58 protein-coding genes (1 of these 58 only partly in view) are annotated in these 54,579 nt (G+C 67.5%); 18 read left to right on the top strand and 40 right to left on the bottom strand.

Annotation, left to right across the window (positions count from 1 at the left end; genetic code table 11):
* Nucleotides 1-352 carry the 3' portion of a PIN domain-containing protein gene (locus KIT53_RS17320; RefSeq protein WP_297755196.1) on the top strand. 224 nt of this gene lie to the left of the window's left edge, so 352 of the gene's 576 nt are visible here — the last part of the coding sequence; its start codon lies off the left edge, out of view; the stop codon is at nt 350-352.
* Nucleotides 353-445: 93 nt separating this feature from the next.
* On the opposite strand, the gene aqpZ is transcribed toward KIT53_RS17320, so the two are convergent.
* From aqpZ to KIT53_RS17305, 3 genes are all read right to left on the bottom strand, one after another.
* Nucleotides 446-1,159 (bottom strand): aquaporin Z, encoded by a 714-nt coding sequence (gene aqpZ, locus KIT53_RS17315; protein WP_297755194.1) that lies wholly within the window; start codon nt 1,157-1,159, stop codon nt 446-448.
* Nucleotides 1,160-1,334: 175 nt separating this feature from the next.
* The gene (locus tag KIT53_RS17310; protein ID WP_297755191.1) at nt 1,335-1,937 is read right to left on the bottom strand and encodes a hypothetical protein; all 603 of its coding nucleotides are present in this window, start codon (nt 1,935-1,937) and stop codon (nt 1,335-1,337) included.
* Nucleotides 1,938-2,067: 130 nt separating this feature from the next.
* Entirely contained in the window at nt 2,068-2,544 is a 477-nt protein-coding gene (locus KIT53_RS17305; protein ID WP_297755188.1) for an Lrp/AsnC family transcriptional regulator, read from the bottom strand.
* 139 nt (nt 2,545-2,683) lie between these two features.
* On the opposite strand from KIT53_RS17305, the gene KIT53_RS17300 reads away from it, so the two are divergent.
* On the top strand, nt 2,684-3,307 hold the full coding sequence (locus tag KIT53_RS17300) for a LysE family translocator (RefSeq protein WP_297755185.1): 624 nt from the start codon (nt 2,684-2,686) through the stop codon (nt 3,305-3,307).
* 7 nt (nt 3,308-3,314) lie between these two features.
* On the opposite strand, the gene gshB is transcribed toward KIT53_RS17300, so the two are convergent.
* The 4 genes from gshB to gshA form a co-directional block, all read right to left on the bottom strand.
* Complete coding sequence (gene gshB / locus KIT53_RS17295; RefSeq protein ID WP_297755182.1) at nt 3,315-4,265, bottom strand: glutathione synthase; 951 nt, start codon at nt 4,263-4,265, stop codon at nt 3,315-3,317.
* Between the two features lie 13 nt (nt 4,266-4,278).
* Entirely contained in the window at nt 4,279-5,469 is a 1,191-nt protein-coding gene (locus tag KIT53_RS17290) for a benzoate/H(+) symporter BenE family transporter (RefSeq protein ID WP_297755179.1), read from the bottom strand.
* A 264-nt stretch (nt 5,470-5,733) separates the two neighbouring features.
* Entirely contained in the window at nt 5,734-7,602 is a 1,869-nt protein-coding gene (locus KIT53_RS17285) for a potassium transporter Kup (protein ID WP_297755176.1), read from the bottom strand.
* A gap of 133 nt (nt 7,603-7,735) precedes the next feature.
* Entirely contained in the window at nt 7,736-9,028 is a 1,293-nt protein-coding gene (gene gshA / locus KIT53_RS17280) for a glutamate--cysteine ligase (protein WP_297755173.1), read from the bottom strand.
* Nucleotides 9,029-9,145: 117 nt separating this feature from the next.
* Here gshA and KIT53_RS17275 point away from each other — a divergent pair, with 117 nt between their 5' ends.
* Nucleotides 9,146-9,436 carry a hypothetical protein gene (locus KIT53_RS17275; RefSeq protein ID WP_297755170.1) on the top strand — a complete coding sequence of 97 codons (291 nt, stop codon included), beginning with the start codon at nt 9,146-9,148 and terminating at the stop codon, nt 9,434-9,436.
* A gap of 12 nt (nt 9,437-9,448) precedes the next feature.
* Here the strand turns inward: KIT53_RS17275 and KIT53_RS17270 are convergent, their stop codons facing one another.
* Both KIT53_RS17270 and KIT53_RS17265 read right to left on the bottom strand, forming a co-directional pair.
* The gene (locus tag KIT53_RS17270) at nt 9,449-9,574 is read right to left on the bottom strand and encodes a hypothetical protein (RefSeq protein ID WP_297755167.1); all 126 of its coding nucleotides are present in this window, start codon (nt 9,572-9,574) and stop codon (nt 9,449-9,451) included.
* Between the two features lie 4 nt (nt 9,575-9,578).
* Nucleotides 9,579-9,860, bottom strand: coding sequence for a DUF2277 domain-containing protein (locus tag KIT53_RS17265; protein WP_297755164.1), 282 nt, complete (start codon nt 9,858-9,860; stop codon nt 9,579-9,581).
* A 136-nt stretch (nt 9,861-9,996) separates the two neighbouring features.
* Here KIT53_RS17265 and KIT53_RS17260 point away from each other — a divergent pair, with 136 nt between their 5' ends.
* Nucleotides 9,997-10,983 carry an oxidoreductase gene (locus KIT53_RS17260; RefSeq protein ID WP_297755161.1) on the top strand — a complete coding sequence of 329 codons (987 nt, stop codon included), beginning with the start codon at nt 9,997-9,999 and terminating at the stop codon, nt 10,981-10,983.
* Nucleotides 10,984-10,992: 9 nt separating this feature from the next.
* Here KIT53_RS17260 and KIT53_RS17255 read toward each other — a convergent pair whose 3' ends face one another.
* On the bottom strand, nt 10,993-12,417 hold the full coding sequence (locus KIT53_RS17255; protein ID WP_297755158.1) for a glutamate-5-semialdehyde dehydrogenase: 1,425 nt from the start codon (nt 12,415-12,417) through the stop codon (nt 10,993-10,995).
* A gap of 82 nt (nt 12,418-12,499) precedes the next feature.
* On the opposite strand from KIT53_RS17255, the gene KIT53_RS17250 reads away from it, so the two are divergent.
* The gene (locus tag KIT53_RS17250; protein ID WP_297755156.1) at nt 12,500-13,651 is read left to right on the top strand and encodes an acyltransferase; all 1,152 of its coding nucleotides are present in this window, start codon (nt 12,500-12,502) and stop codon (nt 13,649-13,651) included.
* A gap of 26 nt (nt 13,652-13,677) precedes the next feature.
* Here KIT53_RS17250 and KIT53_RS17245 read toward each other — a convergent pair whose 3' ends face one another.
* The 7 genes from KIT53_RS17245 to KIT53_RS17215 all read right to left on the bottom strand — a co-directional run bounded on the left by KIT53_RS17245 (nt 13,678) and on the right by KIT53_RS17215 (nt 20,950).
* Nucleotides 13,678-14,151: a CreA family protein gene (locus KIT53_RS17245; protein ID WP_297755232.1), complete on the bottom strand. Its 474-nt coding sequence runs from the start codon at nt 14,149-14,151 to the stop codon at nt 13,678-13,680.
* 56 nt (nt 14,152-14,207) lie between these two features.
* On the bottom strand, nt 14,208-15,662 hold the full coding sequence (locus tag KIT53_RS17240) for an aldehyde dehydrogenase (protein WP_297755153.1): 1,455 nt from the start codon (nt 15,660-15,662) through the stop codon (nt 14,208-14,210).
* A 208-nt stretch (nt 15,663-15,870) separates the two neighbouring features.
* Nucleotides 15,871-16,686 (bottom strand): ABC transporter ATP-binding protein, encoded by an 816-nt coding sequence (locus KIT53_RS17235; RefSeq protein WP_297755152.1) that lies wholly within the window; start codon nt 16,684-16,686, stop codon nt 15,871-15,873.
* On the bottom strand, nt 16,683-17,474 hold the full coding sequence (locus KIT53_RS17230; RefSeq protein WP_297755150.1) for an ABC transporter ATP-binding protein: 792 nt from the start codon (nt 17,472-17,474) through the stop codon (nt 16,683-16,685). The genes KIT53_RS17235 and KIT53_RS17230 overlap by 4 nt, the downstream gene beginning before the upstream one ends.
* A gap of 224 nt (nt 17,475-17,698) precedes the next feature.
* A complete protein-coding gene (locus KIT53_RS17225; RefSeq protein ID WP_297755147.1) occupies nt 17,699-18,727 on the bottom strand; it encodes a branched-chain amino acid ABC transporter permease in 1,029 nt (342 codons plus the stop codon).
* The gene (locus KIT53_RS17220; RefSeq protein ID WP_297755144.1) at nt 18,724-19,626 is read right to left on the bottom strand and encodes a branched-chain amino acid ABC transporter permease; all 903 of its coding nucleotides are present in this window, start codon (nt 19,624-19,626) and stop codon (nt 18,724-18,726) included. The genes KIT53_RS17225 and KIT53_RS17220 overlap by 4 nt, the downstream gene beginning before the upstream one ends.
* A 127-nt stretch (nt 19,627-19,753) precedes the next feature.
* A complete protein-coding gene (locus KIT53_RS17215; protein WP_297755140.1) occupies nt 19,754-20,950 on the bottom strand; it encodes an amino acid ABC transporter substrate-binding protein in 1,197 nt (398 codons plus the stop codon).
* A gap of 188 nt (nt 20,951-21,138) precedes the next feature.
* Between KIT53_RS17215 and KIT53_RS17210 the strand changes: the two genes are divergently transcribed.
* A complete protein-coding gene (locus KIT53_RS17210; protein ID WP_297755137.1) occupies nt 21,139-22,101 on the top strand; it encodes a helix-turn-helix domain-containing protein in 963 nt (320 codons plus the stop codon).
* Between the two features lie 11 nt (nt 22,102-22,112).
* Here KIT53_RS17210 and holA read toward each other — a convergent pair whose 3' ends face one another.
* From holA to KIT53_RS17175, 7 genes are all read right to left on the bottom strand, one after another.
* Complete coding sequence (holA, locus tag KIT53_RS17205) at nt 22,113-23,165, bottom strand: DNA polymerase III subunit delta (protein ID WP_297755134.1); 1,053 nt, start codon at nt 23,163-23,165, stop codon at nt 22,113-22,115.
* A gap of 13 nt (nt 23,166-23,178) precedes the next feature.
* The gene (lptE, locus tag KIT53_RS17200) at nt 23,179-23,706 is read right to left on the bottom strand and encodes an LPS assembly lipoprotein LptE (RefSeq protein WP_366521933.1); all 528 of its coding nucleotides are present in this window, start codon (nt 23,704-23,706) and stop codon (nt 23,179-23,181) included.
* A gap of 17 nt (nt 23,707-23,723) precedes the next feature.
* The gene (gene leuS, locus KIT53_RS17195) at nt 23,724-26,393 is read right to left on the bottom strand and encodes a leucine--tRNA ligase (protein WP_297755131.1); all 2,670 of its coding nucleotides are present in this window, start codon (nt 26,391-26,393) and stop codon (nt 23,724-23,726) included.
* Between the two features lie 114 nt (nt 26,394-26,507).
* Nucleotides 26,508-26,945, bottom strand: a complete 438-nt coding sequence (locus KIT53_RS17190) for a biopolymer transporter ExbD (protein ID WP_297755129.1) — start codon at nt 26,943-26,945, stop codon at nt 26,508-26,510.
* Nucleotides 26,942-27,625 (bottom strand): MotA/TolQ/ExbB proton channel family protein, encoded by a 684-nt coding sequence (locus KIT53_RS17185; RefSeq protein WP_297755127.1) that lies wholly within the window; start codon nt 27,623-27,625, stop codon nt 26,942-26,944. Before KIT53_RS17185 ends, KIT53_RS17190 begins: the two co-directional genes overlap by 4 nt.
* On the bottom strand, nt 27,622-28,440 hold the full coding sequence (dapB, locus tag KIT53_RS17180) for a 4-hydroxy-tetrahydrodipicolinate reductase (protein ID WP_297755125.1): 819 nt from the start codon (nt 28,438-28,440) through the stop codon (nt 27,622-27,624). The genes KIT53_RS17185 and dapB overlap by 4 nt, the downstream gene beginning before the upstream one ends.
* Nucleotides 28,437-29,015, bottom strand: coding sequence for an outer membrane protein assembly factor BamE (locus KIT53_RS17175; RefSeq protein WP_297755123.1), 579 nt, complete (start codon nt 29,013-29,015; stop codon nt 28,437-28,439). The genes dapB and KIT53_RS17175 overlap by 4 nt, the downstream gene beginning before the upstream one ends.
* A 150-nt stretch (nt 29,016-29,165) precedes the next feature.
* On the opposite strand from KIT53_RS17175, the gene fur reads away from it, so the two are divergent.
* The gene (gene fur, locus KIT53_RS17170) at nt 29,166-29,606 is read left to right on the top strand and encodes a ferric iron uptake transcriptional regulator (RefSeq protein WP_297755121.1); all 441 of its coding nucleotides are present in this window, start codon (nt 29,166-29,168) and stop codon (nt 29,604-29,606) included.
* Nucleotides 29,607-29,613: 7 nt separating this feature from the next.
* Here fur and hprK read toward each other — a convergent pair whose 3' ends face one another.
* From hprK to KIT53_RS17150, 4 genes are all read right to left on the bottom strand, one after another.
* Nucleotides 29,614-30,564 (bottom strand): HPr(Ser) kinase/phosphatase, encoded by a 951-nt coding sequence (gene hprK / locus KIT53_RS17165; protein ID WP_297755119.1) that lies wholly within the window; start codon nt 30,562-30,564, stop codon nt 29,614-29,616.
* A gap of 63 nt (nt 30,565-30,627) precedes the next feature.
* The gene (locus tag KIT53_RS17160) at nt 30,628-31,098 is read right to left on the bottom strand and encodes a PTS sugar transporter subunit IIA (protein WP_297755116.1); all 471 of its coding nucleotides are present in this window, start codon (nt 31,096-31,098) and stop codon (nt 30,628-30,630) included.
* A gap of 142 nt (nt 31,099-31,240) precedes the next feature.
* Nucleotides 31,241-31,570, bottom strand: coding sequence for a ribosome-associated translation inhibitor RaiA (raiA, locus tag KIT53_RS17155; protein ID WP_297755114.1), 330 nt, complete (start codon nt 31,568-31,570; stop codon nt 31,241-31,243).
* Nucleotides 31,571-31,742: 172 nt separating this feature from the next.
* Nucleotides 31,743-32,975 (bottom strand): MFS transporter, encoded by a 1,233-nt coding sequence (locus tag KIT53_RS17150; protein WP_297755109.1) that lies wholly within the window; start codon nt 32,973-32,975, stop codon nt 31,743-31,745.
* 65 nt (nt 32,976-33,040) lie between these two features.
* On the opposite strand from KIT53_RS17150, the gene KIT53_RS17145 reads away from it, so the two are divergent.
* Entirely contained in the window at nt 33,041-34,318 is a 1,278-nt protein-coding gene (locus tag KIT53_RS17145; RefSeq protein ID WP_297755106.1) for a patatin-like phospholipase family protein, read from the top strand.
* Nucleotides 34,319-34,501: 183 nt separating this feature from the next.
* Nucleotides 34,502-35,488 (top strand): magnesium/cobalt transporter CorA, encoded by a 987-nt coding sequence (corA, locus tag KIT53_RS17140; protein WP_297755104.1) that lies wholly within the window; start codon nt 34,502-34,504, stop codon nt 35,486-35,488.
* Between the two features lie 73 nt (nt 35,489-35,561).
* On the opposite strand, the gene KIT53_RS17135 is transcribed toward corA, so the two are convergent.
* From KIT53_RS17135 to KIT53_RS17110, 6 genes are read right to left on the bottom strand one after another with little or no spacing between them, the layout of a single operon-like run.
* Entirely contained in the window at nt 35,562-36,311 is a 750-nt protein-coding gene (locus KIT53_RS17135; RefSeq protein ID WP_297755102.1) for a 5'-methylthioadenosine/adenosylhomocysteine nucleosidase, read from the bottom strand.
* Nucleotides 36,311-37,999, bottom strand: coding sequence for a long-chain-fatty-acid--CoA ligase (locus KIT53_RS17130; RefSeq protein WP_297755099.1), 1,689 nt, complete (start codon nt 37,997-37,999; stop codon nt 36,311-36,313). The genes KIT53_RS17135 and KIT53_RS17130 overlap by 1 nt, the downstream gene beginning before the upstream one ends.
* A 43-nt stretch (nt 38,000-38,042) precedes the next feature.
* A complete protein-coding gene (locus tag KIT53_RS17125) occupies nt 38,043-39,467 on the bottom strand; it encodes an NAD(P)(+) transhydrogenase (Re/Si-specific) subunit beta (RefSeq protein ID WP_297755096.1) in 1,425 nt (474 codons plus the stop codon).
* Complete coding sequence (locus KIT53_RS17120; protein WP_297755093.1) at nt 39,464-39,784, bottom strand: NAD(P) transhydrogenase subunit alpha; 321 nt, start codon at nt 39,782-39,784, stop codon at nt 39,464-39,466. Before KIT53_RS17120 ends, KIT53_RS17125 begins: the two co-directional genes overlap by 4 nt.
* A 13-nt stretch (nt 39,785-39,797) precedes the next feature.
* Nucleotides 39,798-40,163, bottom strand: coding sequence for an aspartate 1-decarboxylase (gene panD / locus KIT53_RS17115; protein ID WP_297755090.1), 366 nt, complete (start codon nt 40,161-40,163; stop codon nt 39,798-39,800).
* Nucleotides 40,160-41,293, bottom strand: a complete 1,134-nt coding sequence (locus tag KIT53_RS17110) for a Re/Si-specific NAD(P)(+) transhydrogenase subunit alpha (RefSeq protein WP_297755087.1) — start codon at nt 41,291-41,293, stop codon at nt 40,160-40,162. The genes panD and KIT53_RS17110 overlap by 4 nt, the downstream gene beginning before the upstream one ends.
* 103 nt (nt 41,294-41,396) lie before the next feature.
* Here KIT53_RS17110 and KIT53_RS17105 point away from each other — a divergent pair, with 103 nt between their 5' ends.
* Both KIT53_RS17105 and KIT53_RS17100 read left to right on the top strand, forming a co-directional pair.
* A complete protein-coding gene (locus tag KIT53_RS17105) occupies nt 41,397-41,903 on the top strand; it encodes an NUDIX hydrolase (RefSeq protein WP_297755082.1) in 507 nt (168 codons plus the stop codon).
* Nucleotides 41,900-43,249, top strand: a complete 1,350-nt coding sequence (locus tag KIT53_RS17100) for a DUF3422 domain-containing protein (protein ID WP_297755080.1) — start codon at nt 41,900-41,902, stop codon at nt 43,247-43,249. Before KIT53_RS17105 ends, KIT53_RS17100 begins: the two co-directional genes overlap by 4 nt.
* A gap of 20 nt (nt 43,250-43,269) precedes the next feature.
* Here KIT53_RS17100 and mnmA read toward each other — a convergent pair whose 3' ends face one another.
* Nucleotides 43,270-44,418, bottom strand: a complete 1,149-nt coding sequence (gene mnmA / locus KIT53_RS17095; protein WP_297755078.1) for a tRNA 2-thiouridine(34) synthase MnmA — start codon at nt 44,416-44,418, stop codon at nt 43,270-43,272.
* Between the two features lie 136 nt (nt 44,419-44,554).
* On the opposite strand from mnmA, the gene KIT53_RS17090 reads away from it, so the two are divergent.
* The 4 genes from KIT53_RS17090 (at nt 44,555) to KIT53_RS17075 (ending at nt 46,712) form a co-directional block, all read left to right on the top strand.
* Nucleotides 44,555-44,815 (top strand): PepSY domain-containing protein, encoded by a 261-nt coding sequence (locus KIT53_RS17090; RefSeq protein WP_297755075.1) that lies wholly within the window; start codon nt 44,555-44,557, stop codon nt 44,813-44,815.
* A complete protein-coding gene (locus KIT53_RS17085) occupies nt 44,816-45,352 on the top strand; it encodes a cytochrome b/b6 domain-containing protein (protein WP_297755072.1) in 537 nt (178 codons plus the stop codon).
* A 34-nt stretch (nt 45,353-45,386) separates the two neighbouring features.
* Nucleotides 45,387-45,791 carry an alternative ribosome rescue aminoacyl-tRNA hydrolase ArfB gene (gene arfB / locus KIT53_RS17080; protein WP_297755069.1) on the top strand — a complete coding sequence of 135 codons (405 nt, stop codon included), beginning with the start codon at nt 45,387-45,389 and terminating at the stop codon, nt 45,789-45,791.
* A 174-nt stretch (nt 45,792-45,965) separates the two neighbouring features.
* Nucleotides 45,966-46,712 (top strand): hemerythrin domain-containing protein, encoded by a 747-nt coding sequence (locus KIT53_RS17075; RefSeq protein WP_297755066.1) that lies wholly within the window; start codon nt 45,966-45,968, stop codon nt 46,710-46,712.
* Nucleotides 46,713-46,727: 15 nt separating this feature from the next.
* On the opposite strand, the gene KIT53_RS17070 is transcribed toward KIT53_RS17075, so the two are convergent.
* From KIT53_RS17070 to KIT53_RS17060, 3 genes are all read right to left on the bottom strand, one after another.
* The gene (locus tag KIT53_RS17070) at nt 46,728-48,104 is read right to left on the bottom strand and encodes a GAF domain-containing protein (RefSeq protein WP_297755064.1); all 1,377 of its coding nucleotides are present in this window, start codon (nt 48,102-48,104) and stop codon (nt 46,728-46,730) included.
* Nucleotides 48,101-48,589 carry a pyridoxamine 5'-phosphate oxidase family protein gene (locus KIT53_RS17065; protein WP_297755061.1) on the bottom strand — a complete coding sequence of 163 codons (489 nt, stop codon included), beginning with the start codon at nt 48,587-48,589 and terminating at the stop codon, nt 48,101-48,103. The genes KIT53_RS17070 and KIT53_RS17065 overlap by 4 nt, the downstream gene beginning before the upstream one ends.
* A gap of 96 nt (nt 48,590-48,685) precedes the next feature.
* Nucleotides 48,686-49,174 carry a MarR family transcriptional regulator gene (locus KIT53_RS17060; RefSeq protein ID WP_297755058.1) on the bottom strand — a complete coding sequence of 163 codons (489 nt, stop codon included), beginning with the start codon at nt 49,172-49,174 and terminating at the stop codon, nt 48,686-48,688.
* 105 nt (nt 49,175-49,279) lie between these two features.
* Between KIT53_RS17060 and KIT53_RS17055 the strand changes: the two genes are divergently transcribed.
* Nucleotides 49,280-50,338, top strand: a complete 1,059-nt coding sequence (locus KIT53_RS17055) for a cupin domain-containing protein (RefSeq protein WP_297755228.1) — start codon at nt 49,280-49,282, stop codon at nt 50,336-50,338.
* Nucleotides 50,335-51,039, top strand: a complete 705-nt coding sequence (locus KIT53_RS17050) for a fumarylacetoacetate hydrolase family protein (RefSeq protein ID WP_297755055.1) — start codon at nt 50,335-50,337, stop codon at nt 51,037-51,039. The genes KIT53_RS17055 and KIT53_RS17050 overlap by 4 nt, the downstream gene beginning before the upstream one ends.
* A gap of 15 nt (nt 51,040-51,054) precedes the next feature.
* Here the strand turns inward: KIT53_RS17050 and KIT53_RS17045 are convergent, their stop codons facing one another.
* Both KIT53_RS17045 and KIT53_RS17040 read right to left on the bottom strand, forming a co-directional pair.
* Nucleotides 51,055-51,621, bottom strand: coding sequence for a hemerythrin domain-containing protein (locus KIT53_RS17045; protein WP_297755053.1), 567 nt, complete (start codon nt 51,619-51,621; stop codon nt 51,055-51,057).
* A complete protein-coding gene (locus KIT53_RS17040; protein WP_297755050.1) occupies nt 51,618-54,035 on the bottom strand; it encodes an adenosylcobalamin-dependent ribonucleoside-diphosphate reductase in 2,418 nt (805 codons plus the stop codon). Before KIT53_RS17040 ends, KIT53_RS17045 begins: the two co-directional genes overlap by 4 nt.
* 101 nt (nt 54,036-54,136) lie before the next feature.
* Here KIT53_RS17040 and KIT53_RS17035 point away from each other — a divergent pair, with 101 nt between their 5' ends.
* Entirely contained in the window at nt 54,137-54,565 is a 429-nt protein-coding gene (locus KIT53_RS17035; protein WP_297755047.1) for a YbaN family protein, read from the top strand.
* Nucleotides 54,566-54,579: the final 14 nt, after the last annotated feature.

Below are 54,579 nucleotides of genomic sequence, written 5' to 3'. Positions count from 1 at the left end.
CCTCGTATTGGACTACGAGAGCCTCATTGAAGGACAGACGCTCCCCGATCCCAATGACAGACATGTCCTGGCCGCAGCGATCAGGGGGAATGCGGACGCCATCGTGACCTTCAACGTCAAGGACTTTCCCGAGACCGTTCTCGACACCTTCGACATTGAACTGCAAACACCTGATCAGTTTGTGTTGAACCAGATCATGCTTCACCCACCCCGGGCATTGGGAGCGCTCAAGCGCATGCGCGCACGTTGGGAACGACCACAGATGTCCGCAGAAGCCATGGTGAATTTGCTGGAGCAGCGGCAATTCGCTCAAACGGCCGCACACCTGCGGGATGTGCTGGTTCTCATCTAGAAAATCTCTGCAACGCCGTTCGGGCTGGGCTCAGTCTGAGCGGGTTGGGAGTTCGCAGAGGTTCTCCAGGGCCTGGTGTCTGCTCTGCGTCCTTCAGTCCCCGAAACCGTCAGACAGCAGGGCCCGCCAGATCAGCGCGCCGATGGCCGCGCCTGCGATGGGGGCGACCCAGAACAGCCAGAGTTGGTCCAGCGCGATGGAGGGGCCGAACAGGGCCGGGCCGGTGCTGCGCGCGGGGTTGACCGAGGTGTTGGTGACCGGGATGGAGACAAGGTGGATGAGCGTGAGGCACAGGCCGATGGCCACGCCCGCGAATTCGCCGGCCGCGCGCCGGGCCGTGGCGCCCAGGATGACCAGCAGGAACACGGCGGTGAGCACCACTTCGGTCAGCAGCGCCGCCGTGAGGCCGTAGCCGCCGGGGGAGTGTTCGCCGAAGCCATTGGTGGCGAAACCCCCCACCACGGCGCCGGGCCTGCCGGTGGCAATGAGGTAGAGCACGCCGGCTGCGGCCACCGCGCCCAGCACCTGCGCGATCACGTAGCCCGGCAGTTCCGCCGCGCGGAAGCGCCCGCCCAGCGCGAGGCCGACCGAAACCGCAGGGTTGAAGTGGCCGCCCGAGATGGGGCCGAAGGCGTAGGCGCCGGTGAGCACCGTGAGGCCGAAGGCCAGGGACACGCCGACGAAGCCGATGCCCAGTTCAGGAAAGGCGGCCGCCAGCACGGCGCTGCCGCAGCCGCCAAAGGTGAGCCAGAACGTGCCGAGGAATTCGGCGGACCATTTTTGGAGATTGCTGCTGCTGTTTGCCATGTTGCCCACGCGGTTTGTTGCGACGAAGGCCTGGGAAGATAGGCAGGCGTCGCAGCCCGTGCAAGCGCTTTAACAATGCATTCAGAAATGGGAGAGGCGCGGGACCAGCCGGTGGCCTTCAACACCGGTGGCCAGCGCAGCGGTGCGGCTCGGCGCGGCCGCTGCTGTCAGCGGCTCACTTGGAGGTGGCCAGCGGCATCGTGGGCGGGGTGCCCGGCGTGCCGGCCGGTGGGTCCAGGGGTTCGAGCAGGCTGCGCGGCGGGTTGCGCTTCATCTCGCTGGCCACGGTCTGCTGTTCGGGGCTCATGCATTCGTCGGCCAGCCGCAGGCCGAGCTTCTGGCTCATGAGCATGGACTTGTTGCCCAGTTGCAGCCAGAGCGCGCCGCGCTTGGGGTCTTCCAGTCGGATGGCGCCGGTGCGGCTGGCCACCGGGTGCATGAAGTAGCGCTGGTTGCGCGCGTTCTGCACCTGCACGATGAAGAAGCCCTGCTTCTTGGCCGGCGTGATCTGCACGGCGGCACCCAGCTCGCAGGCAATCTGGCCAACGTGCACGCGTTCGGCGACGGCGAGGTCGGCCTCGGTAAGGGCGACGTCGCTGTCTTCATCGATGGGGGTTCTTTCTTCCACCGCCTTGACGGCGGAGCGGGCCAGCGGGGGTTTGGCGGAGGCGGGTTTGGCGGCCGGCTTGGGTGCGGTGGTGGTCTGCGCGGTGGCGGGGGCCAGGGGCGCCAGCAGCGCCGTGGCGCTCAGGGACAGGACGAGGGGGAGAAGTTTCATGAAGGTCACCGGGTAGGGCGGGCGGGCGGCGCCGCCAGGACAGGACAGGACGGCGCCCAGTCTGCACGCATCGCCGCGGGAATGGTGTTTGCAGATGTTTCCGTCGCGGGAGGAGGCGCCGGACGGGGCTTCATGGCCGCCTGGCGGTCCCGGGGGGCACGAGGCCTCGCCGTTCGATGGGGGTGGAGAAGACGATGGAGGTGCGGGTTTCGCCGTACCCGTTGATGGTGCCAATGAAGCGTTCCAGGTGCTGCAGGTCCGTGGCCACCACAGTCATGAGGTAGGAGTCGGCCCCGGCGACGTGATGGCACTCCAGCACTTCGGGCGCCTGGCGCAGGCGCTCCAGCAGGGGCTTCTTGCCAGGCTGCGTGGCGGTGATGCCGACAATGGCCTTGACGTGGTAGCCCGACCTGGACGCGTCCAGTTCGACCACGAACCGCTGCGCGATACCGGCGTCCTGCAGGCGCTTGATGCGCTCCGCCGTGGCGGCGACGGACAGGCCCGTGGCCTGCGCCAGCGACTTCAAGGGTGCGCGCGCGTCGTCCTGCAAGGCACGCAGGAGCCGCCAGGCGGCGGCGTCGAGTTCAACAGGCTGTGTTCTTGCCATTCCTGGAATTCACCGAAACATCAGAGGCCATTGGCCGGATTCACCGGAAGAATGCACTGTACCGCGCGGTAGCCGCAGCGGATGATCAGGCGATCCGTTCCCGGATACCACCGACCCCTGTCCACCACCACTTCACCGCATGACCGATATCCAGCACTACGGCAGCTTCATTGCCGCCATCCTCGTTTTTCAGGCGGTCCCCGGTGCGGGCACGCTGGCCATTCTGGAAGCAACGGCGCGTGACGGTCGGCGCGCAGGCATGGCCGCCGTGCTGGGCACGCTGGCAGGGGACGGGCTGTTCATGGTGGCTGCGGTGGCGGGGCTGGCCGCGCTCATGCAGGCGCATGCGGAGGTCTTCCAGGCCCTGCAGTGGTTCGGCGCGGCGTACCTTGCGTGGCTGGGCGTTCAACTGCTGCTGAGCCGCCCGGGGACTGCGGGCGCAGCGGACCCGGCACGCCCTCGTTCGCGGTGGCGGTACTTCCGGCGCGCTTTCCTGGTGAGCCTCACCAACCCCAAGGTGATGCTGTTCTTCGTGGCGTTCTTCCCGCTGTTCCTCCGGGCGGACGCCTCGCCGGCCACGCTGCCGGTGATGATGCTGCACGTCACCGTGCTGAGCCTGGCGTACCAGACCGCTCTGGTGCTGGCCGGAAACTGGGTGGCGCAGCGGCTGAAGGCCTTTCCCGGCGCCCGGGTGGCAGCCACGCGGCTGGCGGGCGTTGCGCTGGTGGGGCTGGGCGCTCAACTGGCCAGCCGCATCCGCTGACGCGCGGTCAGCCCAGCGCTTTCTCCAACGCGTCGACGAACATGGCGGGCACGTCGAAGCCGGTCTGCTGCTGGATCTCCTGGAAGCAGGTCGGGCTGGTGACGTTGATCTCCGTGACCTTGTCGCCGATGACGTCCAGCCCCACCAGCAGCAGGCCGCGCGCGGCGAGCTGCGGGCCGATGGCGCGGGCAATGGCCCAGTCGCTCTCGGACAGGGGCTTGGCCACGCCTTTGCCGCCCGCGGCGAGGTTGCCGCGGATCTCGCTGCCCTGGGGAATGCGCGCCAGGCAGAACGGCGCGGCCTCCCCCCCGATGATGAGCAGGCGCTTGTCGCCCTCCACGATCTGGGGCAGGTAGCGCTGCACCATCACGCTGGTGCTGCCGCCCTGGTTGAGGGTTTCGATGATGGAGCCCAGGTTCATGCCATCGGGACCGACACGGAAGATCCCCATGCCCCCCATGCCGTCCAGGGGCTTGAGGATGATGTCCTTGTGCTCCGCATGGAAGGCCCGGATGGCCGCTGGCAGCCGCGTGACCAGCGTGGGCGGCGCGAAGCGGGCGAACTCCATGAGCGCGAGCTTTTCCGGGTGGTCGCGCAGCGCGCGCGGGTGGTTGAAGACGCGCGCGCCTTCGCGCTCGGCCTGCTCCAGCAGGTGAGTGGCGTAGAAGAACTCGCTGTCGAAGGGAGGGTCTTTGCGCATGAGCACGGCGTCGAAGCTGTGCAGCGGGTCGCGCACTTCGGCGGTGGTCTTGAACCAGGCGTGCGCATCGCCAGTGAGGGTGACGTGGCGCGCCAGCGCGGTCACCGGCTGGCCGCTGTGCCATTGCATCTGCTCGGGCTCGCAGGTGGCCAGCGCGTAGCCGCGCCGCTGGAGCTCGCGCATCATGGCGAAGGTGGTGTCCTTGTAGATCTTGAAGGACTCCAGCGGGTCGGCAACGATGAGGATCTTCTGGGTCATGGGATGCTTCGGTTCACTTCACGGGGCGGCGGTTTTTGAGCCCGTACTGTTGCACAAACAGCGCCAACGCGCCGGCCACCACCCCCCAAAAGGCCGAGCCGATGCCGGCTATCACCACGCCGCTGAGCGTGACGAGGAACGTGATGAGCGCGGCTTCGCGGTGCGCATCGTCCTTGAGCGCGGCATGCAGCCCGCCGCCGATGCTGCCCAGCAGGGCAATGCCGGCGATGGCCAGCACCAGTTCGCGCGGGAAGGCGATCAGTAGGCCGGTGATGGCCGCGCCGAACAGGCCGACCAGCACATAGAGCGCGCCGCAGACCACCGCGGCGGTGTAGCGCTTGTTGCGATCGGCGTGCGCCTCGGGGCCCATGCAGATGGCGGCGGTGATCGCCGAGAGGTTGAGCGCGAAGGCACCAAAGGGCGCCAGCACCAGCGTGGCGGCGCCGGTCAGGGTGAGGATGCGCGAGATCGGCATGTCGTAACCCGCCGCGCGGATGGCGGCCACACCCGGCAGGTTCTGCGAGGCCATGGTCACCACGAACAGCGGCAACGCGAGGCTGGTCAGGGCAGCCAGGCTGAAACGGGGTGCGGTGAACACGGGCATGGCGAGTTCGAACACCACGGCCTCCCCCCGGAACTGGCCCTGCGCCACCACCCAGGCCACGCCTACGGCCAGGGTGAGGGGCACCGCGTAGCGCGGCAGCAGGCGCCGGCCCAGCAGGTAAGCCAACAGCATCAGCACCACCAGCGGCAGCGCGGTGCGCGCGGCGTCGAAGGCCTGCAGGCCAAAACGCGCGAGCACACCGGCCAGCAAGGCCGAAGCGATGGCCACGGGGATGCGGTTCATCACGCGCTCGAACCAGCCGGTGGCACCCACCAGCACGATCAGCGCGGCACTGACCATGAAAGCGCCCACGGCATCGGCCATGGTGAAGCCCCCCGCCAGGCCCGCGGTGGCCAGCACCGCGGCACCGGGCGTGCTCCAGGCCACCATGACCGGCTGGCGCAGGATCAGCGAAGGCACCGCCGAACACAGCCCCATGCCCAGGCCCAACGCCCACATCCACGAGGTGATCTGCGCCGGCGTGGCACCAAAGGCCTGTGCCGCCTGGAACACAATGGCCACCGAACTGGTGAATCCCACCAGCACCGCGACGAAACCGGCGGTGGCGGCGGAGAGATTGACGTCACGAAAGAAAGACATCGGGCGATTGTGCCCGCGCGCCCGGGCGGGCTGAGCCTACCCCGGTCGGGCTGAGCCTGTCGAAGCCCATGCCAGCACCCGGGCCAGCCCTTCGACAAGCTCAGGGCGAACGGAGGAAGTGGGGCTCTGACCTAACCCGCTCGGACCAACCTACCCCGCTCGGGCTAAACCTACCCCGTTCGAGCTGAGCCCACCCTGTCCGGGCTGAATCCACTCCGTTCGGGCTGAGCCTGTCGAAGCCCTTGCCAGCATCTGCGCAAGCCCTCAGATCTCCACCTTGGACCCCAACTCGATCACCGCGTTGCTCGGCAGGTTCAGGAATTCCGCCGCCGCGCTGGCGTTGTGGTGCATCTGGGCAAAGAGCTTTTCGCGCCAGGGCATCATGCCGCTGCCCAGGGTGGGCACGACGACGTCGCGAGAGAGGAAGTAGCTGGTGGTCATGGGGCCGACTTCGCAACCGCGCCCGCGCAAGGCCTCCAGGGCCTCGGGCAGGTCCAGGTCGTTCTTGAAGCCGTAGTGGACGATGACCTGCCAGCAGTCGTGGCCCAGGGGTTCTATCTGCAGGCGTTTCTCCAGTCCGATCCAGGGCACCTCGTGGGCGCGCACGGTGACGAACAGGTTCTGTTCATGCAGCACCTTGTTGTGCTTGAGGTTGTGCAGCAGCGCGGCGGGTACGGTGCCGGCGTCGGCGGTGAGGAAAACGGCCGTGCCTTCCACGCGCGCGGGCGGTGCGATGAACACCGCGTCCAGGAAGCTGCCGAGCTCGATGGACTCGGCGTGCTGCTTCTCCAGCATCAGTTCGCGCCCGCGCTTCCAGGTCATCATCAGCGTGAACACCGCGCCGCCGATGAGCAGCGGAAACCAGCCACCGGCAAAGAGCTTGAGCAGGTTGGAGCTGAAGAAGGCGAGGTCCACCAGGAAGAAGAAACCGGTGGCGGCCAGGCACACCCAGAGCGGGTACTTCCACGCGTAGCGGATCACGTAGAAGGTGAGCACGGTGGTGATGAGCATGTCCAGCGTGACCGCAATGCCGTAGGCGGCCGCGAGGTTGGACGAGGAGCGGAACATGACGACCGCGAGCACGATGGCGGTGAACAGGCCCCAGTTGACGAAGGGCATGTAGATCTGGCCGGTGTGGCGCACGCTGGTGTGCAGCACTTTCAGGCGCGGCAGGTAGCCGAGCTGGATGGCTTGCTTGGTCACGCTGAAGGCGCCTGTGATGAGGGCCTGCGAGGCGATCACGGTGGCCAGTGTGGCCAAGCCCACCAGCGGCAGCAGCAGCCACGACGGCGCCATGTTGAAGAAGGGGTTCTTCACCGCTTCGGGGTCGGCCAGCAGCAGCGCGCCCTGGCCAAAATAGTTCAGCGTGAGGCAGGGCATGACGACCAGGAACCAGGCCAGCCGGATGGGCCGCTTGCCGAAGTGGCCCAGGTCGGCGTAGAGCGCTTCGGCACCGGTGACGCACAGCACGACGGCGCCCAGGATGATGAAGCTGGTGCCGGGGTGTTCCCACAAGAAGCGCAGCGCGTGCAGCGGGCTGAGCGCGCCCAGGATCTCCGGGTGGTCCAGGATCTGCACCACGCCCAGGGCCGCGATGGTGAGGAACCAGGTGAGCGTGACGGGCCCGAAGAAGCGGCCGATGCCACTGGTACCGCGCTTCTGCACAACAAAGAGGATGAACAGCACCAGCAGGGTAATGGGCACCACATAGTGGCGGAAGTGGGGCGAGACCACCTCCAGGCCTTCGACCGCGGACAGCACCGATATGGCCGGGGTGATGACGCCGTCGCCATAGAACAGCGAGGTGCCGAAGATGCCGACGGTGAGCAGGGTGCTGCGCAGCGCGGGCCGGTCTTTCACGGCCGTGGAGGCCAGCGCCAGCATGGCGATGAGCCCGCCTTCGCCGTTGTTGTCGGCCCGCAGCACGAGGGCGACGTACTTGAGGGAGACGATGACGGTCAGTGTCCAGAACAGGATGGACAGGATGCCGTAGACGTTGGCATGGGTGAACGGGACGTGGCCGGACCCGAATATTTCCTTGACGGCGTACAGCACGCTGGTGCCGATGTCGCCGTACACCACGCCGATGGCGCCCAGGGTGAGCGCTGCGAGGGACGATCTGGAGGCAGACACAAAACAACCCCGGCCTGACGGCCGGGGTTCCGTTGTCGTGGGAACCCGGGATTTTGCGCCCGTGACCCTGCCTTGTCCGTGGACGCCGACCTCTAGACGGGGTCACTCCCGCTGGATGTGGCGCCGGTGCAACTCATTCGTAGACTTCGGCGTTGGGGTCCGTGGCTTCGAGTTCGTAGCTGGCGGCGAGCATGGCCAGGCGGCCGATCACGCCGTACATGTAGAAGCGGTTGGGCACGCTGGCGCCGGGTTTGGCACCGGGCTGCGGCAGTTGCGCGCTCTGTTCGAACGCCAGCGGCACGTAGCTGGACCCGGGGGCGTTGAGGTTCTCGTCCACGCCGCGGTCGGCGTGCACGCGGTAGAAGCCGCCCACCACGTAGCGGTCCATCATGTAGACCACGGGCTCGGCCACGGCGCTGTTGATGCGTTCGTTGGTCAGCACGCCTTCCTGGATGATGACCTCGTGCACCTCCTGCCCGGCATGGCCCACCGCCATGCGCGCCTTGGTCTTGGCCGAGAGGTTGTCGATGTCTTTGGCATCGCGCACCGTGAGGATGCCCATGCCGCCCGTTCCGTTGTCGGCCTTGACCACGACAAAGGGCTTCTCGTTGATGCCGTATTCCTTGTACTTGCGGCGGATCTTGCCCAGCAGGGCATCGGTGTTGGTGCGCAGGCATTCCAGGCCGTCAGCGGCGCTGAAGTCCACCTGCCCGCATTGGTTGAACATGGGGTTGATCAGCCAGGGGTCCATGCCCAGCAGCTTGCCGAAGCGCTTGGCGACTTCCTCGTAGGCCTTGAAATGGTGGCTCTTGCGCCGCGTGCCCCAGCCGCCGTGCAGCGGCGGCAGCAGGTACTGCTCGTGCAGGTCTTCCAGGATGCCGGGCACGCCCGCGCTGAGGTCGTTGTTGAGCAGGATGGTGCAGGGGTCGAAGTTCTTCAGGCCCAGCCGGCGCTTGCTGCGGATCAGCGGCTCCAGCGTCACCTTCTCGCCGTCGGGCAGTTCGATGGTGGTGGGCACCTTGATGTCGTTGGAAAGCGAACCCAGGCGGACGTTGAGCCCGGCCATGTAGAAGATACGGCGCAGTTGCGCGAGGTTGCTGAGGTAGAAGATGTCGGTGGTGTTCTCCGGCACCAGCAACAGGTTCTTGGCCTCGGGGCAGATTTTCTCGATGGCGGCCATGGCGGCCTGCACCGCCAGGGGCAGCATCTCCGGCGTGAGGTGGTTCCAGCCGCCCGGGTAGAGGTTGGTGTCCACCGGCGCCAGCTTGAAGCCGGCGTTGCGCACGTCCACAGACGAATAGAACGGCGGCGTGTGCTCCATCCATTCCAGCCGGAACCAGCGCTCGATCACCGGGGTGGATTCGAGGATGCGCTGTTCGAGTTCGTTGATGGGGCCGGTCAGGGCGGTGACGAGGTGCGGGACCATAGAGGGCTTCGGAGCAGCAGAGACAACCAGTGTAATGGGGGCGAATGACGGATTCTTCAAGCCGGCACACGATGGCCGGTTTACCCCAGAATCTGTCCCGAAGGAGGGTGCCGCACCGTGAAAACCATCGCCTTGCTCACCGTGATCGCCGCCTGGGGCAGCGTGCTCTTCCTGCGTCCCGAGGGAACGGGCCTGCGGGTGCTGCTGATGGTGGTGTTCCTGCTGCTGGGCACCCTGTTCACCCTGGCCGGTGGTTTCGCCTACTGGTGGGACGGCGGCATGCGGCCCGACAAGGCCAGCCCCACGGTCCTCATCTGCGGCCTGCTCACGCTGGCCTCCCAGGCGGGCTCATTGTTGCGCGCCGTGTTCGAGGGAGAGGGCGGCACCGAGTGGCCGGGGCGGCGCTGACGGGGAGCGCGATCAGGCCATGACCCGGCATGGGGCCTGCCGGTTGCGGGCCCGGATGCCGAGCACCGCCATCAGCGGGTCGTAGACAGCCATGGTGCGCTCGAAGTCGCTCACACCGACGAAGATGTGGGAGAACATGGCGTCAGCCCCGGCGCCCGTCGGCAAAGCGGGCGAGGGCGCGCGCCTTGGCCCTGGCGGCCTCGACCTCGCGGTTGCGTGGCGCGGCATGGGTGCGCAGGGAAGCGACGAGTTCCCGCGCGGACGCGGCCACCTGCTCCACCGCACGCTCGAAGGCGGCCTCGTTGGCCTGCGATGGGACGTTGAAGCCGCTGAGCTTGCGCACGAACTGCAGGGCGGCATCGCGGATCTCCAGTTCGGTGGCGGGTGGATCGAAATTGAAAAGTGTCTTGATGCTGCGGCACACGGTGGGGTGTCCTTCAGGGATGGCTGTGGCCCTGGCACAGGGAAGAACGTCACGGGCAGGCTGCACGGCCAGCAGGGGTTTGGTTGGACCTATAACATGCGTATTTTCCATTCTGCACCCGCCGAGGAGACCCCAGATGCCGCCACGCACACCCCAGGCCCCGATCCCGTCCGGACTGGGCCGCGCCACCACCGCCCGCGAGGCCGTGGGAGACACGGACCTCTGCGGCAAGCTGGCGGTGGTGACCGCTGGCCATACGGGCATCGGGCTGGAAACCACGCGCGCGCTGGTGCATGCCGGTGCGGCCGTGGTGGTGCTGGCCCGTGATGCCGACAAGGCTCGCCAGGCGCTGGACGGACTGCCACGCACCGAGGCCCATGCGCTCGACCTCGCCGACCCGGACAGCATCGACCGCTTCGCCGACGTCTTTGCCGCCACCGGCCGCACGCTGGATCTGCTGATTGCCAACGCGGGCATCATGGCGGTGCCGCTGGCGCACGATGCCCGGGGGTTCGAGCGCCAGTTCGCCACCAACCACCTGGGGCACTTCCAGCTCGCCGCGCGCCTGTGGCCCGCGCTGAAGCAGGCGGGCCAGGCCCGCGTGGTCGTGCTTTCCTCGCGGGCACACCACCGCTCGGACATTGATTTCGACGACCCTCACTACCAGCACCGCGACCACGACATGTGGCAGGCCTACGGCCAGTCCAAAACCGCCAATGCCCTGTTCGCGCTGGGCCTGGACCTGCAGGCTCAGGCACATGGCGTGCGCGCCTTCTCGGTCCACCCGGGCTCCATCCTGACGGGGCTGCAGCAGCACATCGCGGTGAAGGACCTGCAGGCCGCCGGCCTGCGCGATGCGGACGGCCAGATCCCGAAGGAAGCGCTGGGGCGCTACAAGACCGTGGAACAGGGCGCGGCCACCTCGGTGTGGTGCGCCACCAGCCCGAGCCTGGAAGGCATGGGCGGCGTGTACTGCGAGGACTGCGACATCGCGGCGGCGCTCACCGCCGAGGAAAAATCGTCCCGCGGCGCGCGTCCCTGGATTTGCGACCCAACCCGGGCCATGCGGCTGTGGTCGCTCAGCGAGGCCATGACCGGCGTGCGCTTCGACGCCGCGGGCTGAAGGCGCGCCTCAGACCCGCACCTCGCCCTCGCCCAGCACCACGTACTTGAGCGAGGTCAGCCCTTCCACGCCCACCGGCCCACGCGCGTGGAACTTGTCGGTGGAGATGCCGATCTCGGCGCCCAGTCCGTATTCGAAACCATCCGCGAAACGCGTGCTGGTGTTGACCATCACGCTGGCCGAGTCCACCTCACGCAGGAAGCGCTGGGCGTGCACGTGGTTGGTGGTCAGGATGGCATCGGTGTGGTGGCTGCCGTAGCGGTTGATGTGGGCGATGGCCTCGTCCACACCGTCCACCAGCTTGATGCTGACCACGGGCGCGAGGTACTCCTCGCACCAGTCCTGCTCGGTGGCGGGCGCGAGCTTCGCGCCGGGCACGTCCGCCAGCAGCGCCAGGCTTGCCGCGCAGCCGCGCATCTCCACACCTTTGGCCGCGTAGACGGCGCCGATGCGGGGCAGGAAGTCGGCCGCCACGCCGCGCGCCACCAGCAGGCTTTCGGTGGCGTTGCAGGGGCTGTATTTCTGCGTCTTGGCGTTGTCGGCCACGGTGACCGCCATGGCGATGTCGCAGGGGTCGTCCACATAGGTGTGGCAGTTGCCGTCCAGGTGCTTGATGACGGGCACCTTGGCCTCGGCGCTGATGCGCTCGATCAGGCCCTTGCCGCCGCGCGGGATGATGACGTCCACGTACTGGGGCATGGCGATGAGCTGGCCCACGGCCGCGCGGTCGGTGGTGGGCACGAGCTGCACCGCGTCGGCGGGCAGGCCGGCCTCGGTGAGCGCGCGCTGCACCAGCAAAGCCAGCGCACGGTTGGAGTCGATCGCCTCGGAGCCACCGCGCAGAATGCACGCGTTGCCGCTCTTGATCGCCAGCGACGCCGCCTCGATGGTCACATTGGGGCGGCTCTCGTAGATCATGCCGAAGACGCCGATGGGCACGCGCATCTGGCCCACGCGGATACCGCTGGGCATCTGCTTCATGCCGGAGATCTCGCCAATGATGTCCGGCATGGCCGCGAGCTGCTCGCAGCCCTGGGCACAGGTCTCGATGACCTTGGGTGTGAGCTTGAGCCGGTCCACCATGGGATCGGACAGGCCGTTGGCACGGGCACGCTCCAGGTCCTTGGCGTTCTGCACCGCCAGCGGCTCACCGCTCTCGCGCAGCAGTGCGGCCAGGCGGCGCAGCGCACGGCCCTTATCGGCCGCGCTGGCCTTGGCCATGAGCGCCGAGGCGGCCTTGGCCTGCAGCCCCAAGGTGTTCATGAGTTCGGTGGTGTTCGTGGCGTTCATGGTGCCGATTTTCGCACCGGCAGCGCTTTCGCGCTGGGCCCGGGTTGCCCGCCCCTGGGCCGTCCGGCGTAAAAATCCGACCGGTCGGTTCGTGACATATGTGGCACTTCGCGGTCTTCGCGGACGTACGGCCCACCTCAACATGCCTTTGGACACGGGTCAAGGCGCCCCCCGGTTGCTAGCATCAAGCGGGTCGGCACATGCCGCCCTGCACCAGAAAGCCAGCATGCCCAACCAGAAAGAATCCGGTGGAGACCGCATCATCGCTGTCGACGCGCTGCGCGTGATCGTCATCTTCTTCATGATCATGGGGCACACCTCGCCCTTTGAAGACCCGCCGCTGAGCCTGGGCAAGGACCTGGATGGGGCCACCATCCTGAACCAGGCGCTGCGCTTCATCATCCCCTTCTTCTTCGTGCTCGCGGGCTACTTCTGGGGTGCCAAGGTGCGGCAGACCGGCAACGCGTGGAAGGTCTCGGCCCCCATGGTCAAGGGCTTCCTGCTGCTGTTCGTGCTGTGGTCGCTGATCTACCTGCTGCCGGTCAACCTGATCGACTCGCTGCAGTACGGCGCGGCCGGCCCGCTGAAGAAGTTCTACTGGAACGTGATGTTCGCGCTGGACCATCCCATCCGCACGCTGGCCGAAGGCACCATGGGCCACCTGTGGTTCCTGATGGCCATGGTCTGCGCCTTGCTGATCTCCTGTGCCCTGGTGTCTCTGCATATGGAGCGCACCTTGCTGGCACTGGCGGTGGTGCTCTACTTCATCGGCGTGGCCGGTGGCGCTTACAGCGAGACCAGCATCGGCTTCATGTCGGATCTCCAAACGCGCGACGGCCCGTTCTTCGGCCTGCTGCCCTTCGTCCTGGGCTACCACCTGCAGAAATACACCCCCACCCGAGCCTGGTTCTACGCCGGCTCGGCACTGACCCTGGCGGGCTTTGCGCTGCACTTCACCGAACTCAACTACCTGGCCGACCACTGGGGTGCATCCTGGGTACAAGAGTACGTCTTCAGCACCGTGCTGACCGGCCTGGGCGTGGCCCTGATCGCGCTATCCAACCCGCCATCCCTGCGGCTCCCCCGCGTGGCCGCGCTGGGCCCTCTGGTGCTGGGCATCTACTGCTCGCACTACGTTTTCGTCGAGGCCTTGTGGCCGCTGGAGCGCCGCTACGGTGGCCACGAGGTGTGGGACATCGGCTTCGTGGTCATCGTTTTCGTGCTGTCGTTGGCCGCATCGCATCTGCTGGGTCGCTTCAAGTGGACGCGGGCGCTGGTGATGGCGCGCACCCTGCGGCGCAAACCATCGCGCCCGCCAACGCCCCCCGGCGCGGCGCTGCCACCCGGCTTCCACAACAGCGCCAACGGTCCGCTGTAGGCTGAGCAGCCCCGGGCCTGGCCCGCTCAGCGCAGCGGGATCGCGGTGGCCCGGTCCACCGACACCACCGCCACCGAGTTCTGCGGGGAGCCTTCGATCACGCGGTCGGAGTAGGTGAGATACACCAGCGAATGGCGCGCGGGGTCGACCATGCGCACGATGCGCAGACGCTTGAAGATCAGGCTGGTGCGCTCGCTGAAGATTTCCTCCTGCGCCCTGATCGGCTTGGCAATGGCGATGGGGCCGACCTGCCGGCAGGCGATGGACGCCTCCGATTTGTCCTCGGCCAGGCCGAAGGCGCCTTTGAGGCCACCGGTCTTCGCCCGCGAGACGTAACAGGTGACGCCTTGCACGCCAGGGTCGTCATAGGCCTCAACCACGATCTTGTGGTCGGGCCCTATGAACTTGAAGACAGTGTCGACCGAGCCGATTTCCTCGGCCCGGGCGGTGGTGGCAGATGCGGCGATCAGCGCCGCCAGCGCGAAGTACAGGGGTTGCATGGTGGTCATCCGGCAAGTCGTTGGCGAATGACCACACGGTAGCAGGTTCGCCGGGATCAGAACGGGTAGTGGCGCGGGGTGGTCTGCACCGTGATCCAGCGCAGCTCGGTGAACTCGTGGATGCCGGCGCGCCCGCCGAAACGGCCGATGCCGGAACCTTTCACGCCACCGAAGGGCATCTGCGCCTCGTCGTGCACCGTGGGGCCGTTGACGTGGCAGATGCCGCTGTCGATCCTGCGGGCCACGTTGTAGGCGCGCGCAATGTCCTTGCCGAAGACGGACGAGCTCAGGCCGTACTCGTTGTCGTTGGCGCAGGCAATGGCCTCTTCGGTGTTCTTCACGCGCACGATGCACTTGACCGGGCCGAAGGTTTCCTCGCGGTAGATGCGCATCTCGGGCGTGACATGGTCCAGCACGGTGGCGGGCATGAGGGTGTCGGTGCTCTTGCCGCCGCACACCAGTTTGGCGCCCTTGGCCAGCGCGTCGTCGATGAGTTCGTTGCAGAAGTTCACCGTGTTCATGCCAATCACCGAGCCCAGCACCACGGGCTCGGGCTTGCGCGGGTCGCCCACGGGCAGGTTGCGGGCCTTGTCGCCAAACTTCTTCACGAACTCGTCGGCCACCTTGCTGTCGACGATCAGGCGTTCGGTGCTCATGCAGATCTGGCCACTGTTGGCAAAGCAGCCGAAGGCCGCGCCGTTGACGGCGTCGTCGATGTCGGCGTCGTCGAGGATGACCATGGGCGCCTTGCCGCCGAGTTCCAGCACCACGGGCTTGAGGTACTTGGCGCAGGTCATGGCGATGATCTTGCCGACCTTGGTGGAGCCGGTGAAGTTGACGCGCCGCACCGCCGGATGGGCCACCACGGCCTCCACCACCGCGCCGGCGTCGGCCGGGGCGTTGGTGATGTAGTTCACCACGCCGGCGGGAAAGCCGGCGTCCTGGAAGGACTCGACGATGAGCTGGTGCGTGCGCGGGCAGTTCTCGCTGCCCTTGAACACCACGGTGTTGCCACAGGCCAGCGGCACGCAGATGGCGCGCACGCCGAGGATGATGGGAGCGTTCCAGGGTGCGATGCCCAGCACCACGCCCGCGGGTTGGCGCACCCCCATGGCAAGCGAACCGGGGATGTCCGAAGGAATGACCTCACCCGAGATCTGGGTAGTCAGCGCGGCCGCTTCGCGGATCATGCCGGCGGCGAGAAAGCAGTTGAAGCCGGCCCACATCGCGGTGCCACCGGTCTCGGTGGCCACGGCTTCGATGAACTGGGGTGTCTTGGCCTCCAGCGCGTCGGCGGCCTTGAGCAGCAGCGCGCGGCGCTCGCCGGGCCCGGTTTCGCTCCAGGTCTTGAAGGCTTCGGCAGCGGCCTCGACGGCCATCACCGCGTCGGCGGGGCTGGCGGCGGGCGCGCGCGTGGCCACGCTGCCGTCGAGCGGGTTGCGGCGCTCAAAGGTGGCGCCTTTCTCGGCGGTGACCTTGAGGCCGTTGATGAGCATGGACATGTCGGACATGGGGTTCTCCTTTCGTTGCGGTGTGTTTCTCGTGCGGGTTGCTGCGCCTGTCGAAGCCTTCACGCTCTGGGGTGGGCGAGCCCTTCGACAGGCTCAGGGCGAACGGAGCTGGTGTGGTGTCCTGCAAACAGCCACGCCCCATGACATCGATGCATTCGTGTCCAGGGCAAGGCGCAATGTCATGGGCTGTGATTTGCGGGACACCACACTAGGTGGCGGCAACCGCCTTTCGCCGGTTCACCGCATCGGCGGCGTTGGTGGTGCCGGTGGCGGGATCCTTGTCTGCGCCCAGGTAGGCCTCGCGGATGACGGTGGAGCGCGCCAGCAGACGGGCCGGGCCGCTGGCGACCAGCGTGCCGCGCTCCAGCACATAGCCCCGGTCGGCCACGGCCAGCGCCTTCTTCACGTTCTGTTCCACCATCAGCACGGTGGTGCCGGCGTCGGCGATGCGGCGCGCGATGCCCAGCAGTTCGTCCACCATGCGCGGGGCCAGGCCCAGCGAAGGCTCGTCGAGCATCAGCAGGCGCGGTGCGCACATCATGGCCCGGGCCACCGCCACCATCTGCTGCTCGCCACCGCTCATGGTGCCAGCCAGCTGGGTGGCGCGCTCGCGCAGCTTGGGGAAATCGGAGAACGCCTGTTCCAGCCGGCGGGCGCGTTCGGCCTTGGGCACCAGCCAGCCGCCCAGTTCCAGGTTCTCGGCCACCGTCATCTGCGGGAACAATTGCCGGCCTTCAGGTACCAGGGCCACGCCGGCTTCCACGATCTCGTTCGTCTTCTCGGGCAGGGCCTCGCCATCGAACAGCACCGTGCCCTGGCGCGGAATGAGGCCGTTGAGCGCCTTGAGCAACGTGGTCTTGCCAGCGCCATTGGGGCCGAGCACCACGGTCAGGCCGGGCTTGACCTCGAGCTTGAGGTCCCGCAGCACCAGGAAGGCGCCGTAGCCGGCGCTCAGGCCATCCACCTTGAGGTGTGCCTGGTTCGCGCCGCCCAGACGGAAGGATTCCGGTCGGTACCACATCATGCGGACACCTCCACACCCGATTCGCTCATCTCGTCGCCGAGGTAGGCCTCGATCACCTCGGGATTGCGCACCACGGCGCGCGGCGCGTCGTCGGCGATCTTGCGGCCCTGGTGCAGAACGATGACGCGTTCCACATGGCGCAGCAGCGTGGTCACGGCGTGCTCGATCCACACCACGGTGAGGTCCAGCTCGTCGCGCAGCCGGCGGATGAGACGGGCCATGTCCTCCACTTCGTTCTCCGTCAGGCCCGCGGCCACCTCGTCCAGCAGCAACAGGCGCGGCCGCGTGGCCAGCGCCATGCCGATCTCCAGCAGACGTTGCTGCGAGGGCGTGATGGCGGCGGCCGGCAGGTCGGCCTGGTCCGCCAGGCCGATCAGGCCGAGGATGCTATCGGGCGTGCGCAGCACCCAGGGCACGCCGATCTCATCGCCCCAGAAGAGGTACTCGCGCCGCCGCCGGCCCGCGAACTTGAGACCGAAGGCGATGTTGTCGCGCACCCGCATGTCGCCAAAGGTGCGCGGTGTCTGGAATGTGCGGGCCAAGCCATTCGCGGCAAATCGGTGCGGCGCCTTGCCGGCCAGGCTGCGCCCCTGTACCTGGAGCTGCCCGCTCGTGGGCCGGGTAACGCCGGAGATGGCGTTGAAGAACGTCGTCTTGCCCGCACCGTTGGGACCGATGATGCCGACCAACTCGCCGGGCATGAAGGTGGCGCTCACGTGGTCGACGGCGGTAAGGCCGCCGAAGCGCACGGTGATGTCCTGGGCTTGCAGAAGAGGCTGTTTGCTCATGTCAACACCTCCCAGCCATTCGTGCACCCTGAGCACCCAACCAGCGTGCAACCTGAGCACCCAACCACCGTTCGCTCTGAACACCCAACCACCGTTCGCCCTGAGTACCCAACCACCGTTCGCCCTGAGCCTGTCGAAGGGCTCTTGCGATGCGGGTGTGAACGGCCTGCGACAAGCTCCATCCGAACGGAGTTGGTCGGTACCCGCACAGGGAGCGTTTGGCCTCAGTACACATGCCGCGCCTCCCGCTGCTTTTTCTCGCGCTGCTTGCGGCGTTCGGTCTCGCCCGTCAGATCGTCACGGGTCTCCTTCCACCAGGCCTTGCCGTCGCGCCACCAGCCTTTGAAGGTGTCGGCGCGCAGCGAGGCCAATCCACCCGGCAGGTAGAGCACGGAGAGGATGAGCAGCAGGCCCAGGGACATCATGTAGACCTGAGGCACCTGCAGGCGCAGTGTCTCGGCGAGCACGCTGAACACAATGGCGGCGATCAGCGGACCCCAGAGTGTCATGGCGCCGCCGATGAGCGCGATCAGCACCGTCTGGAAGCCGATGAAGGGGTTGAACACGGTGTGCGGGTCGATGTAGGTCCAGCGCACGCTCATGGCCGCGCCAACGGCACCCGCGATGGCGGCGGTGAGCGCGAAGCCGGCGGTCTTGACCAGCCGCGTGTTCACACCCAGGGTCTGCGCACGCTGCTCGTCCGCGCCGATGCCTTGCATGGCCAGGCCAAAGCGTGTGCGGCGGATGCCGATGGAGAGAAATACCGCCAGCACCGCCAGCAGCAGCACGGTGAAGTAGATGGTGTCGCGCTCAGGCACCACCATGAGCACGCGGCCCACGGTGCCGGTGACGCTTTTCTCGAAATAGCTGATGGCGTGGCGGATGAGCTCGGTCATGCCGAAGGTCAGCACCGCGAAGTAGGTGCCGCGCAGGTGCAGCACGGCCAGGCCCATGACGATGGCGACCACCGCCGCGATGCCCGCGCCCGCCGCGATGGCCAGCGGCCAGCTCAGCGTTTCCAGGCCGATGGCGCTGGTGTAGGCGCCGATGCCGAAGAAGGCCGAGGTGGCCAGCGAGAGGTAGCGCGTGGTACCGCAGAACAGCGCCCAGCTCGACGAGAGGGCGATGTACATGAGGCAGGTCAGGGCCATGGAGACGACGAAATCGCTCGCGAAGCCGGGCAGTGCCACGGCCCAGCCGGTGAGGCCGAAGAGCACGAGCAGGTCGCGGATGAGGAATTGCCGGGAGGTCATGCTTTTCGGGTCTTGCGGGAGAACAGGCCCTCCGGACGCAGCAGCAGCACGCCGATGAACACGACGTAGCTCAGCAAGGCCTTGAGCGATGGGTTGGTGAAGTGCATGCCGACGGCCTCGATGACGCCCAGCAACAGGCCGCCCGCGAGTGCACCGCCCATGCTGCCGAAGCCGCCCAGCGTGATGACGATGAGGGCGGTGACGGTGTATGGCTCGCCCATGGACGGGCTGATGGTGTAGGCCATGGACAGCAGGCAGCCGGCCACGCCGGAGAGCCCCAGCCCGATGCCGAACATGAGCGGGTGCAGGCGCTTGGTGTCGATGCCCACGAGCTGCGCACCGACCGGGGACTGCATCAGCGCGCGCACACCCTTGCCCAGCAGCGTCGTGCGCAGCAGCACGATCAACGCGCCCGCGAACAGCAGGGCCAGTGCGAACACCAGCAGCTTGTTCATGGCGAACTGCGCTTGTCCGCCGGGCAGCGGAATGGCCAGCGGCTCGGTGAGGAAGTCGTAGCCGCGCAGGTCACCGCCCCAGATCCAGGAGATGGCGTTCTGCACCAGGAACATCAGGCCGAAGGCCACCATGAGGCCACGCGCCTCGAACACGTCCAGGTTCGGCGAGGTGGCGGTGAGGCGGCGAAAGCACAACCAGTGCACCGCCACGCCAATACCCATGAGCAGCGCGAAGGACACCGGAATCATCCACAGCGGAGAAAGACCGAACGAGGTCTGCACCATCCAGGTGATGAAGGCACCCGCCATGAGGAACTCGCCGTGCGCGATGTTGAGGATGCGCATCAGCCCGTACTGCAGGTTCAGGCCCAGCGCCACGAGCGCATAGATGCCTCCGGTGATGAGGCCGGAGGCGATGAGTTCTATCCAGGCGGAGAAGGACATCGAAGAGGGTAGAGCGAAATTCGACCCGTTCGCCCCGAGCCCGCCGAAGGGTTCCCGTGCCGGGGCGCAAGGGCTTCGACAAGCTCAGCCCGAACGGGCGGGCCGGGCGGCGGGACGAGAGGTCAGGTCACTTCCAGGCCGGCTTGGCGGGGTTCAGCTTCGCCGTGGCCAGCTTCTGCGGCCACACCACCTCGAACTCGCCGTTCTGCCACTGGCCCACGGTACCCGGCGTACCCACGTTCTCGCTGCCGTTGAACTTGATGTCGCCGATGATGGTCTTGTGCGTGGTGTTGGCCACGTAGTCGCGGATGGCCTTGCGGTCCAGGCCTTGCGCCTTGACCGCGTTGGTCAGGATCTCCAGGCCCGCCCAGCAGGCGCCGCTGGCCCAGCGATCGGGTTCCTTCTTCTGGCTGGCCACGTGGGCGTCGAAGTAGGCCTTGGCACCCGGGCTGGTCTTGCTGTTCCAGGAGCCCATGCCCAGCACGCCTTCGGCACCGGCGGGCGTCATGACGTTCTTGTAAAGCGGGAAGGCCGTGCCCACCGAGGCGTAGAAGAACTTCGGATTGAAGCCGATCTCCTTGGCCTGGCGGCTGGCCAGGATGGTGTCGGGCGGGTAGGTGAAGCCGACGAAGGCGTCGGGATTCTTGTCCTTCATGGAGCGCAGCACCGGCGAGAGGTCCTTCACGCCACCGGGGTAGCTCTTGTCCTCCACCATGCTGATGCCGCTGCCCTGCAGGGCGACCTTGAAGGCGGCGTAGTTCTCCAGCCCGAACAGGTCGTCGACGTAGATCACCGCCACGGACTTGACGCCGCTGGCCTTGAACATCTCGACCAGTGCATCACACATGGGCTTGGGCTGCTGCAGCAGCAGGAAGAAGTAGGGCAACTTCATTTCCGCCAGGCGCCGCGAGAGCGCGGTGGGCGCCAGGAAGGGGTAGCCCATGCGGTTGGCCAATGGCGCAACGGCGAAGTTGGCGTTGCTGCCCCAGGGCGGCAGGACCAGGTCCACCTTGTCGCTGCCCATGAGCTTCTCATAGGTGCGCACGACCGTCTCCACGTCGCTGCGGTCGTCGCTGCTGATGAGTTCGATCTTGCGACGCGTGCCCTTGACGTCCAGACCGCCGGCGGCGTTCTGCTGCTCGGCCCAGAGCAGGTAGTTCGGCTCCTGGCTCACCTGCGCACCGCCGGTCCAGGGGCCGGTGCGTGCCATGGTGTAGCCCACGCGCACCGGCGCCGACTGGGCCATGAGCTGCGGGGCGAAGGACATGGCGCCGACGGTGGCGGCGGCGCGCTGGATGACCAGACGTCGGTTGGGATGGGCCATGGTGTGTCTCCTGCTGTGTGGTTGAGCGGACCTTCATGCTAAGCAGAAGCGGCGCGCGCCGCTATGCCGTTGGCGCACCACGGACTTGCACGAGCGTGCACAGCGGTGAGGGTTAACCCTCAATCCGGCGCACCGCAGGGGCTTGGCACGCGCCCCATAATTTGTGCTCCCCCCAACCCATGCCCGAGATGAGCGCCCCCACCTCCGAGATGAGCACCGACAGCGTCGCGCCCGGCGAGCGCGCAGCGATCTGGCGCGACTGGGTGTGGACGCATTTCGGCGGCCTGGACTCGGACCTGTACGGCGACACGGACTTTGACGGCCACATGACCGCCTCGCGCGCGGGCGACGTGGTGCTCACGCGCCTGGAAGCCAACCGCCACCGCGTGCTGCGCAGCCCGCAATTGGCGCGCGAGAGCGAGCGTGCCTACCTCAAGATCGTGGCCCCCTGGAAGGGCAGCGCGGGTGTGCAGCAGCAGGGCCGGCAGGCCTGGGTGCGCCCGGGTGGCTGGGCCATCTACGACACCACCGGCAGCTACGAGATTGCCAACCCCGAGCGGGTGGAGCACCTGATCGTCATGCTGCCCAAGGACCAGCTCGCCGAGCGTGGCCTGCGGCTGGAGCCCCTGATGGCGCGCCATGTGGGTGGCGTCAGCGGCATCGCCCGGGTGGCGCTGGAGACCATGCGCACCACGTACCAGGAGCTGCCCGGCATGAGCGAGAGCGCCGCGCGCGGCGCGGGCGAACTGATCGTGGAGCTGGTGCGCCTATCGCTGCAGGAATTGGCAGGCCGGGGCGATGGCAGAACCCAGCTCGAAGCGTTCCGCGACCGCATCCGTGTGCACATCGGCCGGCACCTGCGCGACCCTTCGCTCACGCTGGACCACATCGCCCAGGCGCTCAACTGCAGCAAGCGCCACCTGCACAACGCGTTCAGCGCGGAGGACGACACGCTGGCGCAGTACATCCAGCGCCAGCGCATCCAGGCCTGCATGCGCGAACTGGCCGACCCGGCACGCGCGCAGCGCACCATCACCGAGATTGCGTTCTCCTGGGGTTTCAACAACGGCGCGCACTTCAGCCGCGTGTTCCGGGAGCACACAGGGCAGTCGCCCAGCGATTTCCGGGAAGCGGCCCTGCGGCAGGCGTAGAGGGCCGCGGTTCAGCGAACCGCGCAGGCCAGCGACACCTTCATCGCCAGTTGCTGCAGGGCCTGCCAGGGATCCGCGGGCCAGGCGGGCACCTTGAGCCCCTTGACGATGCCGTCCACGGTGTGCGCGTCGTCCAGCCAGCGCGAGAGCGTGCCGATGTTGAGCAGCGGCAGTGCCCGCTCCATGAGCTTTTCCTTCACGCCCCAGACGCGGTTCTCGCGCAGCGCCATGGGCAGCGGGCGGCCCGCATCGAGCGCGGTGCGCACGCGGTGCAGGGTGCGGATGTCTTCGGACAGCGCCCAGTGCACCAGCACCGGCGCCTCGCCCTCGGCCTGCAGGCCGGCCAGCATGCGCTGCACACGCTGCACCTGCCCGCCCAGCACCGCCTCGGCCAGCTTGAAGGCGTCGTAGCGCGCCACGTTGAGCACCGCCGCCTCCACCTGGTCGAACGAAAGCTCGCCCGCCGGATGCAACAGGGCCAGCTTCTGGATCTCCTGGTGCGCCGCCAGCAGGTTGCCTTCCACGCGGTCGGCAAAAAACTGCAGGGTGCGCTGCCCCTCCTCGCCACCGGCCACGCGCTGCCCCTGTTGCTGCAGCCGCTGCGCGATCCACTGCGGCAGCGCCTTGCGCTCCACCGGATCCAGCCGCACGGTGGCACCAAAGTTCTCCAGCGCGGCGAACCAGGCGCTCTTCTGGGTGGCCATGTCCAGCCGGGGCAGCAGCACCAGCGTGAGCGTGGCGTCGTTGCCCTCGGCGGCCTGCGCGATCTGCTGCAGGGCCTGCGAACCGTCCTTGCCCGGCTTGCCGGAGGGAATGCGCACTTCGATGAGCTGGCGGTCGGCGAACAGGCTCATGGAACCGCCACTGGCCAGCACCTCGCCCCAGTCGAAATGGGCACCGGCCACGGTGTGCACCGTGCGTTCGGTATAGCCCTGCTGGCGGGCCGCTGCGCGGATGGCGTCGGCCGCTTCCTGCACCAGCAGGGGTTCGTCGCCATGCAGGGTGTAGAGGCTGCGCAGGCCTTTCTGCAGCTGGGTCGCAAGCAGGGGCGCGGCGATCTGCATCGTGCCCCGGGCCTCAGAGGGACTTCACCGCCGCCAGCCGGCGCATGACCTGCTGGACGATGTCGCTCTGCATGTCGCGGTACAGCATGGCTTCCTCGGCTTCCTTGGAGAGCACCACGGTCTCGTTGTAGCTGACGTCTCGCTCCAGCAGCAGCTCGGCATTCTCGATCAGGCTTTTCTCCTCGGCGGTGCGCAGGCGGAAGGTGAAGCGCGTGCGCAGTTGCAGCTCACGCACCTGGCCGGCCGCGGTCTGCCCCACCACCACGCGCTCGCGCTGGTCGGTCACCACGGTCAAGACCACCTGCGCGGGCGGTGAGCCCGTGGGCGGCGCCGAGGTGCTCACCTGCAGGCCGTTGGCCTGCAGGGCTTCGCGCAGTTCGCGCGCCACCGGCGTGCCGCTGCTGCCCGCGATGCGCACCGTCTGGAAGGCGAAAGTCGGCGCCTTGCGCAGAGCGAAGCCACAGCCACCCAGGCCCAGCGTGGCCATGCCGACTGCCAGACCTTGCAGGGCCTTGCGGCGGGACGGTGCGTTCACCTTCATGGCATCCATCTCCTTGCTCAGACCACCACGTTGACCAGGCGCCCAGGCACCACCACCACCTTCTTGGGCACGGCACCGGCGGCCTGCTTGATGAAGGCTTCGCTGGCCAGGGCAGCCGCCTCGATGGCGGCCTTGTCGGCGCCTGCGGGCACGGTCACGCTGCCGCGCAGCTTGCCGTTGACCTGCAGGACCAGTTCGATTTCATCGCGCTGCAGCGCCGCCTCGTCGGCCTGCGGCCAGGGCGCGTCCAGCAGTTCGCCGGGGTACCCCAGGCCGCTCCAGAGCGCGTGCGTGACGTGCGGCGTGGCCGGGTACAGCGCGCGCAGCAGGATGCCGAAGCCCTCGGCCTGCGCTGCCGCGTCGCCCGCGGAACCGTCGGCCTTGAAATCCTCCAGCGCATTGAGCATCTTCATCGCGCCCGACACCACGGTGTTGTACTGCATGCGCTGGTAGTCGTAGTCCACCTGTTTGAGCACGGTGTGGATCTCCAGCCGCAGCGCCTTGGCCGCCTTGCCCAGCGCCTGCCCCGCGACACTGCCCGCCAGCGTCCCCGGTGCACCCAGCGCCGCGAGCCGGGCACCGAACGCCCAGACGCGGCGCAGGAAACGGTAACTGCCTTCCACCGCCGCATCGTTCCACTCCAGCGTGGCCTCCGGCGGCGCGGTGAACATGGTGTAGAGCCGCGCGGTGTCGGCACCGTACTTCTCGATCAGGTCCTGCGGGTCGACACCGTTGTTCTTGGATTTGGACATGGTGCCCACGCCCTCGTAGTCGATCGGCGTGCCCGCGGGCAGGTCGCCCACCGCGTTCTTCAGCTTCGCGCCGACGATCTTGCCGCCTTCGTCGAACACGTTGTCCACGTCGTGCGGCCAGAAGTAATCCTTGCCGCCCTTGTCGGTGCGGCGGCTGTAGATGTGGTTGAGCACCATGCCCTGGGTCAGCAGGTGGGTGAAGGGTTCATCCACCTTCACCAGACCCAGGTCGCGCATCACCTTGGTCCAGAAGCGCGCGTACAACAGGTGCAGGATGGCGTGTTCGATGCCACCGATGTACTGGTCCATGGGCATCCAGTAGTCGGCGCCTTCGGCCACCATCTTCTCGCCGTTGGTGGGATCGCAGTAGCGCATGAAGTACCACGCCGAGTCGACGAAGGTGTCCATGGTGTCGGTCTCGCGGCGCGCCGCCTTGCCGCACACCGGGCAGGTGACGCCGGCGTGGAAGCCCTCGTGCCGGATCAACGGGTTGCCGCTGCCATCGGGCACGCAGTCCTCGGGCAGCACCACCGGCAGGTCCTTCTCCGGCACCGGTACGGCGCCATGTTCTTCGCAGTGGATGATGGGGATCGGCGTGCCCCAGTAGCGCTGGCGGCTGATGCCCCAGTCGCGCAGGCGCCAGGTGGTCTTCTTCTCGCCCAGGCCCTTGTCGGCCAGCAGCGCGGCAACCTTGTCCACGGCGGCCTTGCAGGCCAGGCCATCGAGCGCGCCGGAGTTGACGCACACGCCGCGCTGCTTGTCGCCGTACCACTCGGCCCAGGCCTGGTCGCTGAAGGACTCGCCTTCAACCGCCACCACCTGACGGATCGGAATGCCGTACTTCAGCGCGAACGCGAAGTCGCGCTCGTCGTGCGCGGGCACGCCCATCACGGCGCCGTCGCCGTAGCTCATGAGCACGTAGTTGCCCACCCACACGTCCACCTTCGCGCCGGTCAGCGGGTGCGTGACCTGCAGGCCGGTGGGCATGCCCTTCTTCTCCTGCGTGGCGAGTTCGGCCTCGGTGGTGCCGCCGGTCTTGCAGGCCTCCATGAAGGCGGCCAGCGCCGGCCGGCTGGCCGCGGCGTGCACGGCAAGCGGGTGCTCGGGCGCCACGGCGCAGAAGGTCACACCCATGATGGTGTCGGCGCGCGTGGTGAACACGTACATGCGGCCATCGCCGATGAGCGCGCCCGACGCGTCACGGATGTCGTGCGGGAAGGCGAAACGCACCCCCTCGCTCTTGCCGATCCAGTTCTCCTGCATCAGCCGCACCTTGTCCGGCCAGCCGTTGAGCGTGGCCTTGTCGTTGCCGATCTGGACGTGGTCCAGCAGCTCCTGCGCGTAGTCGGTGATCTTGAGGTAGTAGCCCGGGATCTCGCGCTTTTCCACCACCGCCCCGGTGCGCCAGCCCTTGCCATCGATCACCTGCTCGTTGGCCAGCACGGTCTGGTCCACCGGGTCCCAGTTGACGACCTGGGTCTTGCGGTAGGCAACGCCCTTCTCCAGCATCTTGAGGAAGAGCCACTGGTTCCACTTGTAGTAGGCAGGGTCGCAGGTCGCCACCTCGCGGCTCCAGTCGATGGCCAGGCCCATGGCCTGCATCTGCCGCTTCATGTAGTCGATGTTCTCGTAGGTCCACTTCGCGGGCGGCACGCCGTTCTTGATGGCCGCGTTCTCGGCCGGCAGCCCGAAAGCGTCCCAGCCCATGGGCATGAGCACGTTGTGGCCGTTCATGCGCAGGTAGCGCGTGAGCATGTCGTTGATGGTGTAGTTGCGCACGTGGCCCATGTGCAGCTTGCCGCTGGGGTAGGGCAACATGGAGCAGGCGTAGAACTTCCTGCGGCCCGCCTCCTCGCGCACACGGTAGGCGTCCTTGGCATTCCAGTGGACTTGCGCGGCGCGCTCGACTTCTTGATGGGCGTATTTTTCTTGCATGAACCAGGGTCCGGGCCAGCCGGGGAAACGGGGTGTCGGGGAGAGGGTGCGCCAAGGCGCGGGAGGATGCCGGATTTTAGGCCTTGGTACGGGCCAGGGCATCCGGCCGCCCGGTCAGCGTGCGCTGGCGGACACAGGTGGTTCGGCCACGAAGCCGATGCGCGAGAGTCCGGCCGACTGGGCCTGGCCGATGAGAGCGAGCACCTGGCCATAGGGCACCGACGTGTCCGCGCGGAGCTGCAGCTCGGTCGCGGGATCGCGCCGGGCGGTCTGCTGCAGGCGCTCGCGCAGCGCGTCCGCATCCAGCGGCTGGCCGTCCCAATGCACACGGCCTTGTGCATCGACCTCGATGGAAACAAACACCTCCTGGCCCGAGGCCGCTCCCGCGGGCGTCTGTGCGCGGGGCAACTCCAGCGCCAGCCGGCTGGCCATGATGGGGGCGGCAATGATGAACACCACCAGCAACACCAGCAGCACATCCACCAGCGGCGTCACGTTGATCTCGCTCATGGGCTGGTGGCCCGGACCGCGTTCGAGCCGCCCGAAGCTCATGGCGCCGCCCTTCCCGGCCGCTGCGGGTGCGCCAGCAGCTCCCGCAGGTCGCGCGCGAAGCCCTCCAGATCGGCCTCGATGGCGGCGATGCGCCGGCCAAAGATGTTGTAGGCCAGCACCGCGGGAATCGCGGCGGCCAGGCCAGCCGCCGTCATGACCAGCGCCTCCCCCACCGGGCCGGAGACCTGTTCAATGCGAAACGGCCCGTCGGCGCCGATGCCGATGAGCGCGTGGTACACGCCCCACACCGTGCCCAGCAGACCCACGAACGGTGCGGTGGAGCCCACGGTCGCCAGCAGCACCTGGCCATACTGCAGGCGCTGAAGCACATGGTGCAGCGCATCGCGCAGCACCCGGGTGAGTTGCTGGGCGCGGTCGCCGGCGACCGCGAGCGTGTGAGGCAAGGCTTCGTCAAGACCCCGCGCGGCCAGCAACAGCGGCAGCACGATGCCCTGCGGATCGAACCCTTGCACGCGCCGCTGCGCGTCGTCCAGATCCGCGGCCTGCCAGAAGGCCGCCGTGGCCAGGCCCACGCCATGGGCCGCGCGACGCAGCAGCCACACCTTCCAGAGAATGACCACCCAACTCGAAACCGACATGGCCAGCAACAGCAGCGCCACCGCGCGCCCCAGCGCATCCGCCTGCGCCAGCGTCTGCAGCAGGCTGCCCCCCGGGTTCATCTCAGCCCGAGCACGTCGAACATGTCGTACAGCCCGGCACCCCGGCCGGCCAGGAAACGCACGGCGCGCAGGCTACCCTGGGCATAGGTGGCCCGGCTGGCCGACTTGTGGGTGATTTCGATGCGCTCGCCGGTGCCGGCGAACAGCACGGTGTGGTCCCCGACGATGTCGCCGCCACGGATGGTGGCGAAACCGATGCTCGACGGGTCACGCTCACCGGTGACGCCCTCGCGCGCGTAGACCGCGCAATCCTTGAGGTCGCGCCCCAGCGCACCCGCGATCACCTCGCCCATCTTGAGCGCCGTGCCACTGGGGGCATCCACCTTGTGGCGGTGGTGCGCCTCGATGATTTCGATGTCGTAGCCAGTGGACAACGCCTTGGCCGCCATCTCCAGCAGCTTGAGCGTGACGTTGACGCCCACGCTCATGTTGGGCGCGAACACGATGGGAATCTGCCGGGCGAAGGCGGCGATCTCGGCCTTCTGGGCTTCAGAGAAACCGGTCGTGCCGATGACCACGCCCACGCCCAGCCGCGCACACTCGCGCAGGTGCGCCAAAGTGCCCTCGGGCCGCGTGAAGTCGATCAGGAACTGGCTGCCCGAAAGGCCTTGCGCAAGGTCGTCGGTGATGGCCACGCCGGTGCGCTGGCCACCGAAGGCGCCCGCATCCTGGCCAATGGCGGGACTGCCCGCCACATCGAGCGCGCCCGACAGCACACAGTCGCCACTCTGGCGCACCGCGTCGACCAGCATCTGGCCCATGCGGCCACTGGCACCGGCCACACACACGCGCAGCAGCGGAGAAGCCTCGCTCATCGCGGGCTCCCTTCCAGCGGCGGGTAGCTGGCATCGGCCGGTGCGGTGGGCGGCGTCACGGACGGTGTCACGGGGTTGCGCTCCTGGAAGGCCTTGAGTTGCTCGGGCGTGGCCTCCAGCGGTGGGACCTTGCCGGGCTTGCGCCTGGCATCCAGCGAGGCCACGAATTCGTTCTCGCTGGGCAGTTCGTCGGCCTCGACACGCTGCACCTCCTCACCCTGGAAGAACACGGTGAGCTTGCGGCGCTGTGGCTCCTGGCCCTGGCGCTTGAGCGTGAACACGTAGTCCCAGCGCTCGGCATGGAACACGCTGGTGAGCAGCGGAGAACCCAGGATGTCGCGCACTTGCGCACGGGACATGCCCGGCTTCAACAGCTGCGCCTGCTCGCGCGTGACCACATTGCCCTGCAGGATGTCGATCTTGTAGGGCGTGACCAGGCTGGTCACGCCATAGGTGCCATCGCCATAACCCGAACAGGCGCCCAGACCTGCCAGCACCAGCAAGGTGCCCAGGAGACGCCACGGACGGTGGAAGCTCGGGGGGGTGGAAACGCCAGGGGATGCGGATGGATGCATGTGAGCGGCCGGGTGAGCCCAGCGCGCGCAGGAAAAGCAGGGAATTTGCCTCTCGCGCGGGGCGCTGGCGATATCATCCGGGCATTGTAGTCCCGGGGCATGCGCAGCCTGTCCGGGGGTTCCCCAACCGCACGCCTTCCTCGCCCTGCCATGACCAACATTGAAGAACTCAAGAGCACAGGGCTCAAGGCCACTCTACCCAGGCTGAAGATCCTGGAGGTGTTCCAGAACGCCAAGCAGCGCCACATGACGGCCGAAGACGTGTTCCGCGTGCTGCTCGAAGAGCGCTCGGACATCGGCCTGGCCACGGTGTACCGCGTGCTCATGCAGTTTGAGCAGGCCGGCCTGCTCACACGCAGCAACTTCGAGTCCGGCAAGGCGGTCTACGAACTCAACGAAGGCCAGCACCACGACCACCTGGTCTGCCTGGACTGCGGGCGCGTCGAGGAGTTCTTCGACCCTGAAATCGAGAAGCGCCAGCAGATGGTGGCCAAGACCCGAGGCTTCGTGCTGCAGGAGCACGCGCTCTCCCTGTACGCCAACTGCACCAAGACCGACTGCCCGCACCGCGGCCACCCTGGCAGGGGTTGACGCGGCTTCACTCGCCGCGGGACATCGCGGCGCGGTGGCGCGAGACGAACTCCTGGTAGGTGTCGATGCCGCGCAGTTGCAGGATGGTGTTGCGCACGGCCGCCTCGACCAGCACGGCGATGTTGCGGCCCGCCACCACCTGGATCACCGCCTTGCGCACCGGCACGCCGAGCACATCCTGGTACAGGGGTTCGTGGGGCATGCGTTCGTAGTCACGCTCCATGGTCTCGCGCCGCACCAGATGGACGATGAGCTGCAGACGCATCTTGCGCCGCACCGCCGTCTCGCCAAAGATGGCCCGGATGTCCAGCAGGCCGATGCCCCGCACCTCCAGCAGGTTCTGCAGCAGTTCGGGGCAGCGCCCTTCGATACTGGTCTGGTTGATCCGGTAGAGGTCCACCGCGTCGTCGGCCACCAGGCCATGGCCACGCGAAATCAGTTCCAGCCCCAGCTCACTCTTGCCCAGACCGGACTCGCCGGTGATCATCACGCCCATGCCCAGGATGTCCATGAACACCCCGTGCATGGAGGCACGGTCGGCGAAGTGCCGCGACAGGTAGGCACGCAGCACGTCGATGACGAAGGCCGCCGACTCGTGGGTGGCGAACATCGGGATCTGGGCCCGTTCGCACATGGCCATGAGCGCGTCCGGTGCCGTCTGGCCATCCGCCACCACCAGCACCGGCGGCTCCAGCGTGACGATGCGGGCCACACGGCGGCGGTTGTCGTCTTCGCTCGGGCTGGTGAGGTAGGCCACCTCACGCTCGCCAAAGACCTGCACGCGGTAGGGATGGATGTAGTTGAGGTAACCCACCAGGTCAGCGCCGGAACGGGCCGCGCGGATGGCCACCTCGTCAAAACGGCGCTCGGACGCGCCCAGCCCGGCGATCCATTGCCACTTCAGGGCATCGCGATGGTCCTCGAACAGGACATCGGCGCTGACGACGGTGGGCTTCACAGCGGGTCAGGCCCCGTGTGGATCGGCGAACCGTGAAACCTGGGAACGCGGTGGTCCAAGGCTTCAGGCGGCGGCGTGGGCCGATTGCCAGGACGTGATGAGCTTGTGCAGGGCGGCCGCGTCGGCAGACGACTTCATCTGTTCGCGCAGCGAGCCATCGCTCAGCAACTCGGCAATTTCGGAAAGGATTTCCAGGTGCTTCTGCGTGGCCGCCTCGGGCACCAGCAGGAAGATCATCAACTGGACCGGCTGCTCGTCCGGGGCATCGAAGCCGATCGGGTGACCCAGCTGGAACACCGCTGCCAACGGCTGCTTGAGCCCCTTGATGCGGCCGTGGGGAATCGCCACACCGTGCCCCAGACCGGTGGACCCCAGGCGCTCGCGTGCAAAAAGGCTATCGGTGATGAGCGCTCGATTGAGTCCGTGAAGGGTCTCGAACAGCAGGCCCGCTTCTTCAAAAGCGCGCTTCTTGCTGGTCGCATCCACACTGACGAGCACTTGCGCGGCGGGCAAAATGGCGGAAAGTCGGTTCATGGCAGCCCTTTCGGACCGCAAATTATGCCGAGTTGGTCCACTTTGGCTAGACCAAAGGCACAAAAAAGCCGCTTGACAACCCAAGCGGCTTGCTGCATTGCAACATTCGTCACGCACCGCCCCTTGGGGGCGGTGAATTCGGTCACGCGACGCGCTTCACGGCATCGTGATGGTGGTCCTGGGCCTTGCTCTTGTAGCGGAGAACCTGGCGGTCCATCTTGTCGGCGAGGTCATCGACGGCGGCATACAGGTCGGCATGCGTGCTGGTGGCGAACAGGTCGCAGCCTTTGACATGAATATTGCATTCCGCCTTCTGCCGCAGATCCTTTTCCTTGAGGTTGTCCACCGTCAACAGCACCTTGATGTCGACCACGCGGTCGAAATGACGGGAAATGCGTTCGAGCTTGGTGGTGACGTAGCCGCGCAGGGCGGGAGTGACCTCGAGGTGGTGACCGCTGATCGTCAGATTCATGAGTGAGCCTCCATTTGCTCCGGGTTGACACAAGCCGCCGGGGGCAAGGACCTCCCGACGGCCACGGGAATGTCTTGGATTCACTATGCCGCCGAATACGGCCTTGCGCAAGCCGGTTACGCAACAAAGCGTGTCCCGGAAAACCCTTGGCCCTGCCCTGGGGGGCACGGCATCAGCCCGTTGCTTTGGGTTGGCCCCCGCTGTCATGCAGGTGCAGCCGCCGCGCCACGTACATGGCAGCGAAGCTGGCGCACACACTGCACAGGCCGGCCACCCAGTAGTGCTGCACCTGGCCGGCGGCATCGCGCCCGATGATGAAGCCTCCCAGCAAGGAGGCCAGACCCATCGAAGCCGATTGCACGGCGGCGTTGAGGGCCATGAAGGTGCCGCGCAGGTGCGGCACGGCCGAGGACGTGACCAAGGCCATGCCGGGGATGATGCGGCCGCTGAGGAAGACGAACAGGCTGGTGGTGACGATCAGCACGATGCCCAGTGGGAGCGCGGGCAACAGAGTGGTGGCCATGACGGGCAGCATGAGTGCGACAGCGAGGCGGTTGAAGGTGCGCACCTTGCCCAGGCGATCGGTCATGCGGCCGAACCAGCGCGCGCTCAACAGCGTGGCCAGCCCGGCACAGAGGTACATGTAGGGAACCTGCGCATCGCTCAGCCCGACGTTGGCCTGCATGTAGATGGTGACGTAGGGAATGACCGTGAAGCCGGTGAACATGAGCAGCACCGAGAAACCGAAGGCGCGCAAGTGGTTGGCGTCGGCGAGCACCAGGCCGATGCTGCGCCAGACCGAGGGCCGGTCTTTCTGCCGCAGGTGGTGGTCCAGCCGGGGCAGGGTCAGGCCCGCGCCCAGCGCCAGCAAGGCGCACAGGCCGGCGATGCCGAAGAACGGAGCCTGCCAGCTCAGGTGCGATGCCAGGAACAGGCTGATGGGCACGCCCGCCACGGAGGAGAACGAGAACGAGGACATGACGATGCCCATGGCACGGCCGCGCCGTTCAAAGGGCACGACGTCCGCCACGATGGTCTGCGAGAGCGCGGAGAGCACGCCGCCGAACATGCCGGCGGCCACGCGGGCGGCCATGAGGAAGCCATAGCCGGGCGCCAGGCCGCAGGCCAGCGTGGAGAGTGCGAACAGCACGTACAGGGCCAGCAGCAGGCGCTTGCGGTCAAACCGGTCGACATAGGTGGCCGCAGCAAGGCCCGAGGCCCCGGCCGCGAGCGTGTAGGCCGAGACCAGCAGGCCGAACTGGGCGTCACTGATGCCGAACAGCCGCGTGAACTGCGGCCCCAGCGGCATCATGATCATGAAGTCCAGGATATGGGTGAACTGGATCCCGGCGATGGTCAGCAGCAGCCAGCGCTCGCGACCCGGAGAAAGTACGGTCTGTGTCATGATTTTGGGCAGCCCGCCAATGTAATCGCTGCCGACGGGCAACGGACCGGGAAAGGCCTTCGCACTTGTCGCTGGACACACTGATCACCCACAACACCTTGCTGCCCGTGCAGCCCGACGTGGCGCCCGATGCCTGCGCACTGGTGCTCATGGGAGGTGGCGCGCGCACCGCCTACCAGGCCGGCGTGCTCAAGGCCGTGGCCACGCTGCTCGCCAAGCGCCTGCCGCCGGCTTCGGCGAAGACGGCCACCCCCCCACCGTTTCCGTTCCAGTGGCTGTTCGGCACCTCGGCCGGCGCGCTCAATGCGAGCTACCTCGCCAGCCAGGCCACCCGCGGGCTGGTCGCGCTGCCCGGACTGGCCAGCTTCTGGAGCACGCTGCGCTCGGAACAGGTGTACCGGCTGGAAGCGCCAGGCTGGGTGCGGGCCAACCGCGTCGTGGCCGGCCTGGTGCTGGCGCGCCAGGTGCGCCGCCACCGCGCATTGCTGGACACGCTGCCGCTGGTGGACACGCTGCACCGCGTGATCGACCTGGACAACCTGGAGCGCTCGCTGACCCAGCGCACCATCCACGTGCTGGGCGTGACCGCGTCCAGCTACACGACGGGCGAGCACTGGACCTTCTGCCAGACACGGCCCGACCACCCGATAAGGCCCTGGCAGCGCCCGGGCCGGCGCGCGGACTTCCAGCCCATCACCATCGAGCACCTGATGGCTTCGAGCGCCATCCCCTTCCTGTTTCCGGCCGTGCCGTTGTGGGTAGATGGCCACAAGGAGTACTTCGGCGATGGCTCCATGCGCCAGCTCTCGCCGTTGTCGCCGGCCATTCAGTTCGGCGCGCGCCGCGTGCTGGTGATCGGCGTGGGACAGCCGCAGCGCGCGGGCATGGCGGCACGCACCAGCGATGAGCCTACCGCTGGCACCATTGCCGGCCATGCGATGGCCAGCGTGTTCCATGACACGCTGCAGGCCGACGTGGAACAGACCCAGCGTGTGAGCCAGACGCTGGCGCGACTGCCTGCCGCGCTGTCGGCTGCGCTGCCTTACCGTCCGGTGGACGTGCTGTCCATACAGCCCAGCTTTTCACTCGACGAATTGGCGCAGAAGCACATGCGGGAACTGCCCCGGGCCACGCGCAACACACTGGCCGGCCTGGGGGCCCTGGAGACCGGCCGTGGCGCCGCCGGCAGCGCCGCCTCACTGGCAAGCTACCTGCTTTTCGAGCCTGGCTTCATCAACGCGCTGATCGAACTCGGCGAACACGATGCCTGGCGCCGAAAGGACGAATTGGAGGCGTTTCTGGGCATGCCCGCGCCGAACGCGGCGATGCCTGCGGTGCCATAATCCCCACTGTCCTGCATACGGAGAACCTCATGGAAAGCATGCCACCCAGTTGTGTGCTTTCAGCCCTCCCCGCGAACGTCTGACCGCCGCGCTGCCGCGCGGACTGTGCATCGGGCGACCGGCCGGCTGAAAGCAACACCCGCCTCGCCCATCGTCAGAACACCCATCGCCGGGAGCGCCCACATGCTCAACGTATTCACCCTGGCCAACGGCCGCCTGTTCCAGGAAGAAATCGAATCGCTCGAGGAACTCGCGCGGTTCAAGCCCATCTGGGTCGACCTGGAAGACCCCACCCCCGAGGAGCGCCGCTGGGTCAAGCAGCACTTCGGCCTGTCCATCCCCGAGGATGCGATGGACGACGACATCGAGGAGTCGGCGCGCTTCTTCGAAGAAGACAACGGTGAACTGCATGTGCGCTCGGACTTCCTGATCGACGACGACGAGGATCCTCGCGCCGTGCGCGTGGCCTTCATCCTCAACGAGCAGAACGAGCGCCTCAAGAGCCGAGGCGTGCTGTTCTCCATCCACGATGAGGACGTGCCCGTATTCCGGTTGCTGCGCATGCGTGCGCGCCGCATGCCGGGCCTGATCGAAGACGCCAAGGACGTGCTGCTGATGCTGTTCGACGCCGACGCCGAGTACTGCGCCGACACGCTGGAGGACATCTACGACGAGATCGAGGACGTGAGCAAGAAGGTGCTCAACAGCAACGCGTCGGACAACCTGCTGAGCGAGGCGCTGTCGGCGATCGCGCGGCACGAGGACATGTCCGGCCGCATCCGCCGCAACGTGATGGACACGCGGCGTGCCGTGAGCTTCATGATGCGCAGCCGCATGCTCAGCGCCGAGCAGTTCGAGGACGCCCGCCAGATCCTGCGCGACCTGGACTCGCTCGACAGCCACACGGCCTTCCTGTTCGACAAGATCAACTTCCTGATGGACGCGACGGTCGGTTTCATCAACATCAACCAGAACAAGATCATCAAGATCTTCTCGGTGGCCAGCGTTTCCCTGCTGCCGCCCACGCTGGTGGCCAGCAGCTACGGCATGAACTTCGACTTCATGCCCGAACTGAAATGGCACTACGGCTATCCGCTGGCGCTGGTGCTGATGGTGCTGTCGGCGGTGGTGCCGATGCTGTACTTCCGCAAGAGGGGCTGGTTGAGATAGGCCAGGCCTGAGACACGGCACCCCCTCAAGGTGCAGCCTGCGGGCCGGCGAGGCCGGATCCGCGGTGTGATCCCTATCCCAGCAGGGTCTCCACGATGGCGCCGCTGTAGCGGCTGGCCACCTCGCGCAGAAAACGCGGAAAGTCCACGTGCGCCGCATCGTCGGCACGGTCCGAGATGGTGCGCACCACGGCCAGCGGTACACCGTAATCGTGGCAGACCTGCGCGAAGGCTGCGCCTTCCATCTCCACCGCCAGGGCCTCGGGCAGGACCTGACGCAGGGTGTGGCTCTCCGCGGAGGTGGAGACGAAGCGGTCGCCACTGAGCAGCAACCCCTGGTGCAAACGCGGTGCCTGCAGGCCGAACTCACGCACCACCTCTTCGCCCAGTTGGGCGGGCAGATGGGCCAGCGTGCGGCTGGCGGCCTGCGCCAGCGCATCGCTGAGCGCGGGATCGGCGTCGAACACCGCGCGACCGTAGCCCGGCACCTCATGGCGCGGAAAGATGGGCGAGGCGTCCATGTCGTGCTGCAGGAACTGCCGTGCCACCACCACATCACCCACGCGCACGCCCGGTGCCAGGCCACCGGCCACGCCGGTGAAGACGATGCCGCGGACGCCGAAACGCTCCATGAGCACGGCGGCGGTGGTGGCCGCGGCCACTTTGCCAATGCCCGAAAGCACGGCCACCACGTCCTGTCCATGCAGGTGACCACGCCAGAAGGTGCGCCCTCCCACGACCTGCTGCTGCTCGTCGGGCATCAGCCCGAGCACGGCGGCCAGTTCTTCGTGCAGCGCGCTGACGAGGGCGATGGGAGCGGCCACTATTTCTTGTCGCGCAATTCGCGGCGAAGGATCTTGCCCACCGGTGTCTTGGGCAGTTCGGTGCGGAACTCCACCAGTTTGGGCTGCTTGTAGCCGGTGAGGTTGCTCTTGCAGTAGTCGCGCACCTGGGCCTCGGTCAGCGCCGGGTCCTTCTTCACGATCACCAGCTTGACGGCCTCGCCGGACTTTTCATCCGGCACGCCGACCACCGCACACTCCAGCACACCATCGAGCTGGGCCACCACGTCCTCCACCTCGTTGGGGTAGACGTTGAAGCCGCTGACCAGCACCATGTCCTTCTTGCGATCGACGATGCGGAAGTAGCCGCGCGCGTCCATGACGCCGACGTCGCCGGTCTTGAAGTAGCCATCGGCCGTCATGACCTTGGCGGTTTCATCGGGGCGCTGCCAATAGCCCGCCATGACCTGCGGGCCCTTGATCGCGATCTCGCCGGGCTGGCCCTGCGGCACCTCGACGCCATCGTCGTCGAGGCACTTCATGTAGGTGTTCGGCAGCGGCACGCCGATGGTGCCGCTGTACTCGGTGCTGGTGGTGGGGTTGCAGCTGGCGGAAGGGCTGGTCTCGGACAGGCCATACCCCTCGCAGATGGGGCAGCCGGTCTTCTCCAGCCAAAGCTTGGCCACCGCACTCTGCACCGCCATGCCGCCACCCACGGACACCTTGAGGTTGCGCCAGTTGACGGTACCGAAGTCGGGGTGGTTGGCCAGGCCGTTGAACAGGGTATTGACCGCCGGGAAGCTGTGGAAGGTGTGTTTGCTGAGTTCCTTGAGCACCGCCGGCAGGTCGCGCGGATTGGGGATGAGGATGGTTTTGCCGCCGGTGCGCAGGCTCAGCATCATGTTCACCGTGAAAGCGAAGATGTGGTACAGCGGGAGGGCACAGACGCTGGTGGGCTGCTCGCTCGCGGGCACCTTCTTCATCACCGGGTCGTTCCAAGCCTCGGATTGCAGCACGTTGGCGATCACGTTGCGGTGCTGGAGCACCGCGCCCTTGGAGACGCCGGTGGTGCCACCCGTGTACTGCAGCACGGCCATGTCGTCGGGCTTGATCTCGGGCCGCTTGAAGCTGCCACGCGAACCCTTGGCGACGGCGTCGTTGAAACGCACGGCCTGCGGCAGGTTGTAGGCAGGCACCATCTTCTTTACGTTGCGCACCACGTAGTTCACGATGGCGCCCTTGAGCAGCCCCAACTGGTCACCCATGGCGGCCAGCACCACGTGCTTGACCGGGGTACTGGCGATGCACTGCTCCAGCGTGTGCGCGAAATTCTCGATGATCACGATCGCCTTGGCACCCGAGTCCTTGAGCTGGTGCTCGAGCTCGCGCGCCGTGTAGAGCGGATTGACGTTGACCACCACCAGCCCGGCGCGCAGGATGCCCGCCACCGCCACGGGGTACTGCGGCACATTGGGCATCATGATGGCCACGCGGTCGCCCTTGACCAGACCCTTGCCCTGCAGGTAGGCGGCGAACGCCTGCGACTGGCTGTCGGTCTGCGCAAAACTGACGTCCTTGCCCATGAAGCTGTAGGCCGTACGGCCGGCGTGCTTGCGGAAGCTCTCTTCCATCAGGTGCACGAGGGAGTCGTACTGGGTGACGTCGATGTCGGCGGGCACGCCTTCGGGGTAGGCACTCAACCAGGGGCGCTGTGCCGTTGCTTCGGTCATTCCATGTCTCCTTTTCTGGGTCAGCGTCATCGCGGCCGCGGACTTACTCCACGGCTTTGGTCATGTCCTCGACGACCTTCTTGGCGTCGCCGAAGACCATCATGGTCTTGTCCATGTAAAACAGCTCATTGTCCAGTCCGGCGTAACCCGCCGCCATGGAACGCTTGTTCACGATCACCGTCTTGGCCTTGTAGGCCTCCAGGATGGGCATGCCGTAGATAGGGCTGCCTTTCTGCAGCGCGGCCGGATTCACCACGTCGTTGGCACCCAGGATGATGGCGACATCGGCCTGGCCGAACTCGCCGTTGATGTCTTCCATCTCGAAGACCTGGTCGTAAGGCACCTCGGCCTCGGCCAGCAGCACGTTCATGTGACCCGGCATGCGTCCGGCCACGGGGTGGATCGCGTATTTCACGGTCACGCCCTTCTCGGTGAGCTTGTGCGCCAGCTCCTTCACCGCATGCTGCGCGCGCGCCACCGCCAGGCCATAGCCGGGGACGATCACCACGGTCTCTGCGTTGCCCAGCACGAAAGCCGCGTCGTCGGCGCTGCCACTCTTGACACTGCGCTGCACCGCCGCCCCGGCGGCGGCCGCGCCGGCCTCGCCGCCGAAGCCCCCCAGGATCACGCTGATGAACGAGCGGTTCATCGCCTTGCACATGATGTAGGACAGGATCGCGCCCGACGAGCCCACCAGCGAACCCGCGATGATCAGCATGCTGTTGTTCAGGCTGAAACCGATGCCCGCCGCCGCCCAGCCCGAGTAGCTGTTGAGCATGGACACCACCACCGGCATGTCGGCACCACCAATCGGGATGATGATCAGCACGCCCAGCAGGAAGCCCAGCGCGATCACCAGCACGATGTCGATCCAGCTCTGCGAGTGCCAGAAGCCGAAGATGAAGAAGGCGGTGGCCAGGCCCAGCAGCAGGTTGAGCTTGTGCTGGCCGGTGAAGGTCACGGGTGCGCCCTGGAACAGGCGGAACTTGTACTTGCCCGAAAGCTTGCCAAAGGCGATGACCGAGCCGCTGAAGGTGACCGCGCCGATGAAGGCGCCCAGCGCGAGTTCGATGCGGTTGCCGCCTGGGATGGGTTCGCCCTTGGCCACGATGGCGAAAGCCCAGGGCTCGGCCACCACCGCAACGGCGATGCAGACCGCGGCCAGGCCGATCATGCTGTGCATGAACGCCACCAGCTCGGGCATCTTGGTCATCTCGACCCGTTTGGCCATGATGGCGCCTGCGCCACCGCCCACCACCAGCCCGGCCAGCACGTAGCCCAGGCCGACGGCCTGCCCGCCGGAAAGCTCAACGATGAGCGCGGCCGTGGTCAGCACGGCGATGGCCATGCCCGTCATGCCGAAGGCATTGCCACGGATGGACGTGGTGGGGTGCGACAGGCCTTTGAGGGCCTGGATGAAGCACACGCTGGCCACCAGGTAGAGCAGCGTGACGAGGTTCATGCTCATGCCTGCTCTCCCTTGGCCGCGGGCTTGCGTTCCTTCTTCTTGAACATCTCCAGCATGCGCCGCGTCACCAGGAAGCCGCCGAAGACATTGACCGCGGCCAGCGCCACGGCGATCACGCCCATGGCCTTGCCCAGGTTCGTCTCCGTGAGCGCCGCCGCGAGCATGGCGCCGACGATGACGATGGCCGAGATCGCGTTGGTCACGGCCATCAAAGGCGTGTGCAGCGCGGGCGTGACGTTCCAGACCACGTGGTAGCCGACGTAGATCGCCAGCACGAAGATGATCAGGTTCAGGATGGTCGGGGATACGGCTTCCATGGCAGTCCTCGCTTCAGATGGTCTTGATCTCGTTGATCCGGTTGCGCTCGCCCAGCAGCACGACACGCGGCTTCCACGCGGCGGCCACCTCTTCGCTCATCCCAGCGTAGGTGCAGATGATGAGGAGGTCACCCACATGGGCCTTGCGGGCCGCAGCGCCGTTGAGCGAGATGGCGCCTGAGCCGCGAGGGGCCTTGATGATGTAGGTGGAGAAGCGTTCACCGTTGTTGACGTTGTAGAGCTCGATCTTCTCGAACTCGCGCATGTCGGCGGCGTCCAGCAGGTCTTCGTCGATGCCGCAGGAGCCCTCGTAGTGGAGGTCGGCTTCGGTCACGGTCGCGCGGTGCAGCTTCGCGCGCAGCATCACTCGGTGGCTCATGCGCGCTTGACCTCGCCGGCTTGCGTCATCAGGCAGGCAGCGACGATGTCGTCGTCCATGGGTACCTGCACCGTGGTGGCGTCCTTGGGACACACCAGCTTGAGGAAATCAAGCACGTTGCGCGCATACAGCGCGGAGGCATCGGCACCCACCAGCGCCGGCAGGTTGGTCTCGCCCACGATGGTCACGCCATGCTTCACCACGGTCTTGTCGGCCTCGGTGAGCGGGCAGTTGCCGCCCACGCCGTCGGGGCCTTTGCCCGCGGCGATGTCCACGATCACACTGCCGGGCTTCATGGACCTGACCATCTCTTCCGTCACCAGCACCGGCGCCGCGCGGCCCGGGATCAGCGCGGTGGAGATCACCACGTCGGCCATTGCCACGCGCTTGGCCACCTCGGCCTTCTGGCGCTCCAGCCAGGAGGGCGGCATGGGCCGCGCATACCCGCCCACACCTTCGGCAGCTTCTTTCTCCTCGGCGGTCTCGTAGGGCACGTCGATGAACTTGGCCCCCAACGACTCCACCTGCTCCTTCACGCTGGGACGCACGTCGGAGGCTTCGATCACGGCGCCCAGGCGCTTGGCCGTGGCGATGGCCTGCAGGCCCGCCACGCCCACGCCCAGAATCACCACCCTGGCGGCCTTGACCGTACCGGCCGCCGTCATGAGCATGGGAAAGAAGCGCTGGTAACGGTCGGCGGCGATCATCACCGCCTTGTAGCCCGCGATGTTGGCTTGGCTGGAGAGCACGTCCATGCTTTGAGCGCGCGTGGTGCGCGGCGCGGCCTCGAGCGCAAAGGCGGTCAGGCCGGCCGTGGCCAGGCGCTGCAGGCCCGCGGCGTCAAAGGGGTTGAGCATGCCCACCAGCGTGGCGCCTGGCTTCATGAGGGCCAGTTCGTTGTCGAAGGGCGTGCGTACTTTGAGCACCAGGTCGCAACCCAGGGCACCGGCCGCATCTGTGATCTCTGCACCCACGGCCACATAGGCCGCATCGGGCGCACTGGCGGCCACGCCGGCGCCACTCTGCACCCGCACCGTGTGGCCTTGCGCCACGTATTTCTTGGCCGTCTCGGGGGTCACCGCCACCCGGGTCTCGCCCACTGTGGTTTCAGCGGGTACGCCTATCAGCATGAAGGTCTCCTCACTCACGGGGTTGAATGCAAGTCGGGGGCGAGCTTACCTGAAACACGCCCCTTGGCCCATGGGGCCGCCGGGCGGCACGGATAATGGTTTCATGAACATCCGATGGAAACCCAGCGTCACGGTCGCCGCGGTGGTCGAGCGTGAAGGCCGCTACCTGCTGGTGGAGGAGCACACACCCGAGGGACTGCGCCTGAACAACCCGGCCGGCCACCTGGACCCCGGCGAGAGCCCGGCCGACGGTGTGGCACGCGAAACGCTGGAAGAAACCACCCACCTGTTCACGCCCACCGGCCTGGTGGGCATCTACCTCTCCCGCTTCGAGCGGCCGGCGCGCGAGGGCCGGCCGGCCGAGGACATCACCTACCTGCGGTTCGCCTTCTGCGGCGATCTCGGCGAGGCCATCGCCGACCGCACGCTGGACACGGGCATCGTGCGCACGCTGTGGCTCTCGCCCGAGGAGGTCCGCGCCAGCGTGGACCGCCACCGCAGTCCCCTGGTACTGCGCTGCATCGAGGACCACCTGCGCGGCCAGCGCTACCCACTCGACCTGATTCAGACCGATCCCTCCGTGCTGCAAGGCCCGCCACCCGCACCATGAACACCGCCACCGAGTCCGCCGGGCGCCTGCTGCCGCCCGATGACGTTCTTCGCGAGGAGCTGCACAACGAGGTGCATGCGCGACCCTCGGCGCGCATCCGCCTGCCCGCGCTGGTGGTGTTCGTGGCGGTGCTCAACGAAGGTGTGAGCCGCGAACAGGAGTGCGAACACCTGCGCCGCCTGCCGGGCCAGCAGGATCTTTCGCCAGCGCAGATGCGCGGCAACTTCCTGCGCCTGCGCTTCGCCGAGCACACCCTCAAGTGGGAGCGGCACACCGAGTTCACCCGCTACTCCATCGTGCAGCCCTTGCCTCCCCAGTCCGGCCTCGGCGAGAGCGAACCGGACCTGCTGGCCCACACAGTCACGCCGGCGGGCTGGCTGCGCGACATCCCCGGCCGCACCGTCGCCGCGATCCAGCTGGTCATGCTCCATGCCGAGCTGCCGGAGCCGACACCGCAAGCGCAGGCCGCCCTCATGGCGCCCGCGCAGCAGTGGTTCGGTGGCCGCACGCTGGTGGCCTCCCAACTGGGCGGCGGCCACTCGTGGGCCCTGACGGATTTCCATATCGAGCCTTCGGGCTTCGAGCGCATGCTGGTGATCGCGCCCCCGGGCACCTCCGACACCCGCGCGGGCCGCATCTCGCAACGCCTGCTGGAACTGGAAACCTACCGCCTCATGGCGCTGCGCGGCCTGCCCGTGGCCAAGGCGCTGTCCCCCACCCTGGCCCAGGCCGAGGCACGGCTGGCCGGCATCACGGCGCAGCTGGAAGCCAAGTCCGCCTCCGAACAGGAGCTGCTGGACCAGCTGGTGTCGCTGGCCGCCAGCGTGGAGCGCGCCACCGCCGAGCACAACTACCGCTTCGGCGCCACACGGGCCTATGACGCGCTGGTGAGTCAGCGCATCGCCGAGCTGCGCGAGAAGCCGATCCCCGGCACGCAGACCATCGGCGAATTCATGCAGCGCCGGCTGTCACCGGCGATGGCCACGGTGGCCGCCAGCGCGCAGCGGCTGACCTCGCTGTCCGAACGCATCGCGCGCACCAGCGCGCTGCTGCGCACCCGCGTGGACATCGTCACCGAAGCACAGAACCAGCAGTTGCTGGAGAAACTCACGCGCGGCCAGCAACTGCAGTTGCAACTGCAGACCACGGTGGAGGGCCTGTCCATCGCGGCCATTTCCTACTACGTGATCAGCCTGCTGCTCTACCTGGCCAAAGGGGCCAAGGCCGCAGGCCTGCCGGTGCACCCGGAAATCGCCGCCGGCGCATTGATCCCACTGGTGATCTGGGTCGTCTGGCGGGCCACCCGGCGCATCCACGCCCGCCTGGGCACCGGCGAACCGCACTGAACGGCGGCGGCGGCCGCCGCTCAGGCCGGTACAGCCTGGCGACCGGCCGGCTCGGCGGTCGATGAGGCGCTGGTGGCGATGACGCCGCCGCCCAGGCAGACCTCGCCGTCGTACAGCACCGCGCTCTGGCCTGGCGTCACCGCCCATTGCGGTTCGGCAAAGTGCAGCGCGAAGCCGGCGCCGCCCTCGGGCTCGAACCGGCAGGGCGCGTCGGCCTGGCGGTAGCGGGTCTTGGCCGCCAGCGCACCGGCCTGCGGAGCCTGCCCGGCCACCCAACTCGCATCCTGCGCACGCAAATGGGGGGTGAGCAGCCAGGGATGGTCGTGCCCCTGGACCACCCACAGCGTGTTGCTGTCCACGTCCTTGCGCGCCACGAACCAGGGCGCGTGCTCGCCACCACCGCGCGGCGCGCCCTTTTCGCGCACGCCACCGATGCCCAGCCCCTGGCGCTGCCCGAGGGTGTAGAAGCTCAGGCCCACATGCTGACCCAGCACGCGGCCACGCTCGTCCCTGATCGGGCCAGGCTCGCGGGCGATGTAGCGGTTGAGGAACTCGCGGAACGGCCGTTCGCCGATGAAGCAGATGCCGGTGGAGTCCTTCTTCTTCGCATTGGGCAGGCCGATCTCCGCTGCGATGCGGCGCACCTCGGTCTTGGGCAGTTCGCCCACCGGAAACAGGGTCCGGGACAACTGGGCCTGGTTCAGCCGGTGCAGGAAATAACTCTGGTCCTTGAGCGGGTCCTTGCCCTTGAGCAGCTCGAAGCGGCCATCGCGTTCGCGCACGCGCGCGTAGTGCCCGGTGGCGATTTTCTCGGCGCCCAGGCGCATGGCGTGGTCGAGAAAGGCCTTGAACTTGATCTCGGCGTTGCAGAGGATGTCCGGGTTGGGCGTCCGGCCAGCCTGGTACTCGCGCAGAAACTCGGCGAATACGCGGTCCTTGTACTCGGCGGCGAAACTGACGTGTTCGATGTCGATGCCGATCACGTCCGCCACGCTGGCGGCGTCCAGCCAGTCCTGGCGGCTGGAGCAGTATTCGCTGTCGTCGTCGTCTTCCCAGTTCTTCATGAAGATACCGATGACCTCGAAGCCCTGCTGCTTGAGCAGGTGCGCGCTCACCGCGGAATCGACACCGCCGCTGAGCCCGACCACCACACGCTGTTTGCTTGCCATGGGCGGATTATCCCAGCGCGGCCCTGTTACCGCTCCTTGCACGTCCCACAACCCTTCTTAAGGTTGGCTTCAAGTTGCGCCGCTTCAATGCCGTCACCCGCCCACCCAGGCGGGTCAACCCACAAGGAGTTCAAAGATGTTGAAGACGATCGTTCTGCCCGCTGTCCTGTTCGCCGCCGCTGGTGCCGCGATGGCATCGCCCACCTGCACCGCGCCCAAGGAAAGCTGGCAGCCTGAAGCCACCTTCAAGAAAGACCTGGAGGCACAGGGCTACAAGATCAAGACCTTCAAGGTCACCAAAGGCCATTGCTACGAGATCTACGGCACCGACAAGACAGGCAAGAAGGTCGAGATCTATTTCGACCCCGTCAGTGGCAAGCCCCTGGAGCAGAAGTAAGTGACGAACACCACGGTCACGTCGTCGCGGCGGGTCTGGGATCCGCTGGTGCGCATCTTCCACTGGTCTCTGGTGACCTGCGTGCTGCTCAACCTGTTCGTCGTGGACGATGGCGAAACGCTGCACCAGTGGCTGGGCTACGTGGCCGTGGCGTGGGTCGGCGTGCGCGCGGTGTGGGGCTTCACCGGCCCGCGCCACGCACGCTTTGCCGACTTTTTTCCCACGCCCTCACGGTTGCGCCAGCACCTGAGTGCTCTGGCACGTGGCGAACCCGAGCACCACTGGGGCCACAACCCGCTCGGCGGCCTGATGGTGCTCACGCTCATGGTCTTCGTGCTGCTGATCGGCCTGACGGGCTGGATGCAGACGCTGGACGCTTTCTGGGGCATGGAGTGGGTGCAGGACCTGCACGAGGGCCTGGCCGAGTGGCTGATGCCGCTGGTGGGCCTGCACGCGGCGGCGGCGCTGATCATGGGCCGCATCGAGCGCACGCGGCTCATCAAGGCCATGTTCACCGGCACCAAGGAGCGCTACTGAGGAGCCTCGGGAACGGGCGTGGCACACTGCGGCCATGTCCGTCGACATCGATCCCGCCGAGGTCGAGTTCACCGCCATCCGCGCACAGGGCGCGGGCGGGCAGAACGTGAACAAGGTCTCCAATGCGGTCCACCTGCGCTTTGCGATCCACGGGTCTTCGCTGCCCGAGGCGGTGCGCGCGCGCCTGCTGAGCCTGAGCGACCAGCGCATCACGACCGAGGGCGTGGTGGTCATCAAAGCCCAGACCAGCCGCAGCCTGGAGCAGAACAAGGCCGAGGCGCTGCAGCGCCTGCAGGCCCTGGTGGACAGCGTCGCCAGCGAACCGCGCCGCCGCCAGCCGACACGTCCCACGCGGGCCTCGCGCCTGCGACGGCTGCAAGGCAAAGCCTCGCGCGCCCAGGTCAAGCAGTTGCGCGGCCGGGTGCGCGGACTGGACTGATTCGCCGCCCTGCAGCGCGTGCTTAAGAAGTTTTTACGATTCCTTTAAGCGCTATTTAGCGGCGCACCCCCCGGCCGATTCCTAGACTGCTCTCCATGGCGCGCGGTGCATGGGGCATTCGCCGCCAACAGCGGAATCCGCGGACCGCCATCCCGCGAAAAAGGAAACTTCACCATGCAATCCCACGCCCTTGAAATGGCCCATGTCAGTGCCGCCGCGCGTGCCGGCAACGGCCGCTTCAATTTCTACGCCGAGATCCACAAGGCCTTGCGCGCCTACATGGCCGACACCCTGGTGCGGGTCGGTCGCGCCGATCCGGCCGATGTCGCCGAACTGCAGCACACGGTGGCCCAGGTGGCCGAGCTGCTGGATTTCTGCGCCAGCCATGTGGCGCACGAGAACGGTTTCATCCACCCCGCGCTGGAGGCGCGCCGCCCTGGCGTGAGCGGGCCCGTGGCCGACGACCACGTGGGCCACCTGCACCACATCGCCCATCTGCGCGACGCCGCGCAGGGCCTGCTCGTCTGCGACGCGGCAGAGCGCGAGGCCGGCCTGCAGGCGCTGTACCTGGCGCTGGCGCTGTTCGTGGCCGACAACCTGCAGCACATGCACGTCGAGGAGACCGTGCACAACCAGGCGCTCTGGGACACATACACCGACCTGGAGCTCATCGCCCTGCACAACGCGCTGGTGGCTTCGATACCGCCGGCCGAGAACATGCTGGTGATGCGCTGGATGATCCCGAACATCAACGCGCCGCAGCGCGCCGCGGTGCTGGGCGGCATGCGCCAGGGTGCCCCGGCCGAAGCCTTCCAGGCCGTGATGGACACGGTGCGCCCGCACCTGAACGACCGCGACTGGGGCAAGCTCACCGGCGACCTGGGCATGGCGGCCGTGCCCGGCCTGGCCACTGCGGGCTGAAGCGCGCAGGGCGCTTCAGGCTGCCATCTCTTCGAGGACGACCGGGCCCAGGGCCTCGAAGCGAAAGCACCCGCGCGCGGTCTTCTGGATGCGCAATTGCGGGCACTGCTCTTCCAGGCGGCGCTGCAGCAGCAGGAGCCGGGCCTCCAGGTTGTCCGCCACATCCGGCAGCCTCAACGCCGCGTCCAGGCGCAACTCGCGGTTGGTGAACTCACTGCGGCCATGGCGCTGGCGGTCCTGCAGCAGCTTCCACAGAATGGCCCCCGCCACGCCCTTGATCAGGTAGGCGTCGTTGACGAAGACGCTGTCGTTGCTGCGGTAGCGGCGCACGCGCAGGGTCGGCCCGGTGCGGGACCGCGCTGGCGCGGCCCCTGGCTGCGGGCTTTGCGGCGGCGCCGGCTCGGCGCATTCCTGCATCAGGTCGATGGCAGCGGCGAGCTGGCCAGCCAGCGTGACCAGCAGGTCTTCGTCTTCGTAGCTGAAGCGCAGTTCCTGCGGGCTTTCCACGAACAACACCCCCAGCAGGCGACCCGCGGAGAGCAGCGGCACGGCCATCTGGCTGTGCGGCTCACGCAGGCCGGGATAAGGAATGTCGGTTCCCTGAGGCATCGCGGCTGCGCCGGCCAGGCTGTCGCGCATGGCGCGGCTGTACAGGTAGGCGCTGGTCATGTGCATGATGCGCACCGGTGTGCGTTCGCGGGCCGCCACGCCGATCACGCCATCCCCCAGCGCGATCTCCGAGCCCACGCCGGACGAGGGATAGCCCAGGCTGGCCACGGTGTAGAGGCGCTCGGTGGCCGGATCCAGGATCAGCAGCAGGGCGTGCTCGATGCCCAGGTCCTGGCCCAGCGTGGTCATCGTCGCGTCCAGCAGCGTGTCCAGCGAGTCGCAGGCGGCCAGGCGGCCGCTGCCTCGGCGCAACGCGCCCAGCATGCTGCAGCGCGCCGGCGGCTCGGGCAGCGGCGCGCCATCGAGGCGCTCGATGGCCTGCACCTCGTGAATGTCGGAGCCCAGCAGGCGGAACACCCCACTCATGCCACTGTGCGAGGCGATGCTGGCAAGCTGCGCCTTCATGCTCTCGAACACCGGACCGGACTCTTCGGTGCGCAGGTAGCGCAGGTGCAGGCGGTAGAAACGCGCCGTCACCGGGTGCAGCACCAGCACCGTGGAGCGCGGATGGGCCATCAGGTTCTGCCGCGTCCTGTTGAAGAACTGGAAAGACAGTGCCACGTGCCGCTCGTCCACGTGGAACACCTGGGAGATGTAGGCCACATTGGGCGTGCCATCGGCCGCGCAGGTGGCCATGATCGCGGGGATCGCGCCTTCGAGGCAGGGCCGCACCTCGGCCAGTTCGACGCCCTCGGCGGCGCCGTCCAGGTTGCCGGCGCTCACGCCTGGGCCCTCGTGATCGGCTGGCCGGCGCGCGGGCCAGGGGTCTGGTCATAGGCCTCCTCGGGCGAGAAGCTCAGCGCCACCAGGTCGTCGAACCGGTAGGCCAGCATCGCCGCGGCAAACTCGGGGCCCAGGCCGACCCGGGACAGCTCCACCGCCATGGAAGCGGCGTAGCGCTGCAGCGCCGGCAGGTCATGCTCGCGCGCCTCGCGGATGCGCACGCCGCTGCGCGCCTTGAGCTGTACCGTGCGGTGCGAACTGGGTTCGCTGAAGACCACGGCCACGCGGCCGGTGGCCGCAATGTCGCGCAGCAATTGCGCCGATGGCGTGCGGTTGAGGAACACCGTGACGCGTTCGCCCTGGCCCTCTATCAGACTGCCTACCCCGCGCATCAGGCTGGGGGTCAGGTCCGGGCCACAGCCGCTGACGATGACGGACACCCCTCGCGTGATCATCGCCAGGAACTCGGGCGTCAGCTTCGGCATGGGTGGGGTGGGCGACACGGTGGCGGGCCTCCGGTAGGGCGCCGCCGATCATATCGAGCGCTCCTCAGCGCGCCAAGACCCGGCGGCCGGCCGGGCTCACTTCATCGATTCGCTCGGCGCCCGGCTGTGGGCGTTGTTGGTGTCCACCAACAAGTGCAGCAGCTTGAGGAACTCGGCGCGCTGGCGCGGCGAGAGCGGGCCCAGGATCAGTTCCTGCGCGCGCAGCATGGCGGGCACGGCCTCGTCGAGCAGTTGCATGCCGGCATCGGTCAGCGTGAGCTGCCGCGCGCGCCGGTCTTCCGGCGAGGTCCTGCGCTCCAGGCAACCGCGGGACTCCAGCCGGTCCACCACGCCGCCGGTGGTGGAAGTGTCCAGCGCGATGGCACGCGCCAGCGTGCGTTGGTCGATGCCCGGGTGGTTGGCCACGGTCTGCAAGGCGGCGTACTGCACCGGCGTGATGCCCAGTTCACCCAGCTCCTGCAGGAAGATGCCCACCGAGATCTGGTGCAGACGCCGGATGTTGTGGCCGGGCAGTTCATCGATGTGGCGGGCGACCGGCTGGCCGCGCTTCTTGGCGGGAGGCATGCGCTGATGGCTGAGGAGGGTGGCGGAAGGACTTGCCGGAATCCTAGCACCACACATACAATGAGTACACTCATCATGAGCGTACAACCCTCAACGCAACTCCCCATGAACGACCTCGGACGACTCGAAGACCTGCCCGCCGACTACGTGGCGGACCTGCGCGCGCTCAATCTGGTGCCGCTCTGGCCGAGCCTGCGCGGCGTGCTGCCGCCGCAGATTCCTTCGCGCCAGACAAAGGCAACCCACTGGCCCTACAAGACCATCAAGCCCCTGCTGCTCAAGGCGGGCGAACTCACGCCCATCGAAAAGGCCGAGCGCCGCGTGCTGGTGCTGGCCAATCCGGGCCATGGGCTGGACAAGATGCAGGCCAGCGCGGCGATGTACCTCGGCATGCAGTTGCTCCTGCCGGGCGAATGGGCGCCCAGCCACCGGCACACGCCCAATGCGGTGCGCATGGTGGTGGAGGGTGAAGGCGCCTGGACCACGGTCGACGGCGAGAAGTGCCACATGGAACGCGGGGACCTCATCCTCACGCCCACCGGCCTGTGGCATGAGCATGGCCACGACGGTGACCAGCCGGTGATCTGGCTGGACGTGCTGGACCTGCCGCTGGCCTACTACCTGGAGGTGAGCTACCACCTCAACGGCACGCGACAGGACGTTCTGCCGGGCCGTGGCGAGCGCGCCTATGCACGCGGCGGCGTGGTGCCCACGCCGGTGTTCGGCCGCAGCGGCAAGCGCTACCCCATGCTGCGCTACCCTTGGGCCGACGCCAAGGCCGCATTGCTGTCCATCGCGGCCGACCGGCCTGACGTGGACGCGGTGCAAGTGACCTACACCAACCCGGAGACGGGTGAGGACGCGGAGAACATCCTGGGCTTTCACGCGCTGATGCTGCGCCCGGGCCAGACGCTCACACTGCCGGCGCGTTCACCCGCCGTGGTGTACCACGTGATCGAAGGCGGCGCGACCGTCGCCGCCGGTTCGCAGCGCTTCGACCTGGTCGAGGCCGACACCTGCTGCATCCCGGGCTACACCGCCACCACGCTGAGCAACCCCTCGGCCAGCCAGCCCGCTTTCCTTTTTCTGGCCGACGAGTCGCCGCTGCACCGCAAGCTTGGCGTCTACGAAGTCCGTCCCGACAACCAACCCAACATGCCATGACCCAGCGCTACCTGTTTCCCCCCGCTCCCGTTGTCGCTCTGCCCATTCGCGGACTGGCCGAGCAGTTTCCAGTCCAACGCCTGTTCTTCGTTGGCCGCAACTACCACGCGCACGCGGTGGAGATGGGCAAGCCCGTGGACAAGTCGGCCGAGCGGCCGTTCTATTTCACCAAGTCGCCGCAGACGCTGACCCTGTCGGGTGCGACCACACCGTACCCGAGCGAAACCGCCAACTACCACTTCGAGATGGAGCTGGTGATGGCCATCGGCAAGCCAGGTTTCCGCGTGAAGGCCGAGGACGCCCACGACATCATCTACGGCTACGCCAGCGGCCTGGACATGACGCGGCGCGACCTGCAATTGGCTGCCCGCGACAAGGGCCGGCCTTGGGACCTGGGCAAGGACGTGGAACACAGTGCGGTGTGCAGCGAGGTCGTGCCCATGCCCGGCCAGGTGATCGAACGCGGCGCCATCGAGCTGTCGGTCAATGGCCAGGTCAAGCAGGCGTCCAACGTGGACCAATTGATCTGGAACATCCGCGAGATCATTGCCGACCTCTCGCTCTTCTACCATCTGCAGCCGGGCGATCTGATCTACACCGGTACGCCCGAAGGTGTGGGCGCGGTGCAGCCAGGCGACCGCATCACGGGTCGCGTGGAAGGCGTGGGCGACGTCGCGCTCACCGTCGGCCCCAAAGCCTGATCCAGGCTACCGCCCTCAGGATGGCGTGAGACCTCGGCGGCGCATCATGTCCGCGCTCATGGCCTGAAGATCCCGGGGATTCAACAGGGCCTGCGCGGCGGGATAGACCAGGCCATCCTCGTCCTCCAGGTGCCGCGCGTACAGGCTGGAAAAGCCATCGAGCGCGGCCTGCGCCAGCGGGTCGAGTCCTGTCCAGCCAACGGGTGGCGCCTGCCGCAGGGCGGCCAGCACCTCGCGCGCCTGCGACCAGGCGGCTTCCATGTCGCGGTGGTCCTGGCGCAGGCGCTGCACGGTCTCGCACAAGGCCTCGTCCTTTCCCGACAGCAGCGGCGGAAACACGTGCCGCTCCTCGTCCTCGTGGTGCCGCGGCGCGGCTTCGTCGAAGTAGCGCATCACGTCCTGCGCGGCACTGGCCACGTGCGGGTCCCAGCCGCTGGTTTGCAAACGCTCCTGCAGCCGCGCCAACAGCCGCAGCATGCGTTGCACGCGCTCGTGGCAGGCGTCCAGCATGTCGAACGGCGCCTCGAAGCCCACCGCCGGCGCGCGGTGGCCGGGCAGGTCGATGCGCACGGGTGTGCTCATCCGCATGCCCCCAGGTGGCCGCACTGCGTGCATTGTTCGCACCCGTCCCTGCGGATCACGGCGTGGGCGCCGCATTCGCTGCATTTGCGCCCCGGCATCAGACCGGGTGTGGTCGCCACCGCCACGGGCTCGGCAGCCGGAAGCGCGGCCATGACCGGGCCGCCGGCGCGCCGGGCGATGAGTGTCTGCACCGCGTAGGCGATCGCCGCCACCACCGAGTCGTGCCACATGGGCACGCGCGTGCCGTCGGGCTTCTCGTACGTGCCCAGGCGCACCGGACCGCGGTCCCAGACCACCTTGCGCATGTCGCGCAAGGCGCGCTCCAGGAAACCCCCACGCGCGGCCAGCGACAGCAGCCGCATGCTGGCCGTCACCCACTGCTGGGACTCGCCACTCTGGCCCACCGGCATGAAGAACTCGATGGCACGCTCTACCGTGCCCGAGCCATCGGCCGAAGGCACCGGCAGGAAGGACACCACCAGGTACAGCGTCTGGTGGCCTTCCTGCGTCCAGTACTCGATCTTGTCGGCAACCGAGGGCAGCGCGCCGATGGGGCGGCTCTCGATCACGGTGCGCATGGGGTCGGTCTGCGAGCCCATCTCCGTGGCGGGGGCACCGGTGTCCAGCACCGAGCCCAGGATCTCATTGGGCCGGTAGGTGGCCAGCCCCTTGAGCTGCGCGCGCCAGGCCTGCTGGTACAGGCCCTTGAAGTCGTCATAAGGGTAGTCGGCCGGGATGTTCACGGTCTTGGAGATGGCGGTGTCCACGAAGGGCTGCACCGCTTCCATCATCGCCAGGTGGTCGGACGCCGGCATGGACAGGGCGTTCACGAAGTACTCGGGCAGGTTCTCAACGTCGCCGCCCAGTTCGCGGTACAGCCGCCAGGCATGGTCCTCCACCAGGTAGTCGGTGGTGCTGCCGTCGGACTCGCGCTTCTTGCGCCGGTAGGTCCAGGCAAACGGCGGCTCGATGCCGTTGGAAGCGTTGTCGGCAAAGGCCAGGCTGACGGTGCCGGTGGGCGCGATGGAGAGCAGGTGGCTGTTGCGGATGCCATGCGCCCGGATCGCCGCGCGCAGCGCTTCGGGCAGGCGGCTGGCGAAGGTGCCTTCGGCCAGGTAACCGTCGGCATCGAAGCGCGGGAACGCACCCTTCTCTTTTGCCAGCGCCACCGATGCGCCGTAGGCCGCATCGCGCAAGCGCTCGGCGATGCGCGCGGCCATGGCCCGTCCCTCGGCGCGGTCGTAACGCAGGCACAGCATGGCCAGTGCATTGCCCATGCCGGTGAAGCCCACGCCGATGCGCCGCTTGGCCGCCGACTCGGCGCGCTGCTGCGGCAGCGGCCACCAGGTCAACTCCAGCACGTTGTCCAGCGCCCGGACCTGCGTGGCCACCACGGTTTCGAAGGCTTCGAAATCAAAGGCAGGCAGACCACCGAAACCGAAGGGGTTGCGCACGAAACGGGTGAGGATGACCGGACCGAGGTCGCAGCACCCATAGGGTGGCAGGGGCTGCTCGCCACAGGGGTTCGTCGCTTCGATGGTCTCGCAGTGGCGCAGGTTGTTGTCGCGCTGGATGTGGTCCAGGAACAGGATGCCGGGTTCGGCGAAGTCGTAGGTCGAGCGCATGACCGTGTCCCAGAGCTCGCGTGCGGGCAGGCTGCGGTAGACCCACAGGCCATCGGCGCGCTGGTGCGCGCCCTGGGCCAGCAGCACCGGGCCGGGGCGCGCGCGGTGCGCCAGTTCCCAGGACCCTTCGTCGGCCAGGGCCTGCATGAAGGCGTCCGTCACACCCACCGAAACATTGAAGTTGTTCCAGCGCCCCGGCGTGCGCTTGGCGGTGATGAACTCCAGCACATCCGGGTGGTCGATGCGCAGCACGGCCATCTGCGCACCGCGCCGCGCCCCCGCGCTCTCCACCGTGGCACAAGACTGGTCGAACACATTCATGTAGCTGCAGGGGCCAGACGCCAGCGAGGCGGTGGCCTTGACCTCCGCGCCGCGTGGGCGGATGCGCGAGAAGTCGTAGCCAACGCCCCCACCCCGGCGCATGGTTTCGGCGGCCTCGCGCAAGGCCTCATAGATGCCTGGGTAGCCGCCTTCGTCGGTACCCTGGATGCTGTCGCCCACCGGCTGCACGAAGCAGTTGATCAGGGTCGCCTGCAGGGTGGTGCCCGCGGCACTCATGATGCGCCCCGCACCGATCGCGCCGGCACGCAGGTTGTCCAGGAAGCGCTGCTCCCATTCGCCGCGCACGGGTTCGGCCTCGACCGAAGCCAGTGCCCGCGCCACACGGCGGTGGATGTCGTCCTCGCTGGTTTCGCCGGCCTTGAGGTACTTTTCGCGGAGCACATCCAGCGTGATGGGCTGTGGACCGATGGCCGCCCGGGCCGCCGATTTCAGGGCGTCGCGTTTCATGGTGCGGTTCCTTGCAGAGCTTCAGGCCTATGGTGCACCTTTGCGCAAAGCCTGCAAAGCGCTGCGACTATGCTTGCAAGGTCTTTCCTCGCCTTGTCCACATGTCCGCCCCCACCCAGGCCCCCTCCGCGCCCGCAGCGGCACCGCACCGGTCACGCACGGTGCGCTGGCTGCTGTGGCTGGCAGGCAGCCTTTCGCTGGCGCTGGGCATCATCGGCGTGGTGCTCCCCGGCCTGCCCACCACGCCCTTCGTGCTGCTGGCCGCCGCCTGCTATGCCAGGGCTTCACCGCGCCTGTATGGCTGGCTGCTCGGTCATCGCTGGATGGGACCGATGGTGCGCGACTGGGAAACGCACCGCAGCCTGACCCGGCGCACCAAGCGGGTGGCGCAGGTCTCCATGCTGGTGATGGTCGGCCTCTCGGCCTGGGGGTTCCGCGACCGCCCCTGGGCACTGGCCGGCCTGATGGCCGCCGCGCTGGTGGGCGTGTGGGTGGTGGCGCGCATTCCCACGCGCCAGCCACCGGAGTGAGCCGTCAGCCCTTG

This window comes from Hydrogenophaga sp., from assembly GCF_026125785.1.
GTDB lineage: Bacteria > Pseudomonadota > Gammaproteobacteria > Burkholderiales > Burkholderiaceae_C > Hydrogenophaga.
The sequence above is the reverse complement of the archived record's forward strand: the minus strand, read 5'-3'. Positions and strand labels throughout refer to the sequence as shown.

Bases quoted from the DNA above. Each gene is read 5' to 3' on its own strand.
- aqpZ (WP_297755194.1), bottom strand. From the start codon at position 1,159: ATGGCAAACAGCAGCAGCAATCTCCAAAAATGGTCCGCCGAATTCCTC.
- KIT53_RS17310 (WP_297755191.1), bottom strand. From the start codon at position 1,937: ATGAAACTTCTCCCCCTCGTCCTGTCCCTGAGCGCCACGGCGCTGCTG.
- KIT53_RS17305 (WP_297755188.1), bottom strand. From the start codon at position 2,544: ATGGCAAGAACACAGCCTGTTGAACTCGACGCCGCCGCCTGGCGGCTC.
- KIT53_RS17300 (WP_297755185.1), top strand. From the start codon at position 2,684: ATGACCGATATCCAGCACTACGGCAGCTTCATTGCCGCCATCCTCGTT.
- gshB (WP_297755182.1), bottom strand. From the start codon at position 4,265: ATGACCCAGAAGATCCTCATCGTTGCCGACCCGCTGGAGTCCTTCAAG.
- KIT53_RS17290 (WP_297755179.1), bottom strand. From the start codon at position 5,469: ATGTCTTTCTTTCGTGACGTCAATCTCTCCGCCGCCACCGCCGGTTTC.
- gshA (WP_297755173.1), bottom strand. From the start codon at position 9,028: ATGGTCCCGCACCTCGTCACCGCCCTGACCGGCCCCATCAACGAACTC.
- KIT53_RS17270 (WP_297755167.1), bottom strand. From the start codon at position 9,574: ATGTTCTCCCACATCTTCGTCGGTGTGAGCGACTTCGAGCGCACCATG.
- KIT53_RS17260 (WP_297755161.1), top strand. From the start codon at position 9,997: ATGCCGCCACGCACACCCCAGGCCCCGATCCCGTCCGGACTGGGCCGC.
- KIT53_RS17255 (WP_297755158.1), bottom strand. From the start codon at position 12,417: ATGTTGAGGTGGGCCGTACGTCCGCGAAGACCGCGAAGTGCCACATAT.
- KIT53_RS17250 (WP_297755156.1), top strand. From the start codon at position 12,500: ATGCCCAACCAGAAAGAATCCGGTGGAGACCGCATCATCGCTGTCGAC.
- KIT53_RS17245 (WP_297755232.1), bottom strand. From the start codon at position 14,151: ATGCAACCCCTGTACTTCGCGCTGGCGGCGCTGATCGCCGCATCTGCC.
- KIT53_RS17240 (WP_297755153.1), bottom strand. From the start codon at position 15,662: ATGTCCGACATGTCCATGCTCATCAACGGCCTCAAGGTCACCGCCGAG.
- KIT53_RS17235 (WP_297755152.1), bottom strand. From the start codon at position 16,686: ATGATGTGGTACCGACCGGAATCCTTCCGTCTGGGCGGCGCGAACCAG.
- KIT53_RS17230 (WP_297755150.1), bottom strand. From the start codon at position 17,474: ATGAGCAAACAGCCTCTTCTGCAAGCCCAGGACATCACCGTGCGCTTC.
- KIT53_RS17225 (WP_297755147.1), bottom strand. From the start codon at position 18,727: ATGACCTCCCGGCAATTCCTCATCCGCGACCTGCTCGTGCTCTTCGGC.
- KIT53_RS17220 (WP_297755144.1), bottom strand. From the start codon at position 19,626: ATGTCCTTCTCCGCCTGGATAGAACTCATCGCCTCCGGCCTCATCACC.
- KIT53_RS17215 (WP_297755140.1), bottom strand. From the start codon at position 20,950: ATGGCCCATCCCAACCGACGTCTGGTCATCCAGCGCGCCGCCGCCACC.
- KIT53_RS17210 (WP_297755137.1), top strand. From the start codon at position 21,139: ATGAGCGCCCCCACCTCCGAGATGAGCACCGACAGCGTCGCGCCCGGC.
- holA (WP_297755134.1), bottom strand. From the start codon at position 23,165: ATGCAGATCGCCGCGCCCCTGCTTGCGACCCAGCTGCAGAAAGGCCTG.
- lptE (WP_366521933.1), bottom strand. From the start codon at position 23,706: ATGAAGGTGAACGCACCGTCCCGCCGCAAGGCCCTGCAAGGTCTGGCA.
- leuS (WP_297755131.1), bottom strand. From the start codon at position 26,393: ATGCAAGAAAAATACGCCCATCAAGAAGTCGAGCGCGCCGCGCAAGTC.
- KIT53_RS17190 (WP_297755129.1), bottom strand. From the start codon at position 26,945: ATGAGCTTCGGGCGGCTCGAACGCGGTCCGGGCCACCAGCCCATGAGC.
- KIT53_RS17185 (WP_297755127.1), bottom strand. From the start codon at position 27,625: ATGAACCCGGGGGGCAGCCTGCTGCAGACGCTGGCGCAGGCGGATGCG.
- dapB (WP_297755125.1), bottom strand. From the start codon at position 28,440: ATGAGCGAGGCTTCTCCGCTGCTGCGCGTGTGTGTGGCCGGTGCCAGT.
- KIT53_RS17175 (WP_297755123.1), bottom strand. From the start codon at position 29,015: ATGCATCCATCCGCATCCCCTGGCGTTTCCACCCCCCCGAGCTTCCAC.
- fur (WP_297755121.1), top strand. From the start codon at position 29,166: ATGACCAACATTGAAGAACTCAAGAGCACAGGGCTCAAGGCCACTCTA.
- KIT53_RS17160 (WP_297755116.1), bottom strand. From the start codon at position 31,098: ATGAACCGACTTTCCGCCATTTTGCCCGCCGCGCAAGTGCTCGTCAGT.
- raiA (WP_297755114.1), bottom strand. From the start codon at position 31,570: ATGAATCTGACGATCAGCGGTCACCACCTCGAGGTCACTCCCGCCCTG.
- KIT53_RS17150 (WP_297755109.1), bottom strand. From the start codon at position 32,975: ATGACACAGACCGTACTTTCTCCGGGTCGCGAGCGCTGGCTGCTGCTG.
- corA (WP_297755104.1), top strand. From the start codon at position 34,502: ATGCTCAACGTATTCACCCTGGCCAACGGCCGCCTGTTCCAGGAAGAA.
- KIT53_RS17130 (WP_297755099.1), bottom strand. From the start codon at position 37,999: ATGACCGAAGCAACGGCACAGCGCCCCTGGTTGAGTGCCTACCCCGAA.
- KIT53_RS17125 (WP_297755096.1), bottom strand. From the start codon at position 39,467: ATGAGCATGAACCTCGTCACGCTGCTCTACCTGGTGGCCAGCGTGTGC.
- KIT53_RS17120 (WP_297755093.1), bottom strand. From the start codon at position 39,784: ATGGAAGCCGTATCCCCGACCATCCTGAACCTGATCATCTTCGTGCTG.
- panD (WP_297755090.1), bottom strand. From the start codon at position 40,163: ATGAGCCACCGAGTGATGCTGCGCGCGAAGCTGCACCGCGCGACCGTG.
- KIT53_RS17110 (WP_297755087.1), bottom strand. From the start codon at position 41,293: ATGCTGATAGGCGTACCCGCTGAAACCACAGTGGGCGAGACCCGGGTG.
- KIT53_RS17105 (WP_297755082.1), top strand. From the start codon at position 41,397: ATGAACATCCGATGGAAACCCAGCGTCACGGTCGCCGCGGTGGTCGAG.
- KIT53_RS17100 (WP_297755080.1), top strand. From the start codon at position 41,900: ATGAACACCGCCACCGAGTCCGCCGGGCGCCTGCTGCCGCCCGATGAC.
- mnmA (WP_297755078.1), bottom strand. From the start codon at position 44,418: ATGGCAAGCAAACAGCGTGTGGTGGTCGGGCTCAGCGGCGGTGTCGAT.
- KIT53_RS17090 (WP_297755075.1), top strand. From the start codon at position 44,555: ATGTTGAAGACGATCGTTCTGCCCGCTGTCCTGTTCGCCGCCGCTGGT.
- arfB (WP_297755069.1), top strand. From the start codon at position 45,387: ATGTCCGTCGACATCGATCCCGCCGAGGTCGAGTTCACCGCCATCCGC.
- KIT53_RS17075 (WP_297755066.1), top strand. From the start codon at position 45,966: ATGCAATCCCACGCCCTTGAAATGGCCCATGTCAGTGCCGCCGCGCGT.
- KIT53_RS17065 (WP_297755061.1), bottom strand. From the start codon at position 48,589: ATGCCGAAGCTGACGCCCGAGTTCCTGGCGATGATCACGCGAGGGGTG.
- KIT53_RS17060 (WP_297755058.1), bottom strand. From the start codon at position 49,174: ATGCCTCCCGCCAAGAAGCGCGGCCAGCCGGTCGCCCGCCACATCGAT.
- KIT53_RS17055 (WP_297755228.1), top strand. From the start codon at position 49,280: ATGAACGACCTCGGACGACTCGAAGACCTGCCCGCCGACTACGTGGCG.
- KIT53_RS17050 (WP_297755055.1), top strand. From the start codon at position 50,335: ATGACCCAGCGCTACCTGTTTCCCCCCGCTCCCGTTGTCGCTCTGCCC.
- KIT53_RS17045 (WP_297755053.1), bottom strand. From the start codon at position 51,621: ATGAGCACACCCGTGCGCATCGACCTGCCCGGCCACCGCGCGCCGGCG.
- KIT53_RS17040 (WP_297755050.1), bottom strand. From the start codon at position 54,035: ATGAAACGCGACGCCCTGAAATCGGCGGCCCGGGCGGCCATCGGTCCA.
- KIT53_RS17035 (WP_297755047.1), top strand. From the start codon at position 54,137: ATGTCCGCCCCCACCCAGGCCCCCTCCGCGCCCGCAGCGGCACCGCAC.